The sequence below is a fragment of the Flavobacterium buctense genome, assembly GCF_014486695.1.
Lineage (GTDB): Bacteria > Bacteroidota > Bacteroidia > Flavobacteriales > Flavobacteriaceae > Flavobacterium > Flavobacterium buctense.
In genome coordinates, this window is sequence record NZ_JACTAB010000001.1 from 115,343 (window position 1) to 173,013 (window position 57,671).

Genomic DNA, 57,671 nt, shown 5'->3' on the forward strand with positions numbered 1-57,671 from the left:
AATTGAAAGGCGAAAACAAACACCATATAGCCGTTGTAGGCGATGCCTCGATTGCAAGCGGAATGGCATTTGAAGGGTTGAATCATGCCGGCGTTACCGATGCAGATTTGTTGGTGATTTTAAACGACAATGCTATCGGGATTGACCCAAGTGTTGGTGCTTTGAAAAACTATTTGACTGCGGTTAAAGAAGGCAAAAATCCTAAGCAGAACAACATGATTAAGTCGCTGAATATTGATTATTCAGGTCCGATTGACGGTCATGATTTGCCTGCTTTGATTACCGATTTAGAACGACTCAAAAAAGTAAAAGGGCCAAAATTTTTACACATCATAACCACCAAAGGCAAAGGGTTACAAAAGGCCGAAGAAGACCAAGTGAAATACCACGCACCGGGGAAATTTGATGCGGCAACCGGAGAAATTCACAAAACGGCTACAGAAAATTTGGCGCCTAAATTTCAGGATGTATTTGGATTGACCTTAGTCGAATTGGCGAAAGCCAACCCAAAAATAATCGGAATCACGCCTGCTATGCCTAGCGGCAGTTCGATGAAGTTTATGATGGACGCTTTTCCGAAACGCGCTTTTGATGTGGGGATTGCTGAACAGCACGCCGTAACCCTTTCCGCCGGAATGGCGACGCAAGGCATGGTCGTTTTTTGCAACATTTATTCGACTTTTTTACAACGTGCTTATGACCAAGTGATACATGATGTGGCTTTGCAAAACCTGCCGGTGATTTTTTGTTTGGACCGAGCGGGATTGGTTGGTGAAGACGGCGCGACACATCATGGCGTTTTTGACATTGCGTATTTGCGTTGTATTCCGAATATGATGATTTATGCGCCCAAAGATGAAATCGATTTGCAAAATATACTTTACACGGCTTCTTTAGGATTGAAACATCCTATTGCGATTCGTTATCCACGTGGTCGTGGCAAAAATGCGGATTGGAAATTCCCTAGCGATTTTCAAAAAATAGAACTTCGGAAAGCGCAGAAGTTGAAGAAAGGCAAAAAAGTAGCCATCTTAACTACCGGAACTATTGCAGATAATGTGACTGCTGCCTTAGCTGAAATAGAAGATGACGGTCACTTTGCGCACTACCATTTCGGGTTTATCAAACCTTTGGATGAAAAGAAACTGCACAAAATCTGTGATAAATTTTCTACCATCATTACCGTGGAAGATGGCGTTACGACCGGTGGATTTGGTAGCGCTATCTTAGAATTTGCAGCCAAAAATGATTATGTCAACGAAATCTTCCTTTGTGGCGTACCCGATTATTTTATCGAACACGGTACGGTGGACGAACTCCAACAATTCTGTAATATTGATGTGGATGGTTTGAAATCGCTTTTTTCTACTTTACTTGAGGAAGAGGAAGAAGATTAAGCCGTCACAATCTTATTCAACTCTACCGCTTTCCCATCCGTCAACATCGAGATGTAATGGCAAATGTGGAGCAATCTTTCGTAGAGACTTTCTTTTTCCAAATGGTGTTTTTCGGGTAGAATTTTCATTAACAACTTATCGTAATTCGTGGCTTTTCCGTCATAGGTATTGTTGTAAGCCGTGATGAATTTGTCCAATAAATTATTGATGATTTGGTAACCCGAAAGCTCTTTCTCAATCACTTCGCGGCTTTGGTAAATATTCTTCACGCTTAGCTTGATGATGTCGTCCATTTGGGCTTTGTACTTGCTTTTATCGGTTAAGGCAAAATGGAATTCTCCTTTAAGAATAGCTTCTTCGTTTTCAATAAACACGCGAACGGCATCGTTGATTAAGTTCCCAATAGCTAACGCGCGCAAATAACTAATTCTGTCTTCTTTGGTGGTTAAAGTTTGGTATTTGGCCGCATCAATCGTGTCTTTGACTAACTTGATTAAATATTCCAACGCATAATCTTCGGAAACTAAACCGAGATTGATGCCGTCTTCAAAATCGATTATCGTGTAGCAAATATCGTCGGCCGCTTCGACTAAAAACGCTAACGGATGGCGTTCGTAACCTACATCTTCTCCTGTTTTATTGAAAATCATTCCCAATTCTTCGGCTACTTCTTTGAAAAAAGTAACGTCGGATTGGAAGAAACCATATTTTTTATCGGCTATGTTTTTGGTGGGTTTTTTAGGTAGACTTTCTTTCGGGTATTTGGTAAAAGCACCCAACGTGGCATACGACAAACGCAAACTTCCTTCGATTCCCGGACGCGAACTGGTTAAGACCGAGAAACCATTGGCATTGCCTTCAAAATCGACTAGATCTTGCCATTGTTTGGGCGTTAGTTGGTCTTTGTATTGTTGGCCTTTTCCAATCGCAAAATATTCTCCAATCGCTTTTTCGCCTGAATGTCCGAATGGCGGATTGCCAATGTCGTGTGCCAATGCTGCAGCGGCAACAATGGCTCCGAAATCATTCATGTGATAGCCATGGATTTCTTTTAAATACGGATATTTTTCGATGATTTTTTTGCCAACCAATCTTCCGATGGAACGACCAACGACGGAAACTTCCAAACTGTGGGTCAAACGCGTGTGAACGAAATCGGTTTTAGATAACGGAATCACTTGGGTTTTATCTTGTAAACTGCGAAAAGCCGACGAAAAGATAATACGGTCATAATCGACTTCAAAGCCGAGACGTGTGTCGTCTTGTTCGATGCGCAATCTTTTGCCGGTGTCGCCTTGGCGTTTTAGAGATAAAAGTTGTTCCCAGGTCATACAATATTAAATTTTAGATTTTAAATATCAGCTATAAGTCCCTCAAAAATACAGTTTAATTTAGACTTTTCTTCATGCAGACACTGTTTTCCACGCCTATGTATTGCCCGAAGTTTTCGGTGATTTGGTAGCCGAGTTTTTGGTATAAACTAATGGCGTCTTTTTGCAGGTATCCGGTTTCGAGTATGGAAAATTTATAGCCTTCTTCTTTGGCCCAAAGTTCCAGTTCGGTTAGAATGGTTTTGGCAATGCCTTTGCCGCGGTATTCGGGTAAAGTGTACATGCGTTTGATTTCGGCGGTTTCGGAATCATATTCTTTGTAGGCGCCGATACCAACTGCTACTTCATTTTCATAACAAATCAAGGCGTTTTTGAGCAAGTTGGTTTTGTTGAATTGGGCATAAAACTCGTGATCATCGCCATCGAGAATTCTCAAATAGGCATCGAGTTGGAGGACTAAATCCCCGAAATCTTTATTATCAGAAGTGGTTCTAACAATGGATATCATCTTATTCTTCGTTAGGGTTTGATTTTGATTGATAAAACGCTAGCTTTTCTTGCTCCAAGGCTTTTTTATCGACTACATAGGTTTTAGAAATACTGTCGTGCCAAGTTCGAGCCGGAAAACCAATTATAGATAATGCATTAAACGGAATCAATCGGCATAAGGAACGAACCATAATGGTTTCGTGATTGGGTTTTTCTCCATTTTGATCAACCACTATAGTTTGGGTAATCCATTTTCCGACTGTTCTTCCCGAGAATATTTCAAAAATATTGTAATAAAACAAGGCAATACAGGTAGTAATGGTATATTGGGCTAAAGTATTTGTTGGCAAACCCGTTACAAAGGTCTTGTCACCGCTGGCTTCGGCTTTGGCCACAATGAAAACCAATACTAAAAAAAACAAGATGAGCTGCATTATAGTATCAAGTAATAAATTCAAAAACCTTTGACCATGTGAGGCTAAAAGTTCATCGGAAACCTCAAAGCGCTTTCGTTGTTCCATCTATTCTTTCTGGTTGGCCAAAAAGAAATTTCTCGATTTCTTTGGGTATTGATTGTAGCTTTTATCGCTTGGATTGGCAATTACCGATTTGATATTGATTTCGTCTCCAAGTTTGAAACTCGCTTCGGTGTATTTATAATCCAATAAATATTCGCCACAGAAATAATTTCCGTTTTCGTCTTTTTCAATGATGCCGGTGTAAACCCCTTTTTTTTCTTTTGACATGATGTTGTAATATTGCCCTCAAAAGTAACTAAAATCAAAACAGTCATCAAGTTGAATACTGTTTTATTTACTATCAATTCTTTAAGATTTTTTGTGCATGGGTAAATTCAGAACTGTTGATTTCAATAATGTACATTCCCGATTGACAATGAGATAAATCAATATTTTTATGACCATTAGTCATTAATTCACTCTCCTCTAGAACAATTCTTCCACTGACCTCAAACACTCTAATGTTGATTTTGCCAACAAATTCGGGCATATCAATTGTGAACAAACCTGTTGATGGGTTGGGTGTTATTTTTATGTTGTATTTTGAAAACGTTGGACTATTTAAGGTTGGACAAAAAGCAGAGATGGTTGTGGTTGTGATGGTTGTACAACCTGCGGCATTTACTTTAGTCAGTGTAATTGTTCCCGGTAGACTAGTCCAATTGATATTCACACTTGGTTGATTATTAACCAATCCTGTAATACTACCAGAACCTCCTGTGATAGACCAAGTCACGCTATCTCCTTGATTTAATGGCGTAGAATTATTGGTAATACTTTCGTTAACACGGGTTAAGCAAGCCGTTGTACTTCCGGTAATTGTTGGCGACGGTGCCGAATTAATTTCTATAGGCAAACTGGTTCCTAAAAGGACATTGTTACTGCTTTTTAAAGTGACCATATAAGTCCCGTTTTGAGAAAAATTATAAGTGGGATTGGTTACTGTTGTGGTAAAACTCGTTCCTAAAGTAGTATTGGAAAATGTCCAGATAAACGAAGTTCCGCAAACATTCGGGAAGAATTTATAGGTGTTACAAGCAGTTATGTATCGGCTAATTACGTTGGAAGTATTGGGTTCAAAATAAGCGGTTGATTGGTTTGCATCAATAATGTTGGGTAATGAAGGTCCAACACGAGAAACAAAATTGGTTGCTCCCGGTCCATTAATCGTAAAGTTACAGGAGTTGGGATTGTCTGTAGTGGCGATGACATTTGGGTTATGAATTACGGATAATTTTTTATAATTATTGGTTCCATTTGCCATGGCAATGTATAATTTATTATCCGGTCCTAGTTGCATTCCCCAAGGTCCCAAAGTTGAAGAGGCAATCACCTTTCCGGTATTATTTATCTGTATTGCATTAATATTATATTGATAAATCGTTTTATTATAGTAATTACTAATGTACAATAAATTAGAATCCGGACTAAATGAATTTCCCTGAATTTGACCATAATTCCCTGTAGATTGTGGCAGCGAAATACTAGAATAACCACTGTCTACAATTCCTTCCGCTTTATTAAAATCATAGATTCTGGAGGGAATAACGGAATTATACCCATGACTTAAAAATAGTTTATTCCCATTGGGTGCGATTTCAATTACTGAGTCATTGATATATCCACTTGCACCATTGACAATTAATCTTTCGGAATTGTATGCTAATCCTGAACTTGTTAATGAGAAAACAACAAAATAAAGATCCGTTCCTTTTTTTAAAGTTACAATGATCCAATAGTCAAAATTATTGCATTTTTTTACTGCCGTTATAGATTTAGAGCCAATCAAAGCTCCATTAGTCGCAAGATCAAAACCATAGGAAACCGGAAGAGTGATGGGCTGATGCATTGCTCCCATAGTGGCAGTCGTTCCGTTAACATTAACCATATTGTAATAAAAACCAATGTCAGAAACAGCAACAGATGAATTGAAGGGTTGTTGAACAAAAATATAATATTCAGAAATCAAATTCCCTGTAACCGGTGGCTTAGGCACTATTAAGGTTTGATAACTGCTATTGCTGCTCGAACTCAACATTAAATCAGTTGGATTAATTGGGACATGTTGATTATTCCAAACTTTAAAATTATTGGTATAGAATAGTAAATTACCATTGGGATCACATTGGGAATTACAAGATAAATTAGCGGTATTATTGGATGGAAAATTTGGGTCAAAAACAGCCCTGCCTGTAGTAAAATCTAATCCACTACTTCTATCAACATACCAATAACTATTGCTGTTATTAATTGAATTACAATTAGTCACATAAATTTGTTCTGTTGAAATTACTATGTCTCCAGTAGCATTGGTTACTGTTAAAGTTACCGTATATGGTGAATTAGCGGCTGAAGTATAGATGTGAGAAGCGACTTGTGTATTGGCTGTATTAGGATTGGAAACCGTAGCAAATGGATCCCCAAAATTCCACGAGTAGGTTGCAGATGGCGGTGCCGAAAAAGAAGTTGGTGTAGTTGTACTTGCGCATGGAGAATAATCATTGACCGTTATGGTTGCCGAAATTAAATTAGTGGAACCACAAGTTCCTGTGTAAATAATGTTTTCTGTGCTATATAATAGATTTCGGTTGGCGTTTAAAACCATCAACATGCGTTCTATTTGTCCATTAGTAAAATGATTTTGACAATTGTTATTGCCATAATCCATATAATTAGTCAAATCATCTAAAATTGCCGGTGTTTCCGGACAAGAATTGGTGCCGACCACACAGTTAAAATTTGGCGCAGCAACCTGAGGTGTATCACATATCCTATCGCCATCATACAAACAGTCACCAACACTATTTGAACAGCCGCCTTCAAAAGTATGATACAAGGCTAAATAATGTCCGACTTCATGCACTAAAATCTTGCCTAAGTTGTAATTGGCCAACATGTTCGGATTGGCATTGCCAAAAACGTCATATCGCATTACAATACCGTCAAAAATAGCGGAAACATGAGGAAACATGGAATAACCTAAAGTGCCGGAATTGGTTCCATCAATACTTTTTACAACCCAAATTCTCAAGTACCTTTCTTTTGTTATTTGTGGGTTTGCTGTGTTAACCAGCGCTTGTTGGGCATTTGAAAAATGGTTGGATAAAGTGGCATTATTAACGTGAATTATTCCGGCAGTATTTTGTACATCAGAAGTAGTAACTGTTGGCAATGCACTTGTGCCATTGACTTTAGTTGCTAGGCAAAACTTAATTCCGGTATTCAAAAAGTATTCATTTAACGCTGTTAATTGATTATTCACCTGAACATCTGAAATATTAGTTAAAGCCGTACCGTCATGAACAATATAAACCACTACCGGAATGGTAATGGATCCGGCTGGCGGAATACTAAGACCGGATTTATTGGCAAGTTCAGTGGTGGTAAGGTTAATATTTTCTTCAAAAAAATCTAATCTTTCCTTGGCTTCCGGTGAAGTATCGATTAAATTTTTCAACAACTCAGCTGTTGCACAGGGCGACTGTATTCCGGACTGTGAATAACAAAGAACGTTAACTAAAACAAGTAAGCTACATAATAATTTTTTCATAGACCGGTTTTGTGTTGGATGGCATAAATCAAAAAAGGTTGCTTTATCTTATAAAAATAACAAAAAAAACAGCCATCTAACGACAGCTGCTTTTTATATTCTATGTTTTTAATTTTATTCTCTAATTAAGACCCACACATTTCACAATCATCCGGTCCGGCATTGCGCGCGCGTTCTACCATAGCGGCAAAATCTTCTGCCGTCATTTCTCCGGTTTCGTTTGGCGCAACTACTTCAACACCTACTGCTTCCGGTTCTGCCAATGTTGGTTCCGCTTTTTTATCATTGTTCAAAGTGAACTTAATCGCATCTACCGCAGCTTTGGTTCTCAGGTAATACATTCCTGTTTTCAGGCCACTTTTCCATGCGTAGAAGTGCATTGATGTTAGTTTCGCATAGTTTGCATCTTGCATAAACAAGTTCAACGATTGCGACTGGTCAATGAAATATCCTCTGTGTCTTGACATGTCGATAATGTCTTTCATTGACATTTCCCAAACGGTTTTGTAAAGCTCTTTTAAGTCTTCCGGAATTCTATCTATTCCTTGTACAGAACCATTGTTGCGCATGATTTCTTGTTTCAAAGTTTCATCCCACAAACCTCTTTCTACTAAATCCATCAACAAGTGTTTGTTCACTACGATGAATTCTCCAGACAATACACGACGCGTGTAAATGTTAGAAGTATAAGGTTCGAAAGCTTCGTTGTTTCCTAAGATTTGTGACGTAGAAGCGGTTGGCATTGGCGCTACCAATAATGAGTTTCTTACGCCGTGTTTTACCACTTCTTTACGCAAGCTTGCCCAATCCCAACGGCCTGATAATTCTTCGTCTTTGATGTTCCAAAGGTTGTGTTGGAATAAACCTTCCGAAATTGGTGACCCTTTAAAGCTTGAATATGGTCCTTCTTCTTTAGCCATTTCCATGGATGCGGTTACGGCGGCGAAGTATAACGTTTCGAATATTTCTTGGTTTAATTGTTTGGCTTCATCGCTGGTGAACGGCATTCTTAATAAGATGAAGGCATCGGCCAAACCTTGTACGCCCAATCCTACCGGACGGTGACGCAAGTTAGAATTTTCGGCTTCTTTTACCGGATAGTAATTTCGGTCGATTACTTTGTTCAAGTTGCGGGTTACGCGTTTGGTTACGTTGAATAACAATTCGTGGTCGAATTTGTTGTTGTTGACAAACATTGGCAACGAAATAGACGCCAAGTTACACACTGCAATTTCGTCTTCTGAAGTGTATTCCATGATTTCGGTACACAAGTTTGAAGAACGAATGGTTCCCAAATTCTTTTGGTTCGATTTTCTGTTCGCGGCATCTTTGTACAACATGTATGGTGTGCCGGTTTCGATTTGTGATTCTAAGATTTTCTCCCAAAGTTCACGTGCTTTGACCGTTTTTCTTCCTTTTCCTTGTGCTTCGTAAGCAGTGTACATCGCTTCGAATTCGTCTCCGTAAACGTCGCATAATCCCGGACATTCATTTGGACACATTAAGGTCCAATCCGCATTTTCTTCTACGCGTTTCATGAATAAGTCGGATGTCCACATGGCGAAAAACAAATCCCGTGCACGCATTTCTTCTTTTCCGGTGTTCTTTTTCAAATCGAGGAATTCGAAGATATCGGCATGCCAAGTTTCTAAATAAATGGCAAAACTTCCTTTTCTTTTTCCGCCGCCTTGGTCAACGTAACGCGCGGTGTCATTGAATACACGTAACATTGGAACAATTCCGTTAGAAGTTCCGTTTGTGCCTCTGATGTAAGAACCTGTGGCACGAACGTTGTGAATTGATAAACCGATTCCTCCGGCAGATTGCGAGATTTTCGCGGTGTTTTTTAACGTATCATAAATCCCGTCGATGCTGTCATCTTTCATCGATAACAAGAAGCAAGACGACATTTGTGGTTTTGGCGTTCCTGCGTTGAATAATGTTGGCGTCGCGTGGGTAAAGAATTTTTTCGACATTAAGTCGTAAGTTTCGATTACCGATTCTAAGTCGTTTAAGTGAATTCCAACCGATACACGCATCAACATGTGTTGCGGACGTTCAACAATTTTTCCGTTGATTTTTAGCAAATACGAACGCTCTAAGGTTTTGAAACCAAAGTAGTCGTAGTTGAAATCACGGTTGTATATGATGTGAGAGTTTAAAAACTCGGCATTTTCTTGAATAACTTGGTGAACCTCATCCGAAAGTAAAGGGGCTTGTTGGTTTGTTCTTGGATTAACGTAGTGGTACATTTCATTCATCGTTTCCGAGAATGATTTGTTGGTGTTTTTGTGTAAGTTGGAAATAGCAATACGAGCGGCTAATTGTGCATAATCCGGGTGTGTTACGGTCATGGATGCGGCTGTTTCCGCGGCTAAGTTGTCTAATTCAGAAGTGGTTACTCCGTCATACAAACCTTCGATAACTTTCATCGCTACTTTTACAGCGTCTACCAATTCATTTAAACCATAGCATAGTTTTTTAATTCTATCTGTGATTTTGTCAAACATTACCGGTTCTTTGTGACCGTCTCTTTTTACTACGTACATACTTGTTTTGTTTTGTGAAATAGAAAATCCCTTCGCTACTTCGAGTTACTTGTTTTGTTTTTGTTAATCCCTTAACTTCCTATGAAACTTGCGTCTCAGAGAAAACTTCAAAAAAATTTGAACTATTATTAAAAATCGGCGTCGAAGCTGATTTTTTGATCTTCGGTATCTTTTGACATTACGCCGGCTTTTTGGTATTCGGCCACGCGTTTTTCAAAGAAATTGGTTTTTCCTTGTAACGAAATCATGTCCATGAAATCGAAAGGATTGTTAGAGTTGTAGACTCTTTTGCAGCCTAATTCCACCAATAATCTGTCGGCCACAAACTCTAGATATTGTGTCATTAAATTGGCATTCATCCCTATTAAACTTACCGGAAGTGATTCTGTAATAAACTCTCTTTCGATAGTCAAAGCATCGGTGATGATTTCGGTGATTCTGGCTTTGGATACTTTATTTACTAAATGATGATTGTGTAAATGCACGGCGAAATCGCAGTGAACGCCTTCGTCACGAGAGATTAATTCGTTGGAGAAAGTCAAGCCCGGCATTAAACCGCGTTTTTTTAACCAGAAAATCGAACAGAATGCCCCTGAAAAGAAAATGCCTTCTACGGCGGCAAAAGCAATTAATCTTTCGGCGAACGAATCAGAGCTAATCCATTTCATTGCCCAATCCGCTTTTTTCTTAACGGCCGGAAATACTTCAATGGCATTAAACAATTGGTTTTTTTCGGCTTCATCTTTTACATAAGTATCGATTAACAACGAATAGGTTTCGCTGTGAATGTTTTCCATCATGATTTGGAAACCGTAGAAAAACTTGGCTTCCGGGTATTGTACTTCGTTTACAAAGTTTTCGGCCAAATTCTCGTTTACGATTCCGTCAGAAGCCGCGAAGAAAGCCAAAATATGTTTGATGAAATATTTTTCATCGTTACTCAGTTTATTATTCCAATCTGATAAATCTTGGTGTAAGTCGATTTCTTCGGCGGTCCAAAAACTAGCTTCCATTTTTTTGTACCAATCCCAAATGTCATGATGTTTGATTGGAAAAATCACGAAACGGTTTTTATTTTCTTGTAAAATTGGTTCGATAGCGGCCATTTTGAAATTATTATTAAGATTATTTGACGAGATTTTATCTAAATCTGTCTGTTACAAAGATTGTCAAACGAAACGTAAAATGAAAGTCAAACTTATTCACAATCGGGTCTAGTTTTTAACAAATCAACGGTTTGTTTAATCTTTTTAGATAATTATTAACTTGTTGATTTTCAATTATTTAATTTTTTAAAAAACTTGAAAAAGCCCTAAAACAAAGGAAGTTAAGAATTTACTGATGGGTTGATTTTAACATTTCATCATCTTCTGAATGCCTTTTTTTGGGGCTAAAAAAAGAGCGGTTTTTCGCTTGAAAAAACCGCTCTTTGAAAAGTGTACATTTATTTCTTATTTATCATCCGAAATATAGGTTTTATTACCATTAGAGTTGATATAGTATTTCCCTCCTCTTGGCCCGGTATACACTTTTTTACCTTTATAACTTCCGGTTACCTTGTCTTTGTTATTTTTAGGTGCTTTTTCTTTGGATACCCTTTCTTTAACTTCTTTTTTGGCTTTGGCCTCTGATTTATTAGCGGCTGCTTTGGATTTTCCGGCGGCTGATTTTGCTTGTCCTGTAGCAGAGGCATTATTAGTTTTGGGTTTATATCGCTTGTCCGGAGTACCATCTTTTTTTAGTGGTGCTTTTGTTGTAGTTTTAAAACGTTTGTCCGGTGTGCCGTCTTTTTTCAAACGCGACTTGGCTTCTTTTGCAGCTTTGTCTTTTGCAGCTTTGTCTTTCAACGTCTTTTCTGAAGTTGCCTTTGCCGACTTGATCTGATCTCCAAGCTTTTCTTGAGCATTACTATTGACTACAAAAGCAAAAAGAAAACAAATTAAAAATAGTTTTTTCATGGTGATTAATTTAAATTTTAGGTTGATTAAAAGTAAGAAAAAAATAAACACAAAAAATGATATTACATTAAAAATATGCTCTTAATTGAACATTTCCGGTATGAATGGTTTTACTGGTTTCTGTTTTTCTACCTTGGTAGTTGATGTTAATGTCTAGAAACTGGGTTAGGTTTTTTTGCAACAGCAATCGCCAAGTGAGGTTTTTTCCGGGCTGTAATCCTTCCAACATTTGAAAAGCTACCGGCAACAAGGCATCGCCTTCAAATTGGTTATTGTACAAGGAGAATTCACCATTCATAGTAATCTTCTTATCATTGGCATAAGAAAACGACGTGCCAAAACGACTTTGTTTCAGTTGCTCTCCGTTGCCAATTTGATTTTCTTTATTTTGGTATTCGAAGAAAAGATCCCAACTCGCATTTTTGTTAAACAAATAAGAGATTTTTGGGTTGAATTGGTACGCTTTGATTTCAAAATTTTTGCTTTCATAATTCTCTGAGAACAGCGAAGTCTTGGTGATTTTTGTTCCTAAATTTAACAACCATGTTTTTTGAAACAAATGGGTATACTGCCATTGATGTGATTTATTTTCGCTTTCCTGAGAACCTACAGAAAGTAGCGTTTGGAGCTCGTTTTGAGTAAATGTATAAGTAGTTGAATGCTTTTGTTTGCCTCGATTGTAAAACAAACTGTTGCGAAAACTGGTATTCAATCCCAACAAATTATCATCATCTCTTGAAAACGGATTTAAATCAAAATTGTCTCCGTTTCGTCGAATTTTACGCTCAATTAAAAAAGACGTTTGATTATAGAAATGCGAGAGCACTTTTTTGAACCCTTTAGCATTTTGCCATTGCACCGGATTTAAAGTCAGTGATTGGGAAAATTTATTTTGGTGTGTTTTAACAAAAATCTGATTGGGTAAAAAGAGGCGAACATACCGCGCTTGATCGGGAAAGGGTGCGATTTCAAATTCTTGTAACTCTTGAATTCCGTTGTTGTTGTAGTCAATCCAAGTGTAAACTCCTTGCCCGGGTTCGACTTCTAAATAAGTGAATTCCTGTTGGGCAATCGTTCCCGAAGTAGTTTCATAAGCGGTAGTGACTTGCGCAAATTGCTTAAAAAACTGATCGTTATACAACAATCTCGAATTTAAGGAAGGTTCGTTTCCACGAGTCGCCTCTTCAAATTTGAGATTTCTGTAGTTTACAAATAAAGCCAAATTAGTTTTATCGGTTTGGATTAACTTTGATTTCAAATAATACGATTGTGAAGTATTTACCCTTTTCAAAAAACCGTTCTGCAAACTGTCGTTTATACGATGCAGATAACCCAATTCGACAAATACTTTGGTACTGTCACCTCGACCAACAAAAGCACCATATTCGGTAAATCTTTGGCTCAAAGCTGACAATTGATTTGTTGTGACCAATCTTTCTTTGTTGTCTTCCAATCGTAAACTGCCACCAACCCAATTCTTTTTAAAGTGATATCTAGCTTGAGATTGGTTCCGAATAAAAGTCGATTTGGCATAATCACCATCACTATTTAAAACGCTGGTATTTTGTTGTAAACTCCAATCTTTGAGCTTGAAAAATCCATTAACCAAATGACGGTTTCCGGTAAAGCTTTGGGAGAAATCCAATTTTTCAAATTGATATGTGAGTTTCCCTTTTTCGGGTAAAGCAAAATCTAATCCATTAACCAACAAACTTTGATTACCCGAGAAAGTGGTCAAATTCCAATCGCGGTTGAATTCAATATTGAACAAACGCTCAATCGTTCTAAAATCTTCTTGAACAAACTGATAACTTCCAAAAGCATCGATTTGCCATTTTTTGGAAAACAACCTTTGCTTGAAATTCAGTTTTCCGGCTACTCCTTTATTATTATTGTCATTAATAGGAGAAAACAGGTTTTGGTCATTGTTGCTTAACCCAATTTCAAAATCAACCAAAGTCTTTTCATTAGGATTATACTTTCCTAAAACGGTTGCAATTTGGATTTTGGTTGGCGCTACCAATCGGGTAATCGGTTCATAATTTCCTTGTGGGATTCCGGCAATTGGCAAAACATATTGGTAAATTTTACCTATCGCACCGGTATTGGTTAAAATATAATTTCCGAGATTATTACCGACTAAAGTAAACCTCACATTGTACAATTCGTCTTCAGGATTATTGGAATATTCAAAGACTTCGACGGCATTAACAAAGACTTTTTTGTATAAAATTTTATTTTCAGAAAAGGTGTCCAAATACGCTGATGGTGCATTCATCAAGTTAACATCATCTCCGGCATCCGCTAAAATAGCGACTTGTTCAGGGGACAAACTTTGTTGCAAGGGTTGATTTTTAACATCGTTTTCAGAGTACAAATAACCACCTAAACTCCAATTTTTCGAAGTATAATTAGCTCCGCCATAAGTCACAAATCGGGTGTAACTTCTATCCGAATATTGGTATTCAATTACGATTCTCATTTCGGAAGTGATAGGAAACAGTGACGTAAACGTAATTTCTCCGGCATTGTAATCGATAATATAATCGTTATTTTCTCCGCGTTTTTTCAGAATTCCGTTGACATAAACGCGTTCCGAACCAGAAATCACCAGCACATACAATTCGCCATTATTGCCTCTCAATTTATACGGCCCTTGATTGCCTTCTTGACCGGTAAACGAACTTTTAGCATATTGTCCGCGAACCAAAGCCGCTGAAGCAAAGATTTCGGTTTTGTTTTCTTCTCCGCCAAATGTGAATCTCGTAGACAATCCTTGCACTTTTTTATTGAAATTCAGAAACCGCGATTGGCGGTTTTCGAGAAATAAATCGCCGGCGCGGATGTTCCATTTGTCGGTGAACAATTCGATGAAAATTTGGTCAAACTCGTCCAATCTTTGGGAGTAACCATTGTCCTGTAAAGGAATATTAGAATCCTGAATCGAAGCGCGAAGCGAGACTTTGTCAGAGATTTTTCCGGTAATTTGCAAATCGAGATTAGACGTCACCGAAGCGTTTTGATTGTTCCCAATCGTCACGCCACGAGTAATACTTCCGGAAGTATTCAAACCCTCAAACGGGACAAACTTTTTAACCGAACGATTGACTTGATAAAGATTTCCGGCCTCATTCGGCACTACTTTGTCTTGGTCGTAAATACTGTAAGTCTTTGTTAAATGTTCGGGGAATTTAAAATACCGAATGGTCAAACTGTCTGCAGCCGTAAAGCCATTTTTGAAAAATAATTTTCCGGATTTGAAATCGACTTTGTAGAAAGTAGTGTCGATTTCTTTGCCTTCACGATTCAGCAGTTTAAAGAAACTCGGACTGATGCTTACTTTTTCAATGGCGATGGTATCTTTGGAAACGGCTACTTTTTTGGTTTGGTACAACGATTTGATTTCCTGAGCCGAAAGACCGGAAAAACCAAGTAGTACCAATAATAGCAGTAGTTTCTTTAGCATACGATTATAACGTAAAAATAGGCGATTTAATATAAAAAAACCGCGAACACTTTATATTTTCAGCATTCGCGGTTTACTTGTTTATTCTTTCTTTGCTTATTCCTTAGTCACCACTTGCATGGTTTCTCTCGAAATTTGTTTTAGTAAAACCGTTTTACCTTTTTCTACCATCTCGGCAGCCTCTTTATTAAAGTGACGAATCGTATATAAAGACACGTTTTCGTTGTAGGCTACTTTGAATTTTTTGGATAAAATGGCTTTCAATTCATTGAAGTTGCCAAATTTATCTTCCACACTTACCGAAAAACTAATCGCCGAGTTTTGTATCAAACTCACCTTCATTTTGTATTGGTGGAATAAAGCAAATATTTCGCTGATGTTTTCTTCCATAATAAAAGAGAAATCGATAGACGATAATGAAATCAATAATTGGTCTCTTTTGACAATATAACAAGGCGTTTGCGGCTCTAAATCTTTCCCTTTGGAAACGCTGGTTCCCGGCAATAGCGGATTGATAAATGATTTTACATGCAACGGAATTTCTTTTTTCTGAAGCGGTTGTAGCGTTTTCGGGTGTATAACTGTTGCACCGTAAAATGCTAACTCAATGGCTTCACGATAAGAAATTTGGTTTAACAAAATCGCATTTTCAAAGTATCTCGGATCGGCATTCATCACACCCGGAACGTCTTTCCAAATCGTAACACTTTCGGCATTTAAGCAATACGCAAAAATCGCAGCGGTATAATCGGAACCTTCTCGGCCTAAAGTCGTGGTGAAATTATTTTCATCTGAACCTAAAAATCCTTGCGTGATATTCAACGCTTTTTTCTTAACGCCTTTTGAAATAAACTGTTGGGTTTTTTCCCAATCGACATTGGCATCACGGTAAGTATTGTCGGTTTTGATAAAGTTTCTAACGTCAATCCAGTTGTTTTTCAAGCCGGCTTGCGCAAAATAATGACTTACAATCGTAGTCGAAAGAATCTCACCGTAACTTACGACTTGATCATAGACAAAGTTGTAATTCGGTGATTTATTGCTTCGGATAAAATACTCTAAATCGGCGAAATGACTGTTCACCGCAAAATACACATCGTGTTCTTCATCTTCGAATAAATCCATCAAAATTTGGTAGTGGTACTTCTTGACTTCTTGTAGCGAAGAATGCAATTCATTCGACTTCTCGAAGTAATTCTTGATGACTACTTCTAAAGCATTAGTGGTCTTTCCCATCGCGGAAATTACCAAAAGTGTGTCTTCATGACCTACTTTTTCTAATACACTAAATACGTTTTTAATACCTTCAGCATCTTTAACGGATGCTCCCCCAAATTTGAAAATTCTCATTATAAATTAGTTAAATATTCATTTATTCCTTGTTCGTCCATTTGAACAACGTCCCAATCTTCTAAGACTTTCGCCCCCGATTTTTTATAAAATTCTACTGCCGGTGTGTTCCAGTCTAAGACATTCCATTCGATTCTTCGAACGTTATCTGCTTTGCCTTGTTCCATGATTTTGGTGTACAAGGCGGAGCCCAAACCGGTACCGCGCATTTTTTCTTTGACTATTAAATCCTCCAAATGAATGGTTCTTCCCTTCCAAGTCGAATAGCGGTAATAATACAACGCCATTCCAACAATCTCGCCTTCAACCTCAGCTACAAAAGTGTAAAACAACGGATTTTCTCCAAAACCATCTCGCTCTAAATCGGCTAGGGTTACTACAACCGCATCGGGTTCTTTTTCAAAAACAGCCAGTTCTCGGATTAAATCCAGTACGGCTTGCATGTCGGCTCTAGTTCCTTTTCGGATGTTCATTTGGTACAAATTTTTTGCAAAAATACAATTTATAATTTCTTTGCGAAATACATTTTTTCTTTGGCAAATTTAGCGATATTTGCAGCCACAACTACAACGATTTCGTAATGGAAGAACGCAACAAAACCTTAGGTGAATTTATCATCGAAAAACAAGAAGAATTTAAGTATTCCTCCGGAGAATTATCCCGTATCATCAACTCCATCCGATTGGCCGCCAAAGTGGTGAATTACAAAGTAAACAAAGCCGGTTTGGTCGATATCGTTGGTGCGGCCGGAGACCAAAATATTCAAGGCGAAGACCAACAAAAATTGGATGTTTATGCCAATGATGTTTTTATCCAAACGCTAATCAACCGCGAAATTGTTTGCGGTATTGCTTCTGAAGAGAATGATGATTTCATTACAGTTGCCGGTTCCGATAAAACACACAGCAATAAATATGTTGTTTTAATGGATCCTTTGGACGGTTCATCCAATATTGATGTAAATGTTTCTGTGGGAACTATTTTTTCCGTTTACCGCAGGGTAACTCCGGTTGGAACTCCGGTTACTTCGGCCGATTTTTTACAACCCGGAACGCAACAAGTTGCTGCCGGATATGTGATTTACGGAACGTCAACCATGTTAGTTTACACGACAGGTCACGGCGTTAACGGATTTACTTTAAACCCGGCTATTGGAACCTTTTATTTGTCGCATCCGAATATGCAGTTTTCGAAAGACGGCAATATCTATTCCATCAACGAAGGCAATTATGTGCATTTCCCGCAAGGCGTAAAAGATTATTTAAAATATTGTCAGCTCGAAGAAGGTGACCGACCTTATACTTCGCGTTACATTGGAAGTTTGGTTTCTGACATTCACAGAAACATGATTAAAGGCGGCATTTATATTTATCCGACTAGTTCGAAATCGCCTAACGGAAAACTGCGTTTGCTTTACGAATGCAACCCAATGGCATTCATCACTGAACAAGCCGGCGGAAAAGCCTCCGATGGTTTTGGAAGAATCATGGAAATCAGCCCGACAGAATTACACCAACGCGTGCCTTTCTTCTGCGGAAGTTATAATATGGTAGAAAAGGCTGAGGAGTTTATGGCGAAATATGTTTAAGTAGCTGAGTGACTGTGTGACTGAGTGACTGAGTAAAAATAAGAAGCCTGAATCAATGATTCAGGCTTCTTATTTTTGTATTTTGATAAATTATTACTTATTCATATGCGTCATTTCATATACGAACGTATCAGAATCCACATTCATCACCAACAGCGACAAAGCTTTTTCAACAATGTAAGGTACATTTCCCGGTGTAAATCCAAGTGCCAAAGCAAACTTAGTTAAGATTTCTTTCTGTTTTGGTCCTAGAACGTGGTCGGCATAAACCATACGCGATAAATCATACAAACGCTCTAATCTTTGAACGTGTAAATACGGCGGATTGATTGGGTATTTTAAAGGATTTTCTAAAATCTCTTCGTATTCTGCTGCGGATATTTCCAAACGAACGGCAAGTTTATCCAAGAACTCTTTTTCTTCTTTGCTCATATCGCCATCGGCTGTTGCCACACGAACGATTGCTGAAAAATGTCCCTTATTTCTGCTTTTAAACTCGCTATCAAATAAATCTGAAATTGACATAATTTTACTGGTTTTAATACTGCAAATATAAGCCAAATTCCTTTTTTAGAAAACCAATTCTCAAAATGTTTTTCATCGATTTTAGGATTAATTTTTAAAGGGCAATTAAAATTAATTGTAAGTTTACGTTCCAAACAACCAAAACTACAATGTCAGATTTCTGGATATACTTCAATCTCGGATTAAAGCATGTGCTTGATATTTATGCCTACGACCATGTTTTATTTCTTTTAGCCTTAACCGTTCCGTACGAATTTAAATCGTGGAAAAGAATTTTAATTCTCGTTTCCCTTTTCACTTTGGGCCATACTTTAGCACTTTTTCTTTCGGTTTTTAATATTATTGCTATTAAGTCGAATATCGTTGAGTTTTTGATTCCAATAACCATCTTAATTGCAGCTTTATACAACATTATCGTTTCCGGAAAATCGAGCAAACAAAGCAGTATCACTTTTATCGGTATCGTGACCGTTTTCTTCGGAGTCATCCATGGTTTGGGCTTTTCGAATTATTTCAATACGATTCTTTCCGGCAAACCAACCGACAAATTATTACCGCTTTTCGAATTCGCTCTCGGCATTGAAGTCGCACAAATCATAGTGGTATTGACCGCTTTACTGCTGGCTTACGTAGTTCAAACACTCTTGAAATTCTCTAAACGCGACTGGATTTTAATCATTTCCGCTTTTATCGTTGGTGTCGTAATTCCGATGATTTTACAAAGTGAAATTTGGGTTAAATAATTATTGAGAAGCGAAAGGTTTAGGTATATTTGCTATCCGTTTTCCCGCTTTCCACGCTACATGGTAGCTAGTTACAATCGGGGCTAAAGGAAAAACCATTTGATTATCGGTAATCTTGTTGCACGAACAAGATTCTGAAACAAGTTCAGAATAAATGAAAGAAGCCAAACAAAAAAAATACGATATCGCCTACCTAAGAATTGCTGCCGAATGGAGCAAATTGTCTTATTGTAAACGCAAACAAGTCGGCGCCATCATTGTCCGCGACAGAATGATTATTTCCGACGGCTACAACGGAACACCATCCGGCTTTGAAAACTGCTGTGAAGACGACGAAGGGTTAACCAAATGGTACGTTTTACACGCCGAAGCCAATGCCATTTCTAAAGTAGCACGGTCAACTCAAACCTGTGAAAATGCTACATTATACATCACGCTTTCGCCTTGCAAAGAATGCAGTAAACTCATCCACCAATCGGGCATCAAACGCGTCGTTTTTAAAAACGGCTATCGCGATGAATCCGGTTTAGACTTCTTAAGAAAAGCCGGTATTGAAGTAACTCAAATCGAAAATTTAGACTAATTTATCATCATTCGTCCAATGAAATCTAAGGAAAAATACTTGCCTTTATTGCTGTTCTCTTGCGTGGCCTTGGGAATTATCATCGGCGGTATGCTCAATTTTCCGAAACGAACCCTTTCCAAACAAAACGCGAGCAAAGCAAAAATTGAGCGATTGATTGACTTCATTAACGAAGAATATGTAGACGATGTCAACTCGGATTCAATCGTTGACTTAACCGTAAACAGTATACTCGCCAATCTTGATCCGCATTCCGTTTATATTCCGCCAAGTGAACAATCTTCGGAAGCCGAATTGATGAAAGGTGATTTTGTTGGGATTGGCGTCAATTTTTATATGTTTAACGACACGGTTACGATTGTGAAACCATTGGAAAACGGTCCGGCCGAAAAAGCAGGCATCTTAGCCGGTGACCGCATTTTATACGCCGATAAAGACAAGCTTTTCGGAAGAAAATTACCAACCGATAGTTTGTTCAACAAATTAAAAGGCGAAGAAGGCTCGAGCGTTTTATTGACCATTTACCGAAAAAGCACCAACAAAAAACTTAAAATTCCGGTAGTTCGCGATGTGGTTCCAATTAAAAGTGTTGACACTTATTTGAAACTTAACGCCACAACCGGTTACATCAAAATCAATCGCTTTGCCGAAAATACTTATGACGAATTCCGAGTAGGCTTAGAAAAACTGAAAAAGCAAGGCATGAAAACCTTGGTCATTGATTTACGCGACAATGGCGGTGGTTATTTAGAAAAAGCCGTTGAAATAGCCGATGAATTATTGAAAGACAAAGAGCTTATCGTTTTTACCAAAAACAAAAGAGGCGAAATCAACAAAACTTTTGCCACTGAAGAAGGCATTTTTGAAACCGGAAGAGTGTATGTCTTAATCGACGAAAACTCGGCTTCTGCCAGCGAAATTTTAGCCGGGGCGATTCAAGATAATGATAGAGGAACTATCGTTGGAAGGCGTTCTTTCGGGAAAGGCTTAGTGCAACGCGAAATGGATTTTGAAGACGGTTCAGCGGTTCGTTTAACCACTTCCAGATATTATACGCCAAGCGGTCGATCCATACAAAAACCCTATGTAAAAGGGCAAGGTGAAGCCTACAGTCACGATTTCGAAACCCGATATGAAAACGGCGAATTGTATGCCAAAAACAAAATCAAAGTCGCAGATTCCTTAAAATTCAAAACCAAAAAAGGCAGAACTGTTTATGGCGGTGGCGGCATCGTTCCGGATGTATTTGTGCCTTTGGAAGTGAAAAAAGGAGAGGAAAGTTTGGCTTATATTTTAAGTTCAGGCTTAGTAAGTCATTTTGTTTTTGAACAATTAGACAAAAATCGAGCTACTTTCAAAGGATTGAAATTTGAAGCATTTTTGACCAAAATGCAGCAAGACAATACCTCAGTTTCTTCATTCGAAGGTTACTTAAAAGATGCCGGATTAGAAATGTCATTGGCTAACAATAAAGCATTGGTGAAAAAATTCTTAACAGCCGAATATGCCCGACAACTTTTTGGCGAAGACCAATATTATCAAATCATTTTGAAAGATGATTCGATGTTGAAAGCCGTTTTGAAGTAAGTTTTACTTTCGGATGCTGTCATGCACTTGCACATGAACTCCGCCATTCCACAACGTTAAAACATCAGTTGCCACAGCGGCACCGCTTCCGGCGGCTATGGCCAATTGGCTTCTCCAACCGGCTAAAGTTCCCGTAACGTAAATACCTTCTGTCACTTTGTGGTCAATATTTCTCAATTGGATTCGGTTTTTCTCCTGAATTACTTTTTGGTGTGGCATTACGTACTCTTCTAAACCTTCAATGGTGAATGGATTTCCGGCACCAATTCCGATAACAACGATTTTAGTTTGATAAGTATTTTTATTGGAGATAACGCTAAAATTTCCGGCTTCACCTTCAATCTTCATTACTTTTTCGCCTGAGATTTGGTTGATATGCGGATACAATTGGTTTAAATGATCAAGGCTTTCCGTTAATAATTCTGAGCCCAATTTTCCGGCAGAAATACCATAAGCATTGTTGAAAAGTGCGTCTTGTAAGGATGATGCTTTTTGATGAGCAATGACACCGATTTTTTTATCGGTAACAAAAGGTTTGTTTTGGGCCGAACCTAAGATCAAAGCACAAGACATGCCCGAAACACCGCCGCCAATAATTAAAACATCATACATAAGTTGGAATTTGAGAAACCCTTAGTTTTTTAGTTTGTCTTCGATTTTCTTTGACATTCTAAAAATTAGAAGGATTAAGACCGCACAAAATGAAGCGGCTATACCGATTAAAGCCACCATACTGTCACCTTCAAACGGGTTGTTGAAATCGAGTAAATAAATATTAACCAATATTAAGGCTACGGCAAGAAATATAAGTATGTTGGTGAAAATTTTCATGAGATAAATTTATGGAGCAAAAATACTAATTTTTAAGGTTATGCAAATAGTCCTTTAACATTAGCCGCAAATAATTTAACAGCTATGGCCAGCAAAACTACGCCAAAAACTTTTCTGATGATGCTCAACCCGTTTTTACTAAGCATTCTTTCAATTTTTGAAGACGATTTCAATATGGCATACACTAAAATAATATTCAACAAAATAGCAATAATAATATTGATGGATTGAAATTCGGCACGCAAAGAAAGCAAAGTAGTCATGGTTCCGGCACCGGCAATTAATGGAAAGGCAATAGGAACAATAGAAGCCGAAGTGGCTGCTTCATCTCGGTATAATCTGATCCCTAAAATCATTTCTAAAGCCAAAAAAAACAAGACAAACGATCCGGCAACGGCAAACGAATTGACATCAATCCCAATTAATTTCAAGATTTCTTCTCCCACAAAAAGAAAGGCAATCATGATTCCGGCCGAAACCAAAGACGCTTTTTCCGACTGAATATGACCAAATTTCGTTCTCAAATCGATAATCACCGGAATGCTTCCTACGATATCAATCACTGCAAAAAGGACCATAGTGGCAGTCGCAATTTCTCTAAAATCTAAATTCATGACGTTTATTTTTTTGCAAAATTAGGTTTTTAATACTTCACTTAAGCCAATTTCATTTGTACTTTTGCATTCTTAAAGTCAAATCATGTTCCAATTAGGTAAAACCATAGTATCAGAAGATATCCTCGAAAAAGATTTTGTGTGCAACCTTTCGGCTTGTCACGGCGCTTGTTGTGTAGATGGTGATGCCGGTGCGCCTTTGAGTAAAGAAGAAACCAAAATTTTGGAAGAAATCTACCCGAAAGTAAAACCTTTTTTGCGCAAAGAAGGCATTGAAGCCATTGAAAAATTAGGCACTTGGGTTGTCGGAACCGACCAAGATTTAGAAACTCCTTTAATTGACAACAAAGATTGTGCGTATGTGATTTTTGATGGAAAGACTGCGCTTTGTGGTATTGAACAAGCTTACAATCAAGGCGTCATCAATTGGAAAAAACCGGTTTCATGTCATTTGTACCCAATCAGAGTTAAAGATTTTAGCGAATTTGCCGCTGTAAACTACGACCGTTGGGATATTTGCAGTTATGCTTGTACGCTTGGCAAAGAGCTTCAAGTTCCGGTTTATAAATTCGTGAAAGAAGCGTTGATTAGAAAATTCGGAGAAGATTGGTACGCTGAATTGGAAAAAGTAGCGGAAGACCTGAAGAATGGAAAATAAAAAAAGCCGAAATCAATTTGATTTCGGCTTTTTTGTGGAGAATACCGGATTCGAACCGGTCACCTCTTGCCTGCCAGGCAAGCGCTCTAGCCAAATGAGCTAATCCCCCATTTTTTTGAGACGACAAATATATAATTTTATAGAAACAAAAAACAATTCCAACCCTATCTTTTTTGAGAATTGTTGTAAATTTACAGTAAATATCTATTTTATGTCTGCCGAAAATACCAATGGGTTTATCCAAAACCAAATTGAGAATAAAATTGCAACCCTTACTTTCAGTCATCCTGCGAGTAACTCTTTCCCCAGCAATTTGTTGCAAAAACTAACAGAAGAACTCAATGCTTTGAGCAACAATAAAGAGGTGAATGTAATTATCCTTCAAAGCGAAGGCAAAACTTTTTGTGCCGGCGCTTCTTTTGATGAGTTACTTGCCATTACCGATTTTGAGACCGGGAAAAAATTCTTTTCAGGTTTTGCAAATGTAATTAATGCGATGCGCAAATGTTCCAAAATCATTATCGGAAAAATACAAGGAAAAGCTGTTGGTGGTGGCGTTGGCTTGGCTTCGGCTTGTGATTTTGCTTTTGCTTATCAAGATGCTTCCATAAAATTATCTGAAATTGCTATAGGCATTGGACCTTTTGTAATTGAACCCGCGGTTTCGAGAAAAATCGGAAAAACTGCTATGACACAATTGACTTTGCAACCTAATAATTGGCAAACTGCGGATTGGGCTGTTGAAAAAGGTTTGTATGCCGATATTTTTGACAGTTATGGGGATTTAGATGAAAACTGTTTGGCCTTCGCCAAAAAATTAGCCGGTTATAATCCGGAAGCCTTAACTGAAATGAAGAAAGTCTTTTGGGAAGGTACCGAAAATTGGGACGAACTTTTATACGAACGTGCTGCTATATCAGGCAAATTAGTGCTTTCCGATTTTACTAAAAATGCTTTAAGTGAATTAAAAAAATAAATCATGACTCTTATTTCTCTTATTCAGCAAGTTAATATCGATGAAAAAATAAAGAATGCTCCGGATAACGGCTATTTAATCGGCATTTGGATTGGTTATGTTTTGCCTTTTGTAGTATTGGTTGGCATTGCTTATTTGATGTACAGCCGAGCCAAAAAAAGACAAAACGACCTATAGCATTATTTTACTAAATTTGCGCTGTAAAAACTTCTTTCATGAGTAACATCAGAATCACCAAACAATTTTCTTTCGAAACCGGACATGCGCTTTATGGTTATGACGGCAAATGTAAAAACGTACACGGGCACAGTTATAAATTGTCAGTGACGGTGATTGGTCAACCTATAACGGATACTTCCAATGTAAAATTCGGTATGGTAATTGACTTTTCTGATTTGAAAAAAATAGTAAAAGAGGAAATCGTAGATATTTTTGATCATGCAACAGTGTTTAATAAAAACACGCCTCATGTTGAATTGGCAGCCGAACTAAAAAATCGAGGTCATCATGTGATTTTAGTAGACTACCAACCAACGAGCGAAAATATGGTCACCGATTTTGCTCAAAAAATAAAAAGCCGTTTGCCAAAAGACATCCTTTTGCATTCGCTAAAACTGCAAGAAACCGAAACCTCTTTTGCCGAATGGTATGCTTCGGATAACGAATAAAAACATGACGATTTCTCCCAACAAAAAAATATACTTCGCTTCCGACCAACATCTTGGTGCACCAACACCTGAGTTGAGTTTTCCGCGTGAACAAAAGTTTGTGGCTTGGTTGGATGACGTAAAGAAAGATGCTGATACCATTTTTCTTTTGGGCGATTTGTTTGATTTTTGGTTCGAATATAAAACCGTTGTGCCCAAGGGTTTCGTTAGAGTTTTAGGCAAATTAGCCGAACTTCGCGACAGCGGTATTCCAATTTACTTTTTCGTCGGCAATCACGATTTGTGGATGAATGACTATTTTGAAAAAGAGCTGAACATTCCCGTATACCACGACAATAAGGAATTTACTTTTAATAACAAAACGTTTTTAATTGGTCACGGCGATGGCAAAGGTCCTGGCGATAAGGGTTACAAACGCATGAAAAAAGTATTTACTTATCCTTTCTCTAAATGGCTCTTTCGTTGGTTGCATCCTGATTTAGGTGTGAAATTAGCACAATACCTTTCGGTAAAAAACAAACTGATTTCAGGCGAAGCTGATGTGAAATTTTTAGGAGAAGAAAACGAATGGTTGGTGCAATACGCCAAACGCAAACTCGAAACCAAACATTATAATTACCTAATCTTTGGCCACAGACACTTACCGATGGTCATCAAAGTGGGCGAAAACGCTGAATATATAAATCTGGGTGACTGGATTGGTTATTTTACTTATGGTGTTTTTGATGGAGAGAATTTTGAGTTGAAGAAGTATTAATCTACCTCAAATCCTTCAACCTCAACTGAACCGTTACATTCCCATTGAATTCATTTTCATCGATGCAATACACTGCGTCAAACGAATTTTGATTTTTAACCAGGTCTATTTTTTTTCCTAAACCAAAACCTATCACACCAAAGCCTTGGCTTCCATACTGTTTAACAAACAGTTTCAAATGGTCCTCATTTGCGCCGATTCCTTTAGCATATCCGCTGTCTTTTAATCCTTTCGACAAAAAAACAGGTGTCATGTTTTGGGGACCAAAAGGTTCAAACTGATTTAGAATTCTAATCAATTTCTCGTTGATATCTGTCAAGTTAATTTCCGCATCTACCGATATCTCCGGCGTCAATAAATCGGGAGGAATGGTTTCTTCGACAGTGCTCTCAAATGCTTCTTTGAATGCGGTATAATTTTCTTCTTTCAAAGTCATTCCGGCTGCATACATGTGTCCGCCAAACTGCTCCAAATGGTTTGCACAAGCCTCCAAAGCATTGTAAATATCAAAATCCTTCACGGAACGGGCCGAAGCCGCCAATTTATCACCGCTTTTTGTGAACACTATCGTAGGTCGATAATACGTTTCAATCAATCGGGAAGCCACAATTCCGATCACGCCTTTGTGCCAACTCTTATTATAAACCACCGTAGTAAATTTGTCTGTCTCCTGATTAATCTCTATTTGATCTAGTGCTTCAATCGTAATTTGTTTGTCTAACTCTTTTCGGTCACTGTTGTGTTGCTCTATTTCGGAGGCGAAAATTTCGGCTTGGTCTAAGTCGTATTCTGTTAGTAAAGCTACGGCCTCATTGCCATGTTTAATTCTTCCGGCGGCGTTGATTCTTGGTGCAATGATAAAAACAACATCCGTAATCGTCAATACTTTTTTCTTTACATTTTGTACCAATGCCTTAATTCCGGGACGTGGATTCGTATTAATAACTTCTAAACCAAATTTCGCTAAAGTTCTATTTTCACCTGTAATCGGGACAATATCAGCGGCAATCGCAGTCGCCACTAGGTCTAAATAAGGCAACAAATCTTCTGTAGTTTGGTTTCTGTTTTGAGCCAAAGCTTGAATGAGTTTAAAACCCACGCCACAACCACACAATTCGTCATAAGGATAATGACAATCTTCCCTTTTTGGATCTAAAACCGCAATGGCTTCAGGTAAACTTTCCCCCGGACGATGGTGATCACAAATGATAAAATCGATGTTTTTACTTTTGGCGTAAGCCACATGGTCAATGGATTTTATCCCGCAATCCAAAGCAATAATTAAAGAAAAACCATTGTCATCGGCAAAATCAATGCCTTTATACGAAATGCCATACCCTTCGTCATAGCGGTCGGGAATGTAAGTCGCCACATTCGGATAATAGCTTTTTAAATAACTCGACAGCAAAGAAACTGCCGTCGTCCCATCAACATCATAATCACCAAACACCAAAATATTTTCTCCATTCGCAATCGCTGTTTCAATACGAGTCACGGCTTTGTCCATGTCTTTCATCAAATACGGGTCGTGCAAATCATCCAAACTCGGCCGAAAAAACTGTCGTGCGTCTTCATACGTTTCAATCCCTCGCTGCACTAAAAGCATGGCAATCAACTCGGCTACTTTAAGTTCGGCAGCTAAAGCTTTCACTTTTTCTGGAGATGGTTTTGGCTTCAATGTCCAACGCATAATGAAATTCAAATTTATGAAGTTGTGTTCTACAAAAATAGGAAAAGCAAAACTAGGTTTGTTGCAGTTTTAGTGTATTTATTCTTTACATTTGAAATTCAATTTCAATAAAAATGCAAATTCAAGGTCAAATTGTCGATATCGAAAACAAACTTATATATTCAGGTGAAATTACGGTGGCCCATGGAAAAATTGTTTCGATAACAAAGAAAAATCATGAGGTCAAAGACTACATACTTCCCGGATTTATCGATGCCCATATTCATATCGAAAGTTCAATGCTCGTTCCTTCCGAATTTGCTAAAATTGCGGTTTTGCATGGAACCGTCGGCACCATTTCCGATCCGCATGAAATTGCGAATGTCTTAGGAATGGACGGTGTTCATTATATGATTGACAATGGCAAAAAAGTACCGTTGAAGTTTCATTTTGGTGCGCCATCGTGTGTTCCGGCTACGTTTTTTGAAACAGCCGGTGCCGTAATTGATTCGGAACAAATCAAAGAATTATTGGCTTTGCCGGATATTTATTATTTATCGGAAATGATGAATTATCCGGGCGTTTTGTTTGATGATGAAGAAGTTTTGAAAAAGATGGCTTGGGCGAAACATTTTAACAAACCTGTTGACGGTCATGCCCCTGGATTGAGAGGCGAACCCATAAAAAAATACATTTCGGCCGGAATCACAACTGACCACGAATGCTACACTTATGCCGAAGCTGCCGAAAAATTATCGCTGGGAATGAAAGTTATTATTCGCGAAGGAAGTGCGGCCAAAAACTTCGAAGCCCTCATCGATTTACTTCCCGACAATTACGAAAACATGATGTTCTGTTCCGATGACAAACATCCTGATGATTTGATTTTGGGTCACATTAACCAACTTTGTGCCAGAGCAGTTGCCAAAGGAATTGATGTTTTTAAAGTATTACAAGTTGCTTGTGTCAATCCGGTAAAACATTACAACATGGAAGTTGGTTTATTAAAAGAAAACGATGCTGCCGATTTTATCGTCGTAGAAGATTTGGTTGATTTTAAAGTGAAACAAACTTTCATCAATGGAGAATTAGCCGCCGAAAACGGGCACTCTTTTGTGCCACATGTCGAATTTGACAAACCGAATAATTTCAATACTTCCGCTAAAGTTTTAAGCGACTTTGAAATGCCAAGCTCGGCCAAAACTATTCGCATTATTGAAGCCTTGGAAGGTCAATTGATCACCAATGAAATTCACCACAAATCCTTTCTACAAAACGGAAAATTGGTTTCCGATATTGAAAATGACATCCTGAAAATGGCAGTTGTCAATCGCTATGAAAATACCAAACCTGCTATAGCTTTTATCAAAAACTTCGGCTTGAAAAAAGGCGCGATTGCGAGTTCCGTAGCGCATGATTGTCATAATATAGTTGTAGTTGGCACTTCTGATGAAGAGATTTTGAGTGCAGTAAACTTGATTATCCAAAATACCGGTGGTATTTGCGCTGTTAATGATTCCGACAAAAAATCGTTGGCATTACCCGTTGCCGGCATCATGAGTGATCAAAACGGATGGGAAGCCGGACGTTTGTATCAAGAAATTGATGCCATGGCAAAAGATTTAGGCAGTACTTTAAAAGCTCCGTTTATGACGCTTTCGTTTATGGCCTTGTTAGTGATTCCCGATTTAAAATTGTCGGACAAAGGCTTGTTCAGTGGCAATAGTTTCTCTTTTGTGGATTTGGAAGTAGAATAAAACTATTCTCTTTCTCTATCCTTTTTACTTTCTTTTTCGGAAACTTTCCCACCAACTACCGCTACAATTTCTCCTTTTGGCGGTTTGATCTCAAAGTATTGTAAAACCTCAGCGGCTGTTCCGCGTATGGTTTCTTCATGTAGTTTTGATAATTCTCTCGATACGGAAACCGGTCTTTCAGCTCCAAAATAGTGCACAAATTCGGCCAACGTTTTCACCAATTTATGAGGAGAAACATAAAAAATCATCGTTCTGTTTTCTTCGGCTAGCGCCAAATATCGGGTTTGACGGCCTTTCTTTTCGGGTAAAAAACCTTCGAACACGAATCTATCATTGGGCAAACCACTATTGACCAAAGCCGGAACAAAAGCGGTCGCGCCGGGCAAACAATCGACTTCAATATTATTTTCGACACATGCTCTTGTCAATAAAAATCCGGGATCGGAAATCGCAGGCGTTCCGGCATCACTAATTAAGGCTATACTTTCTCCGGCTTGCAAACGCTTTATTAAATTCTCGACTGTTTTATGTTCGTTATGCATATGGTGACTGTGCATGTGCGTCGAAATCTCGAAATGCTTGAGTAATTTTCCGCTGGTGCGCGTGTCTTCCGCCAAAATTAAATCGACTTCTTTCAAAACTTTGATGGCTCTGAAAGTCATGTCTTCTAGGTTGCCAATTGGCGTTGGAACAATGTAAAGTTTGGACATTTACTTGAATTTATTCTCCACGACTTCCATAAATCGCTCGATGTAATCTTCTTTGCCAACCCAATAATTATAATCTGGAATGACCATTTCGTTCAGAAAATCTTTGGCTTCTGTTAAATTGTCAAAAGTATTTAATTGGGAAATCACGCGGTTAAAATCTTCGTTGCTTCCGGCAAAAAGATTATTGACAAAGGCTACTCTATCGTTCAATCCGATTTCCATGGTTTTACCGAATGCGCTGTTTAGAGATATCGCTTTGGGTTCGTTTATATCTTTAGTTTCCGTTAACGTTTCTGAAGAGAAAAGCGAAACTTCATTGGGTTTAACAAAAACAGGATCAACATAATTTTCGCCCAATAAATCTTCCAACGCTACATGTTTAGTTTCCGAATTTACTTCAGAAGCTGTTTCAGCCGGTTCAATCTCTGCTTCCTCTTCCTCTTCCACCAATTCAAAAATAGGTTTGAAAACCGGTTCTTCTTCGTCAGTTTCCGCCACAACTTCTTCTTCCATTTCTTCTTCCAAAACAGGTTCCCCTTCTTCTTCCACCTCTTCGGAAATCATAATTTCTTCTTCTATTTCTTCCTCGGCAACCATTTCCGGTTCTTCTTCAGATTTCAAAACAACTTCCGGCACTTGAACAGATTTTACTTCTTGTGTTACTTCTTGAGGTGTTTCGGCTTCTAAATTTTGCTCTAATTTATCTTCTAAAACCGCAGCGTCTAGATCGTTTTTAACCGATTCAAAATTATCTTGGTAAAACTTTAAAACGGTTAATGTCTCGTATAGTTTTTGAGTTTCTTTATACAATTGATCGACTTCCGATTTGTTTTTCAGTTTCAAAATTCGGTGGGCAATGCTGATTAATTCGGACTCTAATCTTTTTTTCATCTTATGGGAAATTATAGGGAATATGCTTGTATCATTTTTTATTTATTTTCTTCCGTGCAATTTATTTAACCTTGGGAAGAAGTTACCTTAATTAAAATTTTTCTACATTTGAATCGACGTAAAAATAGAAAAAAATAATGTCGGTTTGTTTTCGTTACAAAGTAATAAAAACTATTCATTTTTAGCGCAAGAAAAATACAAAATGTTTCTCGAAAATACAGTAAATCATAAAGAACAATTTGGTTGGATTGAAGTCATCTGCGGATCGATGTTTTCGGGTAAAACAGAAGAACTCATCCGCCGCTTAAAAAGGGCTCAATTTGCCAAACAAAAAGTCGAAATTTTCAAGCCATCCATCGATACGCGCTACGATGAGGAAATGGTTGTTTCCCATAATAAAAACGAAATACGTTCGACTCCGGTTCCGGCGGCGGCTAACATTCGAATTTTAGCCCAAGGCTGTGATGTCGTTGGTATAGACGAAGCGCAATTTTTTGATGACGAAATTATAGCAGTTTGTAATGATTTAGCCAATTCGGGAATACGGGTAATTGTGGCGGGATTAGACATGGATTTTAAAGGCAATCCTTTCGGACCAATGCCGGCTTTGATGGCCACTGCCGAATATGTGACCAAAGTCCACGCCGTTTGTACCAGAACGGGCAATTTAGCCCATTACAGTTTCCGAAAAAATGACAACGAAAAATTGGTCATGCTCGGTGAAACCGAAGAATACGAACCTTTGAGCCGCGCTGCTTATTTCAATGCCATGCGCGAAAACATGGTCGTAAAAGACGCCGAAAACCTATCTAAAGAAGAATAACCCCTTGACACTAACCCTACGAAATATCATTCCCATCATCAAGGCCAATTGGATCGGTCAAAATGATGTAGCCGTTATTGACGCGATTTCTATTGATAGTCGCTCATTGCAAAATGGCGAAAACACTTTGTTTTTTGCGATTTCGGGACCCAATAATGACGGCCATTCTTATATTGAAGAACTGATTGGAAAAGATGTAAAGCATTTTGTGGTAACCCATATTCCCGAAAATGCAACCGGAAAAGCTAACTTTTTAGTAGTTGAGAATACACTAGAAGCTTTGCAAAAATTCGCTTCGTATTACCGTAGTTTATTTGACTTTCCTATTATCGGAATCACCGGAAGCAACGGCAAAACCATCATCAAAGAATGGTTGAATTTTTTGTTGAGTCCGGATTACAATATTATTCGCAGTCCGAAAAGTTACAACTCGCAAGTGGGTGTTCCGCTGTCGATTTTAGGCATCAATGAAAAACATAATCTCGGGATTTTTGAAGCCGGTATTTCTACGGTTAATGAAATGGAAAAACTGCAAAAAATCATTCGCCCGACGATTGGTATTTTATCAAATATTGGCACAGCACACGATGAAGGTTTTCCCAGCGTAGCCGAAAAAATAAAAGAGAAATTAAAGCTTTTTACTTCGGTAAATGTTTTGATTTTGAACAAGAATAAAACCATTAATGCGTTTGTAAACCAAAAGATAAAAACCTTCAGTTGGTGTTCAGACGATAAAAGTGCGGATGTTTACATCACCAAAAAAAACATAGGCGATTTAACCGAATTGCAAGTCACTTATAAAGAAGATACTTTCCCGATTATCATTCCGTTTCAAGACCAAGCTTCGGTCGAAAATGCGATTCATTGCATGATGGTGATGCTTTATTTTGGCTACAATCACAAAGTCATTCAAACCCGAATGGCGCAATTGTATCCGGTGGAAATGCGTTTGAAAGTCAAAAACGGCATTAACAATTGTACGATTATCGATGACAGTTACAGTTCCGATTTTCAGTCGTTGAAAATAGCTTTAGATTTTTTGGAACACCAAAAACAACACAAAAAGAAAACCCTAATTCTCTCGGATATTTTCCAAAGCGGATTGAATAATGAAGAATTATATTCCCAAGTTTCGCAATTGATTATTTCGAACAAAATCACTCGTGTTATAGGTATTGGCGAAACGATTTCACAGTATAAAAACAAATTCATCAATAGTGTTACGTTTAAAAATGTAGCCGAATTTGCCAATGCTTTTGAACAATTAAACTTCGAAAACGAAACCATACTGGTCAAAGGTGCGCGTGATTTTCACTTTGAAGAAATCGTCTCGATGCTCGAAGAGAAAACGCATGAAACCGTTTTGGAAATCAACCTCAACGCGGTCAGTCACAATCTGAATTTCTTTAAATCGAAATTGGCTCCGAAAACCAAAATGATGGTTATGGTGAAAGCTTTTGGTTATGGTAACGGCGGATTTGAAATTGCCAAATTATTAGAGCATCACAAAGTCGATTATCTCGGTGTGGCTTTCGCCGATGAAGGAATTTCATTGAAAAGTGCCGGAATTTCGGTGCCGATTATGGTGATGAATCCGGAGACGACGAGTTTTTCGGCTATCATTCAGCACAACTTAGAACCCGAAATTTATTCGATTAAAGGATTAAAAGCCTTTCTGAAAATTGCCGAGCAAAAGAAATTAAAGAACTACCCAATTCATATTAAAATCGATACCGGAATGCACCGTTTGGGTTTTGAAGAAGAAAATTTAGCCGAATTGATTTCCATCCTAAAAAGCAACGAAACGATCCAAATTAAAAGCATTTTGTCGCACATGGCAACTAGTGATGATTTGAAACACGATGCGTTTGCCCAATCGCAGATTGCTTTATTTGAAAAACTGTCTGCTCAATTGCTTTCGGAACTTAAAATTAAACCGATTCGTCATATTTTAAATACTTCCGGCATTTCCAATTATCCCGATGCACAATACGACATGGTGCGTTTAGGCATTGGTTTGTATGGGATTTCCAACGATGAAGAGGAGCAAAAATACTTGGAGAATGTAGGCACTTTAAAATCGGTTATTTCTCAAATTAGAACGATTGACCAAGGTGAAAGCGTAGGTTATGGTCGAAGATTTATAGCCGAAAAGGAAACCAAAATCGCCACAATTCCTATTGGTTATGCCGATGGTATTCGAAGAAGTTGGGGCAATGGTGTAGGTTATGTAGTTATCAATAACAAACAAGCCAAAATTGTAGGCAGCATATGTATGGATATGCTAATGGTTGATGTTACCAACATTGATTGTAAAGAAGGAAATTCGGTGATTATTTTTGGCGAAAATCCATCGGTGAACCATATGGCTAAGCAATTGAACACCATTCCGTATGAAATTCTTACCAGCATTTCTCAAAGGGTTAAGCGAGTATTTTTCCGAGAATAGTTTTATTTTTTTGTGAATTATATAAAAATTTAACTAATTTAGTGTCATTAATTAACCAATTAAAAACAAAAAAATATGGGATTTTTTAGCGATTTTAAAGCGTCTTTGATGAAAGGCGATGTATTAAGTTTGGCTACCGCGGTAGTAATCGGTGGTGCTTTTGGTAAGATTGTCGGGTCAGCTGTTGACGATGTTATTATGCCAATAGTTGGTTTAATTACAGGCGGTATTGACTTTACAACTAAATTCATCACATTAGATGGCAACAGTTATGAAAACTTAGCCAAAGCCAAAGAAGCCGGCGCTGCTGTAATTACTTATGGTAATCTGGTACAAGCCACCATTAATTTCGTGATTATTGCGTTGTTCATCTTTATCATTCTTCGCGCAGCAGAGAGAATGAAGAAAAAAGAAGAAGCTGCACCTGCTGCACCTGCCGGACCAACACAAGAAGAATTGCTTACTCAAATTAGAGATTTGCTTAAAAAGTAGTACCGCTACATTATATATTCTAACTAAACCGCTTCTTAATAGAGGCGGTTTTTCTTTTTGGGCAAATCGCTTTTAGAATTCGGTAATTTTTATAGTAAAAACTAATGCAGGTATGGTTTTCTGATTACTTTTGTAGTTCAAAATTTATTAAATCTAAATTATATTTTTATGAAAGTTGCTGTAGTAGGTGCAACCGGTATGGTTGGCGAAGTAATGCTTCAAGTATTGGCGGAAAGAAATTTTCCTGTATCCGAATTAATTCCCGTAGCTTCTGAGAAATCAGTGGGTAAGGAAATCGAATTTAAGGGTAAGAAGTATAAAGTAGTGGGTTTACAAACAGCAGTAGACATGAAGGCAGACATCGCTTTGTTTTCGGCTGGTGGGGAAACTTCTTTAGCTTGGGCACCAAAATTTGCCGAAGCCGGAACCACCGTAATCGACAACTCATCTGCATGGAGAATGGATCCGACTAAAAAACTAGTCGTTCCTGAAATCAACGCTTCTGAATTGACCAAAGAAGATAAAATCATTGCCAATCCAAACTGTTCGACTATACAAATGGTAATGGTTTTAGCGCCATTACATAAAAAATACAACATCAAACGTGTCATTGTTTCTACTTACCAATCCATTACCGGAACCGGTGTGAAAGCAGTACAACAATTGGAAAATGAATATGCAGGTATTAAAGGGGAAATGGCTTATAAATACCAAATACACCGCAATGCAATTCCACAATGCGATAGTTTTGAAGACAACGGTTACACCAAAGAAGAAATGAAATTGGTGCGCGAAACCCAAAAAATCATCGGTGACAAATCGATTGCAGTTACCGCAACAGCGATTAGAATACCGGTAGTTGGTGGACACAGTGAAGCGGTGAATGTAGAATTCTCTAATGATTTTGATGTAAACGAAGTGAGAAATATTCTTCACCACACCGCCGGCGTAACCGTTCAAGATAATAATGACACTTATACTTATCCGATGCCTTTGTATGCTCAAGGAAAAGACGATGTGTTTGTGGGCAGAATCCGTCGTGATGAAAGCCAACCGAACTCTTTAAATATGTGGATTGTAGCCGACAACTTAAGAAAAGGCGCAGCAACCAATACAGTTCAAATTGCTGAATATTTGGTAGCGAATAACTTAGTGTAATTTAAACTACTCAATAATCCGTCCGATTTTACAAATCCTAAAGTTTGTTAAAATCGGGCGGTTTTTCTTTAGCAATGTTTTACATTTGCGATGATGAAAAGAAAACTACTTTTTACGAATGCGTTGATGGGATTGATGATATTGTTCGCAATATTCTTTCAATCTATTCACTCTTTTGAGCATTTAGTAAAACAATTTTCTGAGAAACAATGCCAACACGTTTATAACCATCACAAAACAGAAATCGGACACGGTCATGACGGTTTAGAAAAATGTTTTGTCTGCGAATTCGCCTTTAGTAGTTATACTCCAACGCCTATAAAATCTTTTGAATTCCAAAAAACAGAAGCGCCAACTGCTTATACTGTTTTTTATTCCAAAGAAATCACTCAGAAGTTTCGAGGCGCTCTCTTTGCGCTTAGGGCACCACCGAGTTTTATTGTATAAATAGTTTTTAAGCCGAAATTATCTTTGGCCATTATTCATTTACAATAAAATCATTCTCATGAAATCATTATATCTAATCCTAACCTTAGGATTATCATTCATTGCTACAGCGCAAAATAAAATCAGTGGAACGGTTTCCGATAAAAACAATAAACCGTTACCCAATATTATCGTTTCCATTCCCGAAATCCACAAAGAAACCATTACGAATGACAACGGGAATTATACCCTGAACAATATTCCTGTGGGGAATTTTAAAATCGTTTTTTCCGCTGTCGGATTTGAAAGACAAACCGTTTCAGTCACTATTTCGACCCAAGAAATTACACAAAATATTACTTTAGAAGAAAGCATCACCCACATGGATGAAGTGATTGTTTCCACGGCTTTTAACAAATTACAATCGCAAAATGTGATGAAAGTCGAGCATCAAAACGTAAAAGCGCTACAACAAAAAGGCGCAACAACCCTCATTGAAGGTTTGGCGACAATTCCCGGCGTTTCGCAAGTTTCCACCGGAACTTCTATCGGAAAACCGGTGATTCGTGGGTTGAGTGGTAATCGCGTTTTGGTTTATACCCAAGGCGTTCGTTTAGAGAATCAGCAATTTGGTGAAGAACACGGTTTGGGTTTGAATGATGCCGGTGTCGAAAGTGTAGAAGTCATCAAAGGTCCGGCTTCATTGCTTTACGGCTCAGATGCATTGGGTGGCGTTTTGTATTTTAATCCGGAAAAGTTTGCCAATGCCGGAGATTTTAAAACCGATTTTGGACAAAGAATTTTTTCCAATACTTTAGGTAGCAATGCTACTTTGGGATTAAAAACTTCTACCGAACATTGGAAATTTTTAGTCCGTGGCAGTTATAATTCTCATGCGGATTACAAGATAGCCGATGGCGACCGAGTAACCAATACGCGTTTTAACGAAACCGATTTGAAAGCCGGAATTGGTTATAACAATTCAAATTTTTCCAGTGTGTTGCGTTATAATTTCAACCAATTAAATTTAGGAATTCCGGAAGAAGGTATCGCTGAGCAATCAACCAGTCGAGACGTTTTATATCCAAGACAAGGCGTTGACAGTCATATCTTGAGTTTGCACAATACTTTTTATTTTAAAAACTCCAAATTGGATGCCGATTTGGGTTACATCTTTAATGACCGAAGCGAATTTGAAGACAGTAACGTAGCGGTTTTGCACATGGAATTGCAAACTTTGAACTACGATGTCAAATATTATTTGCCTAAGATGGGCAAAATAGAAACCATTGTTGGCGTTCAAGGCATGAATCAAACCAACAGTAATTTTGGTGAAGAGTTATTAATTCCGAATGCCGTAACCAATGACTTTGGCATTTTCGGAACCGTAAATTATGAATGGAAAAACAATGTGATTCAAGCCGGATTGCGTTTTGACAACCGAAATGTAACTACAGAAAATCACGGTAATGTTGGCGAAGAAGGTTATTTTGAAGCCATCGACAAAAGCTTTGACAGTTTTAATGCTTCTTTAGGTTACAAAACCGATTTGGCTGAAAATTTCACGATGCGTTTGAATATCGCTTCCGGTTTTCGTGCACCAAATTTAGCCGAATTGACTTCGAATGGTGTACATGAAGGCAGTAATCGTTACGAAATTGGAAATGCTAATTTGAATAACGAGCAGAATTTGCAAACCGATTTAAATTTAGAATACAAAAGCTCGCACTTTGAGTTGTTTGTCAACGGATTTTACAATCACATCAATGATTACATTTTTATTTCGCCAAATGGTAACGTGATTGAAGGCAATAATGTTTATGATTATGTTCAAGCGAATGCTCGTTTGTATGGTGGTGAAACCGGTATTCACTTTCATCCGCACCCATTGGATTGGCTGCATTTGTACAGTAGTTTTGAAACCGTAATCGGCGAAAAAGAGAATGGCGATAGTCTACCTTTGATTCCGGCTAACAAATGGAACAACACTTTTCGTGGGGAATTTGAAGTCAAAAATTGGTGGAAAGAAGGTTTCGCTACAGTAAATATCGAAAGCACTTTGGCCCAAAATAATGCCGGCGAATTTGAAACCAAAACCAACGATTATACTTTAGTGAATTTGAGTTTGGGCGGAAAAATAATTTTAGGCAAAACCATTTTCAATGCCAATTTAAATGCTAATAATGTTTTTGACAAAGCCTATGTTTCCCATTTGTCTAGACTAAAAGCAGACGGCATTCCTAATATTGGAAGAAATATTGTTTTGGGAATTAATTTCAATATCTAAAATATCTGATGTTTACGTTTTTCGATAATTGTTTATAAATAAGGTAAATTTTTAAGTAATTAGGTGTATATACTATAAATAATTAGTGCTATTTTTACCATATTACTAATCCAAAACCATCTACTTATGAATTCAATGTTTACTAAAATTGCTAGAATAGCTTTAGGTTTGGCACTGGTTGTTTTTGGCGCCAACAAATTATTTCATTTCCTTCCCATGGAAGCACCGACAGGTTCAGCCGGTGATTTTATGAATTCATTAGGAGCAACAGGATATATTTTTCCGGTATTAGGTGTCTTGGAAATTATTATTGGCGCTATGCTTTTGTTGAAAAAATGGGTCGCTTTTGCTCTAATATTACTAGCACCTATATCCATTAATATTTTACTTTTTCACTTGTTTTTAGGTATTTCGGGATTACCCATTGCTATAGTTGTTTTATTGTTTAATGGTATTTTAATCTACAAACATTGGCAACAATACAAGCCGCTTTTTTACTAAAGGATATTGAAAATAAAACAAAAAGCCGACTATTACTAGTCGGCTTTTTTAATATTCTAATTTTCCAATGTGTCGCATGTTGCGCAGGATTCTGTCTTTTCTTCTTTCGATATAGGAAGAGGAATTGGTTGCTTTGTATTTTCTAGGATTGGGTAATATAGCAGCAATTCCTGCCGCTTCTCTTTTGGTTAGATTAATGGCTGATGTTCGATACCAAACTCTCGCTGCTTCTTGCGCACCATAAACACCATTACCCATTTCGATACTGTTCAGGTAAACTTCCATAATGCGTTCTTTACCCCAAATGAGTTCAATTAAAACCGTGAAATAGGCTTCCAAACCTTTGCGGAGATAACTTCTGCCTTGCCACAAGAAAACATTTTTAGCCGTTTGTTGGGAAATGGTACTTCCTCCTTTTAATTTTTTACCTCTTTGGTTGTTTTTGAATGCTTTTTGCATCGCCTCAAAATCGAAACCGCTGTGTTTTAAAAAATTACCGTCTTCGCTGGCAATCACCGCTTTTTGGAGATTAGGTGAAATCTCTTCTAATGACACCCAATCATGACTGAGAATTGCATCATTACCCTCAATTTTATTTTCAATTACACGAGTTATCATTAAGGGTGTGATAGGAATAGGTACCCATTTAAAAATTATTACAGTAACTATCGAAAGGCCTAAAAACCATAGGAATGCTTTCCAAAGCCAACGGGAAATTTTTCTTATCATATATTATTTAACTAAATCTGCTAATTCTTGACCGATTAAACTACCAATTGCAACGCCCATGCCACCAAGTCGAACACCGCAATAAACATTTTCTGAAAGTTGTTCAACAATAGGTCTTTTACTAGAACCCAACCCCATAATACCGCTCCAACGATGGGCAATTTTGTAATCGGTATTTGGTAAAATTACTTCTTTTAAAATGGTATCCAAACGATTTTGTATTAAATCCGTTTGACCTAAATCCGTTGTTGTTTCGCCTTCAAAATCCAAATTGCGGCCACCTCCTAAAAGAATTCGGTCATCAATATTCCTGAAATAATAATACCCTTTATCGAGATGAAAGGTGCCTTTAATGTCTAAATTCGAAATTGGCTCGGTAATCAAAACTTGTGCTCTCGCCGGTTTTACTTGGTTATCCGTTAGCTTTCCGGCGAAACCGTTTGTGGCAAACAGTAATTTCTTGCTCTTAAAACTAAAATCACCAAGCGCTATTTCCACGCTATCTTTTTGCTCTTCAAACGAAGTCACTTCGACTTGATTTAGAATCATAATGTTGTTGGTTACTGCTTTTTGCAATAAAGCGTGCATCATTTTTCCGGTATCGATTTGGGCCTCGTAAGGATTAAAAATCAAATACTCTTGAATACCTTTAAAGTCAAAACGATCCACTTCTTTGGCAAAAACATCATTTCTGAAAATGGGTTTTAAAATATCGTTGATAAAGGGCAACTTCTGCAAACACTCATTGTAACTGCTTTCATCGTCGTTGAGAAACAACTCATAGCCTCCAAAAGGTTTGAAATCTATAGCTACATCGCTTAAATTTTTACGCAACAATTGCAAACCGTTCCAACGTTTTTGAATCAATTGAATAACTTCCTCTTCGCTGTGTGATTTTAAATCGTCTAAAATTTCGGAAAGACTGCCAAAACAAGCAAAACCAGCATTTTTAGTACTTGCCCCTTGAGGCAAAATTCCCTTTTCTAAAACCAATATTTTGCTTTCCGGAAATTTTTCTCGCAAAGCCAAAGCAGAGTGCAAACCAACAATTCCGCTTCCGACTATGGTGAAATCAACATTAGTAAACCAATTTTTAAGTTCCCAATAACTAAAATGCATGGCTAATTTTTTTTTAAAATTACTTTTTTTCACAATTGTTTACTGTAGTTGCTGTCAGTTTTTTCGAATTTTTTATCTTTTTAATTAATTTTCTAAGTATTTATCATCTATTAAAGCTGTAGTTTGTCGATTTGTTAACAGTTTTGCTGTTTTATTTCAAGTAATGTGAAAAATAATTTTAATTTTGAGTCGATAATTTAACCAAATTCAATCATTTATGAAATACAAATTACTTACTGTTGCCTTACTGACCATCAGTAGCATAGCCTTTTCGCAAACCGGAAACTCGCTTTGGAATTCAACTACAAAGAAGGTTGATATGATTCCCTTAGATAGTAGAATGGCTTTACCGGAAAACAATCTTTTCACGCTAAATCTTGACGGACTTAGAAATGTATTGTCTAATGCTCCACAAAGAGCTTCAGGAGCGAGAACTTCTCAAGTTACATTGTCTATTCCTAATGAAAAAGGGACTTTAGAAAGATTTAGTATTTATGAAAATTCAGCTTTAGATCCGGCTTTAGCGGCTCGTTATCCTGAAATCAAATCTTACATCGGAATTGGTGTAGACAATCCACACTCGACTGCTTATTTTAGTGTTACACCGCTTGGGTTTAAATCGATGACTTTAAGTGCTGACAAAGCTGCCGTATTTATTGAGCCGATTTCACAAGACTTAACTACATATACTGTATTCCGAAAAGCAGACAGAACCCAATCACTGAGCCCATTTGAGTGTTCTGTTATTGACGGGGTTGCTCCTCAAATTAATGGTGATGAAAGTATGTTAAGACCAAACGCTGATGATGCCACTTTGAGAACATTTCGTTTAGCCTTATCTTGTACCGGTGAATATACCGCTTATTTTGGAGGCACAAAAGCATTAGCCTTAGCTGCAATGAATAATTCGATGACCCGTGTAAACGGTGTTTTTGAAAAAGATTTTGCTGTAAGAATGGTTATAATTGCGAATAACGACTTAGTAATATACACCAATGCCTCGACTGATCCATACACTACTAGTTACAACAGTCAACTTCAAAGCACGCTTACTTCAGTAATTGGTGATGCCAATTATGATGTTGGCCATTTATTCGTAAGAGCTGCAAATAACGGAAATGCCGGATGTATTGGATGTGTATGTAATTCAGGTAAAGGAAGTGGTTTTACTTCAGGTACAATTCCTCAAGGAGATATATTTGACATTGATTATGTTGCTCACGAAATTGGGCATCAATTTGGAGGAAATCATACTTTCTCTATGAGTAATGAAGGTACAGGCGCCAATATGGAACCGGGTTCAGGATCTACCATTATGGGTTATGCCGGTATTACTGCTCAGGATGTTCAACCCAATTCTGATGCTTATTTTCATGCCATCAGTATCCAACAAATTACAAATAATGTAAAAAATAAAACTTGTCAAACCAATACTCCAACTGGGAATGCTATCCCAACGGCTAACGCAGGTTTAGACTACACTATTCCAAGAAGTACTCCATTTATGTTAACCGGTTCAGGGAGTGATGCTAATGGAGATGCTTTAACTTACAACTGGGAACAATTTGATAATGCCGCAAGTACGGCTACCGGTGCAAGTTCAGCTGCCAGTGCAACTCGAACTACCGGTCCAACTTTCCGATCTTACAATTCAACGACTACTCCGGTTAGATATTTCCCAAGAATACAATCCGTATTAAACGGAGCTACAACCACTGCTGGAACTGAAATAACCGTTGAAGCTTTGCCTTCAGTAGCCAGAACTATGAATTTCAGACTTACTGTTCGCGACAACAGAGCCGGTGGTTCTGCCAATAATAGTGATGACATGATTGTAACCGTTAATGGTACAGCCGGACCTTTTACTGTTAGTGCGCCAAACACAGCTGTTACCTATGCCGGAAACAGTGTTCAAACGGTAACTTGGAATGTAGCAGGAACAACTGCAAACAATGTAAACTGTGCCAATGTAGATATTTTATTGTCAACCGACGGCGGATTTACTTATCCAATAACATTGTTGGCTGCAACTCCAAACGACGGAACAGAAGCCATCACTATTCCTAATTTAGCCGGAACAACCAATCGCATCATGGTAAAAGGAACCAATCATATTTTCTTTGATGTTTCTAATACCAACTTTACAATAACCAATTCAGCACCGGATACTACTGCTCCAACAGCAGCTACGTTAAGTGCTTCAGGAACTACTGAAAACGCAACTAATTTATCATGGTCTGGAGCAACCGATAATATTGGTGTTTCAGGATATGATGTATACCAAGACGGTGCTTTCAGAGCCTCAACTACAGGGACTACATTTTTGGCTAACGGATTATCCGCTTCAACCTCATACAGTTTTTATGTAATAGCAAAAGACGCTGCAGGTAATGTTTCTCCGGCCAGTAATACGGTTAATGTTACTACACTTACGCCGGATACAACTGCGCCGAGTGCTCCAACATTAAGTGCTTCCGGTACAACTTCGTCTTCGACAAACTTAGCATGGTCTGGAGCGACAGATAACGTAGGGGTAACTTCTTACGATGTTTTCAGAAACGGAACGTTCTTAGCCTCAACGGCTTCAACTACTCTTGCCGTTACCGGATTGTCGGCCTCTACAGCCTATACTTTCTATGTTATTGCTAAAGATGCCGCAGGAAATGCTTCGCTTGCCAGTAACACCGTTGCTGTTACAACACTTACTGCTTCACTAACTTATTGTGCTTCAAGAGGAAATAACACTACTGATGAGTTCATCAACAGAGTTCAACTGGGCACTATCAACAACTTATCAGGAAACAATGGTGGTTATGGTAACTTTACGGCGCTTTCTACTAATTTAGTTCGCGGAACAAGTAATACCATTACTATTACTCCAACATGGACCGGAACTGTTTTCAGAGAAGCTTACAGAGTTTGGATTGATTATAATAGAGATGGAGACTTCCTTGATTCAGGAGAACAAGTGGTGAATGTAAACCGCACCACAGCAACACCTATCGCCAGAAGTTTCACAGTGCCTACTACTGCTTTATTAGGCTCAACAAGAATGCGTGTTTCAATGAAATACAATGCTTCTCCAACCTCTTGTGAAATATTTGCAGATGGTGAAGTAGAAGATTATACTGTAAACATCACTGCTACTGCTCGTTTTGAAGACAACGCTCCAGCGGCAGTTACTTTTAACTTATACCCAAACCCTGTTAAAGGCGATTTATTAAACATTACCAACCTTGAAACTATGTCCACCTATAGAATTTTCAATATGATGGGTCAGGAATTAGGAAACGGTAAAATTGAAAACAACAGTGTTTTTGTAGGATCATTAAAAGCAGGTGCTTACTTAATTGAAGTAAGTAACGGAGTTTCCACTACTACAAAACGATTTGTAAAAGAATAATTTACCCAATTTGATTTAACTGAAAAACCACTCTCAAAAGGAGTGGTTTTTTTATAGTCTCAATTATAACAGACTATTTTACAAATTCAAAACATATTTAAATTAAGCGCACCAAAACTATAAAGGTAATTTTACAAATAAACCTCCCTTCCTATTGTGCCTTAATTAATTTCCAATATATTTGGAATCAATTTATTAAAAAACAAAAAATTTATTATGAGAACATTTAAAAAAGCATCTCTTTTATTGGTGTTATTCGCTTTTAGCGCCATTTCATTTAACTGTAGTTCTGACAGCAGCAGCAGTTCTTCCTCTTCTTTCTATTTAAAATGTAAAGTAAACGGTACTTGGGTTGAATTCGCCGATCCATTTGTGATTAATTCATTATCAAAATCGATTACCGCTAATGATGAGGACACTGGTAAAGTGGTGTCATTATTTATGCCATTAGATGTAGCCAACGGAACTTTTACTATAACTGATGAACCCTCTAATGTTGATTCTTTTGCGGGAAGTTACAGTGATTTTAACGGAGATGTATACTCTGATAATGAAACAGGCACCATGAGTATTACAGAAGTTACTGCAGACGTTATTAAAGGCACTTTTTCTTTTACCGGAGATGATGGAAACGGCGGTACCATTACGGTAACAGAAGGCAGCTTTAGAGCGGAAAATATAGAATAGTTATTTCATCTCAAGTTTGAATATATAAGCCCGATACTTTCGTATTGGGCTTTTTGTTACAAAAAAAGCCATCATTACTGACAGCCTTTCTCCAATTATTTATGATGGAAAACCAAATTATTCTCCAAATATAATTTCAACAATATCACTGGCGAGACCAATCTCTACGTCGCCAATAACCCCGAAGGCACGGTATTCCCAATGCTCTGGTTTGTTGGGTTCTGCCAGTGTGGGATGGTGTTCAAAAGGACTTCTTGTAGCGCGGGACAAAAAGGTGAAAGTGGACGTGCCCTTTTGTCGCCTATAAATATTGATTCCATCAACACCCATTTTTTTAAATCGGATGCGGACATTCCCTCCAAACAATTCACCTATGATGATAGGTTTATAGGTCGCGGCATTAAATTCGTCACCTGTACTTATAATCCCTAAATCCTGCCCAATAGATTCGGTATAAGCCGGATTCACTTTGTGACGGGCAATGCCAAACCGCAATTCACCACCCTGAACACTAATCGTATTGTCGCGGGTTTCCAAAGATGCTTTGTAAATGTTTTTTTGATTGTTTACCGCATTGACGGCATCGATAATAGCTTGGCAAAGTGCCTGCTCGTTAGCTACTTCGGTCGGACTTAGACCTAAGGTTGTAGCATGGGTTGCAATTTTTTCTTGGTAATTCGTTGCCCAAACCACTAATAAGGATTCAGCCTGCGGGAAAAATGAATTTTTCATAATGTAAAAGTTTGATTAGAAACATTTTTATTACTCACTGACACCTATCCGTTTTTGGAAGGTTGTTTTGCCTTATGGATGTGTGTCAAGTAGTAGTGTTTCATGGAGTACCGATGGGGTTAAACTTTTATTATTGACTGTTCTCTTTATAGATAACGCAGAAAAATTTAAAATAGTATGCATGCCTATAAAAATAAACGCCGTTCTCCATAAAATAAGCCCCTTGGCTAAAAAAAATGTTCCGAGTTTTCCAGCACGGCACCGGGCGAAGTCAGCACGGTGGTTTTTTAAATTGGTTCATCGCCGTGCTTAGTTAGTACGGTGGTTTTTTTGTGCGGCACGGTACTGTGCTCCTCTAGCTCGGAGGTTTAACTATTAGCGCTGCGCCGGGGAGGAATAGCGCGGTGGGATTTCGGGTTAGTTCGGTGGAATTAGCGCTGTTATTACAGCGAAAATCAATTCAATATGTTGTTTGCCTTTTATATCATCCCTGACGGGATTTTAGGTAATGCGTATTTGATTTTCTACCCTTATTAAACCCTTAACGGGATTGTTCGGATTTATTGTTCAACAAAAAACCCCAAACATTACTGCTTGGGGTTTTTTATATAACGTGTAAATAATTACTTGGTCACAATCAAGAACTCTGAACGTCTGTTTTGAGCGTGTTGTTCTTCGGTGCAGTCTTTACCACAATCTACTTTTGGCTCTAACTCACCCATTCCTTTAGCAGAAATTCTGTTGGCAGCAATGCCTTTAGAGATGATGTATTGCGCCGTTGATTTGGCTCTTCTGTCTGATAGTCTTTCGTTGTACTTATCGGTTCCTCTGTTATCTGTATGAGATTTAGCTAGGATAACCATTTTCTCATTGTTTTTCATCACTTGAACCAATTTGTCTAACTCGAACGCACCTTCTTGGGTGATGTTGCTCTTGTCGTATTCAAAATAGATTGGTTTTAAAACAATTTCAGTTTCCGTTACAATCACATCAATTGGTTGTAAGGCTGCTGCCACTTTAGCTGATGGGCCTTTGCTTGGTGTTACCGCAAAAGTATTGCCTTCGTAACCGTCTTTAGAAGCTTGCACTACATACGGTTTGTCACACTCTACTCTGTATTTAACCTCACCGCTTGCGTTTGACATTTCAGTAGCGATAACATTCTTTTTGTCATCCAAGATTGAAACACTAGCATTGGATAAAATCGCGCCTGTTTTAGCATCGGTTACTACCACCGTTACATCTACACCACAGATTGGACTAACCATTAAGATATCGTCGTTTCCACCACGATTACTCGATAAGAACCCTACGTTTTTAGTGCCGTTAAAAGAGAATGCGAAATCGTCTTTCTCTGTATTGACCGGTGTGCCTAAATTGGTAGCTTCTCCACCTGATAAATCAATTTGGTATACGTCATAGCCGCCTAAACCTTGTTTACCGGCTGATGCGAAGTACAATGTTTTGTTATCGTCAGCTATGAATGGGAAACTTTCGTTGCCTTCCGTGTTTACTTTGTTTCCTAAGTTTTGTGGCTCTCCAAAAGAACCATCGGCATTCACCGCTACTTTCCAAATGTCAACACCACCAATACTTCCGGGTCTGTTAGAAGAGAAGTACAATGTTTTGCCGTCTCTGCTAAGTGATGGGTTACTGTTGGAAAACGTTTTATCATTAAAAGGCAATTCTGTAAGCTCACCCCAAGAGTCTCCGCTTTTGGTAGCTTTAAACAAATACACCTGACTGAATCGGGCATTGTTCTTTTTGTCTTTCTCAAACTCTTTCTCTTTGTAGCTTTCACTGGCAAAATAAGCCGTATTCCCATCAGCACTGATTGTCACCGGACCATCATGCCATTTAGAATTTAAAGACGCTACAACGCCCGCATTGGTAATAGTTCCATCGGTATTGTAATCGGCTTTGTAAATATCTAGGAAAGGCTCGTCTGTCCAACCGTAGTTTTTTCTGGCACCATTTCTGGCACTGGCAAAATACAAGCTGTTGTCATAAAGCACTGCTCCAAAATCAGACTTGTCGCTGCTAATGTCTGAAGACTTTACGTTGAACAATTTGGTTTTATCCAATAATCTTGGAATATAGTTTGGATTTTCTTTGAAAGCTTTGGCTCTTTGGTCATTGGGTGCAGCCGAAGCAAACTTTTGCATTTGCTTGTTGGCTTCTTCGTATTTTCCGCTGGCTTTGAGCATTTGTGCATAACGGTAGTAAGTCTCAGCATCCTGATTGGTTTCCGTAGCTTTAGCATACCATTTTACAGCTTCTGCCGAGTTGAACATATTGTAATTGGCATCGGCCAATTGTTTGTACACATAAGGGTCGGCTTTATCGTTCTCAACAAGTTTCAGATAAGCTTTAGCAGCATCGACATACTCATATCTTGCGAATAGTTTGTCGGCAGCTTTGGTATCTTTATTTTGTGCCGAAAGCGAGAAACTTAGGGTTACAAAACTTAAGGCTATATATAGATTTTTCATTTTTTAGGTGTCTTTACAGGTTAGAAATATCTTGGTGAACGGGATACTTTTTTCGGGAAGTTCAAATCAAACAATATCATCACCTCGTGAGAAGATGGCGTCACGGTATTCAAATCTGAAACAATATGGTCGTAAGCGTACCCAATTCTTAAACTAGGGGTAACCGCAAAATTAACCATAGCTCCGAAAGAGTCTTCTACTCTATAAGTGGCTCCTAATTCTAACTTATCATAAAGCATAAAATTGGTAGATACATCAAAAGATGTTGGCGCATTAAGCGAGGATTTAATCATCGCAAAAGGTTTGAATTTCAAATTCGGATTCAAATCAAATACATAACCTCCGGTTAAGAAATAGTGCAATTCTTCGGTTCCGTATTGTCTTCCGTCAAAATCTAAATATTTTGTCTTTAACATATTCGGCACAGAGAAAGCCACGTAATACTTATCGGTGTAATAGAAAACCCCGGAACCAACGTTTAAAAACGTTTTGTTAGGATTGCCTGAACCAAAAACATCATCATTTAAATCCGGTAAGGTTGGATAGATGGTGTTGAAATCAATCTTATGCATTGTTACCCCAGCTTTCATACCAAAAGCCAAACGGTGTTCACCACCTAAGTTTAAGGTATAAGAAAAGTCGGCGTAGAAATTGTTTTCTTCCACCGGTCCAATCTTATCGGAGATGACTGAAAGTCCTAATCCAACGTTTCTTCCCACGGGGCTGTGGATGAAAAATGTTCCCGTTGTAGGCGCATCTTCTATCTCAACCCATTGCTTGCGATAAAGAAATCCGCCGGAAACTGCTTCTTTAGAACCGGCATAGGCCGGGTTCATCACACTCATGTTGTACATGTACTGAGTGTAATGAGGATCTTGCTGTGCTCTTAACTCTGTTACTGATAAAGCTAATATTGCAATGAAATATAGTTTCTTCATTTTGTTTTGTTTTATTTTGAATGCAAATTGATATTGTCCTATTGTGCTCTGTTGATGTAAATCCAACCTGTTCTGTTCTCCCCATTATCTCTTTCAATAACGAAATAATAAGTTCCATCAGGAAGTTCATCACCATCATCAGATTGTCCTTTCCATTGGTCAGTATAATTGCCTTTGCTATATACTTTCATACCATATCTGTTGAAAATGGATAAATTTTTCACATTAAATCCTCTAAGATCGAATGAATCATTTAATCCATCATTGTTGGCAGAAATACCTTTTTGAATTACACAAGTAATGGCATCTACGATAATAGAACTAGAACTTGGACATCCGTTAGAAGTAACTGTAACCGTGTAAGTATCCGGTTGCGTAACAACAATGTTTTGCGTATTTCCAACATTTGCACCTGAACTATTTTCCCAAGTGTAAGTTACATTTGAATCAAATGCCCCTTGAGTTGCAGAAACCGTCAATACAAACTCTACACCCTCACAATCACCAGTCACACTAATTTCGACCGGTGCAGCAATAACAACTTGTGCCGTACTTGAACTTGCCACTTGACAGGTTGATGCATTAGCCGCTACTGTGTAAGTTACTGTATAAGTTCCCGGTGTACTTGGTAGCGTGATTTCACCAGTAGTGCCATTGATATTAAGTCCGGCTGTTGAAGAATAAACTCCACCTGCTGTAAATCCAACTCCGGTTATAGGAGTAAGATTTGGATCACTATTACAAACCGGTGATGTATAACTGAAAGTTGTATCAGGAGTAATTACAGGATTTATTGTAATCTCAAAAGTAGAACTTCCGGCTATTTGACAAACTGTCGGGCTTGAATCAGCATTCACAATGTAAGTCACAGTGTAAGTGCCTGCTGTTGAATTAGCTAAATTAATAACTCCGGTAGTTGCATTAATATCTAAACCTGTCGTTGAAGAAAAAGTTCCTCCAGAAGTAAAACCAGTTGCCGTTGTAGGCGTTGGATTTGTTCCATTTTTACAAACCGGTGTCGTATAAGTAAATCCTGTAACAGGAGTAATCACCGGATTAATTACAATGGTAAATGTTGAACTTCCTGCTTGTGTACAAGTTAACGGATTATCCGCTACAGCATAAGTAACTACATAAGTTGCCGCAGTTGAATTGGCTAAGTTAATGACACCTGTAGATGGATTAATATCTAAACCAGCTGTTGAAGTAAAAGTACCACCAGTAGTAAACCCAGCTGCTGATGTATCAGGGACAGGATTAGTTGTTCCATTTTGACAAACAGGAGTAGTTGGATAACTAAACGTTGTTACTGGTGAATTCTGTGTCACTATGGTCAAAGTAACAGTAACTGGTAGCGATAAACATCCAGTAGCTAAATCAAGTACCGTAACAGTATGGTCACCTGGAGCAACATTACTGAAAGTAGTACTAGATTGGAATGTTCCGTTATCAAGACTATACTGGTATCCTGAGGTAGGCAAAGAATAGCTTCCTATATTAGTATAATCCTCTGGATCAGTTGTTGTCCAATCAGCAGCATTCCACGTTGTACTAGGAACCGTTGCTGTATTGTTTCTTCTGTACGTATAACCCGGTTGATTAAGCGGTGTGAATGAAGTACCATCTATTCTTCCCCAAACGTCGATGTCAACATTGGCTAAAGTAGACAATCTTATGTTGTCATCATTATTAACTCCGGTACACAAATCAAAAACAAGATTTGGCACAACACTACCTTGGTTAGTAGCACTTCCAACAGCAACTACGAAGGTGCTATTGGTATTTAAAATACCTGACAACACATTATCACAAGAGGATGTTACTGTTGTCAAACCATTGTTAAATGTTCTCAACTTGTAATTGCTTAAGTCTATTGCATTTCCTGTTCCATTATAAATCTCTATGTACGTTAATGCACCAGTAGTAGCATCTGTAACTTCAGAAATAAACAAATTAGAAGGCAAACCGGTTGGAGCGCCTATTGGAGCTGTCACTTCAATTGTACCGGTCTGAACAGCACAAGTTGGCTGAGTAACATTAAGCGTTGGAGCTGTTGCAGAATTAATAGTGACTGTAAATGACTTTTCATCTGTACAATTACCATTCGCTGCATAAATATAAACCGTTTGTGATGTAGAAATTGGAATGTTACTATCTATAGGAGAAATACCTCCTGATTGTGCAAAATAGTTACCAACAGTTAAAGCAGGTAATGTGTATGTATTACAAACCGAAACAGGAGCCGGTTGAACTATTAATGGTGAAGCAATAATTTCAACTACTGCAGTTGGATTACTAGTTACACATACACCAGCACCTGGTAAAGCATATGTAACTGTGTATACTCCTGGAGCACTCAAACTAGGATTAATAGCCCCTGTATTGGCGTCAATGTATAATCCACCATTAGGACTTGCCGAATAAGAACCTCCTACAGAACCTGTAAATGTAACATTTTGTAAAGCTGTAATGCTTTTACAAAAAGAGGCTGCCGAATAAGCTATAGTAGCAGCTGTTGGCTCAGTAATATTGATAGTGAAAGTTTTAATTTTTTCACCACAACTTACTGTTGCCGCCACTGTGTTAGTAATTACATAATTACCTGGTGCACTCGCTTGAAGATCAATTTCTCCGGTTGCTGTATTAACAAAAACTAATCCAGGAACAATTGTCGATGAGAACACCCCTGCTACAGAACTAGCTGCAATAACCGGGATAGGATTAGGTGCTCCCAATTCTTTACAGTAAGAAACCGGTGAGTAACTAAAGTTAGCATCTGGACAACAAAGTGTTGATCCTGCTCCAGGAGTAGATGCATTCGTTTGCGTTAGGTTGATGTAACCCGCTTGATTAGAGAAATTAGTAATTAATACTATATAATATTGCCCTGCAACTGCGTTGGTTATATTAAAATTCTCAGTAGGTGCAGCAGAATAACTACAACCTGTTTGTTGGGTCACCGGAACTCCAATTCCAGGAGGCGCAAATGGTGCTGAAGTACCAATAAAAGTACAAGCCGCTTCCTGACTGGTAAATGGTCCCCATGCTGCATAGTCAACATCAATATTAGGAGCACCACCAATGGTTGATGATTGCGTCAACAAGAAATTGATTGGTCCCGATGTAGCGACTTGAATAGTAAAATAAGCCGGGTTTGGTGAAGTAAATAAACAACCAATAGTCCCTAAACTAGTAACACCTGTTGTATTGGCATAGTTTGTTAAACTACAAACTGTTGAAGCTGTAGGACAGGTGGAAGGGGTTGATATACATAAATTAAATGTAGTAGATTGAGCCGTAGCAGAATTTGAGTAAACTCTTATGTAGTAGGTATTCCCTACTGTCAAATCATTTAATACTCCTGCCAAAGCATTGGCTGCACTACAAAAGAATTGAGTCAAAGTACCACATTGTCCTGAGTAAACAGCAAAATTTAAATTGGTACTAGTTCCAACAACATTTTGTAAAGCAACATTTAAATATGGATTAGTGGCAATGAATTGAAACCAAACATCATCATCAGCTGTTCCTATACAAGGAGCAATGGCAGGTAATGGCGATGCAGTGGCACCAGCTATTGATCCCGGTGTTACTTGTTGACAAACTGCTGAACCGTTTACCGGGGCAAAGATAGCTCCATCACAATTGTCATTAGACAATAAAGTATTAAAGTTAAATCCATTAGACAAAGCACTTTCTCCTTCGTCTGGACAATTAGATCTTACATAAAAAGTATATTGTGTTCCAGGATTTAATCCGGTTACAAGAGCCGGATTAGCGGACACTGTAAAGAATCCAGGATCAGTTGGAAGTGGCACCGGTGATCCTAATGGCACGATGATAATATCCCAAGAAGTCACTAGTGGATTCAACTCTGTCCATCCTAATGATGCAGAAGTTGTTGTAATATTTGTTGCCGTTAAGGCTGTTGGTTTTGGACAGTTTGGTGCGGCTCCACAAGTAACACTTGCAACCCAACCAGCTCTGTTAACAGAACCATCGCTTCTGAATCTGAAAGTCAAACATCCATCTATGCCGGATGCAGTAAATGGTCCGGGAATAGTAGTTCCCCAATATCCCCCAGGTAATCCACCTGGCACATTACCTGCACCATTGGTGCTGGCAATTTGAGGTGAAGTGATACCAGGTCCGTCAAAAACGTACAAAGCATCCCAGTTATTTTCAGTATCAAAAGCAGAGAAAGTAACCGTTACCACTTGACCGGGTGGCGGACAAATTGTTACCGTAGAATCTTCACCATTTGCGTAGTTTGCACCAGGCCCTCCGGGATCTGTAAAAGTTCCACCACATACCGGTGGAGCAACTTGAGTACAGAAAGTAGCCGGACCAGTCCAAGGACTAAGATCATTACCGGGACATACCGCTCTTATATATATATCATAACAAGTGGCAGGAGATAAATTAGTTAAAGTGTAAGGACTTCCGCCAGTTATATCAATAAATCCTGTAGAACCGGCTGTTGGTGCAGGAGAACCGGTTGGCAAAGCTAATACTTGCCAAGCAGTCTCTGTATTTCCGTTAACCCAACTGATTGTAGCAGAAGTTGATAAAACATCCGATGAAGTCAACAAGGTTGGCTCAGGACAAGTTGGTAAATCTTCTATGATTACATTATCTATATAGATTCTCCATCCGTCCAAACCTCCGGCAGGGACATGCCATGCAATATTAACCGGTCCGGTATACCCTACTAAACTTACAATTCTTTGCACATAAGTGGTATTGTTATAAGAAGCCAGTGGAATTAAAGTAGTAGTAAAATCAGCAGGAGTTGGTCCGTTAGTGGACAACATCACTCTAAAATCATTTGGTTCACCTGCAGATTGAACTCTGTAATGAAATTTTAGTCTTTGGTTTCCTGTTAAGACAATTTGAGGAGATATTAACCAGTCATTATTTGCACCTGAGTTAAAATCTGTATTAATGTTTGCACATTGATCTCCTTCAAAAGGAGCTGTAGCATAATTCATATTCCATGAATCTGTATCAGCATTCACATTTAAAACAGTCCAACAGTTTTCAGTTGGTGATCCTGTATTAAAACCTTCTTGAAACGGAACAGTAAATGTGTCACATAAAGTATTAAACACAAAAGGACCTGCCCATGCACTGAATGTTCCATTACCACAATCTGCTCTTACGTAAAATCTATAAGTAGTATTAACTGTAAGACCACCTACTGGATTTAACACATTACTACTTGTCTGTACTCCAGCACCAGTAGGTATTGGAGCAGCCACTGGTTGAATATCATATTCCCATGATGTAGCGCCTCCTGGATTAGCCCAAGTTAAATTGGCAGAAGTTTGAGTTAAACTACCTACAGCCAATGTGGTTGGAGGTGGACAGTTTACAGTTTGTATTGTTAAAGTATAAGCAGTCGTTTGAGGAGCCGCCCAAGTAGAAATTACTATATAATAAGTTGAACCGGCAACTACCGGCAAATCAAAAGTTCTTACTGTTGTTCCACCATTAGCAACACCCGCTAAACAGTTAATTCCGATATCTGCACAACTTGCGTAAGCAAAAACTCCCGAAAAAGTACCCGTAGGCGTCATAGTTACATTAATAACCCCCGAAGTAGCAGCAGTGTAAGAGTAAACAACATCATTCCCGTTCAAATAATTGTTAGCAGAGCCACAACCAGCAGCGCCTCCAGGCGTGCCTTCCAGTGGAGCAGCATCTCCATAATTTGCAGTTGTATCAGTTGTATTGTAAGGTAATGCAGGAATAACTATTGGTGCGGCACAACTGAATCCCGGCGACGTCGTTGAAAAGTTAAATGGTCCGACCCAATTACTGTTAGCCCCATTAGTACATCTTGCTCTAACGTAATATTTATAGGCCGTACTTGGTGTAAACAAAGTTCCTGTAGCTGTTGCTGTAGCAACATATGGTAAAGCTCCATTATAGATTACACCTACACCGGTTGGAGTACCGGCAACTGGCAATACTTCTATTTCCCATGAGGTTGCCCCACTTGGATTTCCCCAGCTTAAATTGGCTGACGTTTGAGTGATCCCACCAGCAGCTAATGTTGTTGGGTCTAAACATTGTTCAAGAATGCTTACATTATCAACTAACCAACGATCTCCAGATCCTGCTACACCAGCTACTTGCTGATTGTGTACCTTCACAAAGGAAACATAAATTTGTTGGTTGTGATAAACAGCAGGAATACTAACAACCTTTTCTTCGTAAATATTGAAAGTAGTAGTTAAATCAGCTTCCGTCCATTCTTGAATTACGGTATATGCAGCAGGATTGGTTTGCGATGCCGAAGCAGGCGCAACTCTAATTTGATAAACAGTTCCTTGGTTTCCTGAGGCAAATGAACGTGTAAAAAAACGCAATTGACCATTCGTTGGAATATTAACCAAAGGAGTGGCCAAAAAGTCCTCAGAGATATCCCCAATATTCATGGTTTCTCTGTTGATGTATGCAGCATTTGTTCCCTGATAAACAATAGGAGGATCGTTAACAGTACTGTTAATTCCCCATCTTTGACCGGTTCCTACACCGTTGTCAAAAACAGCCCAGTTTCCTGTTGCTAATGTCCAAGTCGTTCCGGGTAAGACCACAGGACCTGTTGTTGACTCAAATCCTTCAACAGTTACTGGCGTAAATTGAGCATAGCCAGAAATAGTGAAGAATGCCAACAAAATTAATAATGTAATTTTCTTCATGAAATGAAAATTTAGTTGTTATTGAGTTTTTTTTGGATTTTGAGTTCCAAATTTAGTAAAAATTATGAAAAAAATAACATTTATATTTTTTTTGGTAAAATAATTGAATTTAGTATTATGATTTGGTAAAGAAAATGTAACGGAACTTAAATTACTTATCACTATTTTTGTATCTTAAATAGGACCTAATGTTAGAAAAAGAAGTAATAAATTTTGAACGCACCGTAATAGTTGGGATTATCACTCAAAATCAAAGTGAAGAAAAGTTAAATGAATATTTGGATGAACTAGAGTTCCTAACCTTTACTGCTGGAGGAGAAGTAATCAAACGCTTTTCTCAAAAACTGGAGAGGCCTAATCCAAAAACTTTTTTAGGTACCGGAAAGATGGAGGAAATAAACCTATTTATAAAGGAAAATAACATTTCAACCGTAATCTTTGACGATGAATTATCCCCTTCCCAACAAAAAAACATATCCAAGATTTTAGATTGTAAGATTTTAGATCGAACCAATTTGATTTTAGACATTTTTGCCCAAAGAGCGGAAACCTCTTATGCAAGAACACAAGTAGAATTGGCCCAATGCCAATATTTATTGCCACGTCTTTCAGGAATGTGGACACACTTAGAACGTCAAAAAGGAGGAATTGGACTTCGCGGACCGGGAGAAACCGAGATTGAAACTGACAGAAGGATTGTTCGTGACCGTATTGCACTGCTAAAAGACAAAATTAAAACTATCGACAAACAAATGTCGGTGCAAAGAAGCAATCGTGGCGCAATGGTTCGGGTAGCATTAGTTGGTTATACGAATGTTGGAAAATCTACTTTGATGAATGTCATCAGCAAAAGCGAAGTCTTTGTAGAAAATAAATTATTTGCAACGCTTGACACTACTGTTCGTAAAGTTGTGATTAAAAACTTGCCCTTTTTACTTTCAGATACTGTTGGTTTTATTAGAAAACTGCCTACCCAATTGGTAGACTCATTTAAAAGCACACTCGACGAAGTTCGTGAAGCTGATTTGTTATTGCATGTAGTTGATATTTCTCATCCTGATTTTGAAGAGCACATTAATTCTGTTAACCAAATTCTGCAAGACATCAAAAGCAATGGTAAACCCACCATAATGGTTTTTAACAAAATTGATGCTTACAAACACTTAGTTATCGAAGAAGACGATTTAATGACCGAAAAAACCACAAAACATTATACTCTTGAAGAATGGAAAACCACTTGGATGAGTAATGTCGGCGCTAAAAATGCTTTGTTTATTTCTGCAACAAAAAAAGAAAATTTTGAAGAATTTAGAGAGAGGGTTTATGAAGCCGTTAGAGAAATTCATATCACTCGTTTTCCTTACAACAAATTTCTATATCCTGATTATAAAGATGCGGTTGATGAATAATTATTATTGCAAATAATAAATATACCCAAAATTTAACCAAACGTTCCAATCGTTTGCTCTGTTTTCTATATAAACAGCGGGATCAGGATTTAAACCATCAACCCAATTAGAAAAATAATATTGCCAACGCAAATCAATCATTAAATCAGAAAGT

General features: G+C 38.1%; 46 protein-coding genes and 1 tRNA gene (2 of these 47 running past the window's edge). 21 read left to right on the top strand and 26 right to left on the bottom strand.

Annotated features, from left to right (window positions below; all coding sequences use genetic code 11):
* Positions 1 to 1,397 carry the 3' portion of a 1-deoxy-D-xylulose-5-phosphate synthase gene (locus ICG50_RS00465; RefSeq protein WP_187658948.1) on the top strand. The gene continues 397 nt to the left of window position 1, outside the view, so 1,397 of the gene's 1,794 nt are visible here — the last part of the coding sequence; its start codon lies beyond the left edge, outside the window; the stop codon is at positions 1,395 to 1,397.
* On the opposite strand, the gene ICG50_RS00470 is transcribed toward ICG50_RS00465, so the two are convergent.
* The 11 genes from ICG50_RS00470 to ICG50_RS00520 form a co-directional block, all read right to left on the bottom strand.
* Positions 1,394 to 2,728, bottom strand: a complete 1,335-nt coding sequence (locus ICG50_RS00470) for a deoxyguanosinetriphosphate triphosphohydrolase (RefSeq protein ID WP_187658949.1) — start codon at positions 2,726 to 2,728, stop codon at positions 1,394 to 1,396. The genes ICG50_RS00465 and ICG50_RS00470 overlap by 4 nt on opposite strands.
* A 55-nt stretch (positions 2,729 to 2,783) precedes the next feature.
* The gene (locus ICG50_RS00475) at positions 2,784 to 3,236 is read right to left on the bottom strand and encodes a GNAT family N-acetyltransferase (RefSeq protein WP_187658950.1); all 453 of its coding nucleotides are present in this window, start codon (positions 3,234 to 3,236) and stop codon (positions 2,784 to 2,786) included.
* A 1-nt stretch (position 3,237) separates the two neighbouring features.
* Positions 3,238 to 3,738 (bottom strand): RDD family protein, encoded by a 501-nt coding sequence (locus ICG50_RS00480; protein ID WP_187658951.1) that lies wholly within the window; start codon positions 3,736 to 3,738, stop codon positions 3,238 to 3,240.
* Positions 3,739 to 3,963: a hypothetical protein gene (locus ICG50_RS00485; protein ID WP_176306504.1), complete on the bottom strand. Its 225-nt coding sequence runs from the start codon at positions 3,961 to 3,963 to the stop codon at positions 3,739 to 3,741.
* Positions 3,964 to 4,036: 73 nt separating this feature from the next.
* On the bottom strand, positions 4,037 to 7,285 hold the full coding sequence (locus tag ICG50_RS00490) for a M43 family zinc metalloprotease (RefSeq protein WP_187658952.1): 3,249 nt from the start codon (positions 7,283 to 7,285) through the stop codon (positions 4,037 to 4,039).
* 125 nt (positions 7,286 to 7,410) lie between these two features.
* Positions 7,411 to 9,834: a ribonucleoside-diphosphate reductase subunit alpha gene (locus tag ICG50_RS00495; RefSeq protein ID WP_187658953.1), complete on the bottom strand. Its 2,424-nt coding sequence runs from the start codon at positions 9,832 to 9,834 to the stop codon at positions 7,411 to 7,413.
* Between the two features lie 128 nt (positions 9,835 to 9,962).
* A complete protein-coding gene (locus ICG50_RS00500; RefSeq protein WP_187658954.1) occupies positions 9,963 to 10,940 on the bottom strand; it encodes a ribonucleotide-diphosphate reductase subunit beta in 978 nt (325 codons plus the stop codon).
* A gap of 345 nt (positions 10,941 to 11,285) precedes the next feature.
* Positions 11,286 to 11,792, bottom strand: coding sequence for a hypothetical protein (locus tag ICG50_RS00505; protein WP_187658955.1), 507 nt, complete (start codon positions 11,790 to 11,792; stop codon positions 11,286 to 11,288).
* A 67-nt stretch (positions 11,793 to 11,859) separates the two neighbouring features.
* On the bottom strand, positions 11,860 to 15,258 hold the full coding sequence (locus tag ICG50_RS00510; protein WP_187658956.1) for a hypothetical protein: 3,399 nt from the start codon (positions 15,256 to 15,258) through the stop codon (positions 11,860 to 11,862).
* 96 nt (positions 15,259 to 15,354) lie between these two features.
* On the bottom strand, positions 15,355 to 16,608 hold the full coding sequence (locus ICG50_RS00515; RefSeq protein ID WP_171221463.1) for an aspartate kinase: 1,254 nt from the start codon (positions 16,606 to 16,608) through the stop codon (positions 15,355 to 15,357).
* On the bottom strand, positions 16,608 to 17,081 hold the full coding sequence (locus ICG50_RS00520; protein ID WP_187658957.1) for a GNAT family N-acetyltransferase: 474 nt from the start codon (positions 17,079 to 17,081) through the stop codon (positions 16,608 to 16,610). The genes ICG50_RS00515 and ICG50_RS00520 overlap by 1 nt, the downstream gene beginning before the upstream one ends.
* A 107-nt stretch (positions 17,082 to 17,188) precedes the next feature.
* On the opposite strand from ICG50_RS00520, the gene fbp reads away from it, so the two are divergent.
* Positions 17,189 to 18,196 (top strand): class 1 fructose-bisphosphatase, encoded by a 1,008-nt coding sequence (gene fbp, locus ICG50_RS00525; protein ID WP_187658958.1) that lies wholly within the window; start codon positions 17,189 to 17,191, stop codon positions 18,194 to 18,196.
* Between the two features lie 93 nt (positions 18,197 to 18,289).
* Here the strand turns inward: fbp and ICG50_RS00530 are convergent, their stop codons facing one another.
* Positions 18,290 to 18,721, bottom strand: coding sequence for a tellurite resistance TerB family protein (locus tag ICG50_RS00530; RefSeq protein WP_187658959.1), 432 nt, complete (start codon positions 18,719 to 18,721; stop codon positions 18,290 to 18,292).
* Positions 18,722 to 18,870: 149 nt separating this feature from the next.
* On the opposite strand from ICG50_RS00530, the gene ICG50_RS00535 reads away from it, so the two are divergent.
* The 3 genes from ICG50_RS00535 to ICG50_RS00545 all read left to right on the top strand — a co-directional run bounded on the left by ICG50_RS00535 (position 18,871) and on the right by ICG50_RS00545 (position 21,634).
* Positions 18,871 to 19,464, top strand: a complete 594-nt coding sequence (locus ICG50_RS00535; RefSeq protein ID WP_187658960.1) for a HupE/UreJ family protein — start codon at positions 18,871 to 18,873, stop codon at positions 19,462 to 19,464.
* Positions 19,465 to 19,618: 154 nt separating this feature from the next.
* On the top strand, positions 19,619 to 20,047 hold the full coding sequence (locus ICG50_RS00540; protein WP_187658961.1) for a deoxycytidylate deaminase: 429 nt from the start codon (positions 19,619 to 19,621) through the stop codon (positions 20,045 to 20,047).
* Between the two features lie 18 nt (positions 20,048 to 20,065).
* The gene (locus ICG50_RS00545; protein WP_187658962.1) at positions 20,066 to 21,634 is read left to right on the top strand and encodes a S41 family peptidase; all 1,569 of its coding nucleotides are present in this window, start codon (positions 20,066 to 20,068) and stop codon (positions 21,632 to 21,634) included.
* A 3-nt stretch (positions 21,635 to 21,637) separates the two neighbouring features.
* Here the strand turns inward: ICG50_RS00545 and ICG50_RS00550 are convergent, their stop codons facing one another.
* The 3 genes from ICG50_RS00550 to ICG50_RS00560 are packed head-to-tail and all read right to left on the bottom strand — an operon-like array spanning position 21,638 to position 23,079.
* Positions 21,638 to 22,246: an FAD-dependent oxidoreductase gene (locus ICG50_RS00550; protein ID WP_187658963.1), complete on the bottom strand. Its 609-nt coding sequence runs from the start codon at positions 22,244 to 22,246 to the stop codon at positions 21,638 to 21,640.
* Positions 22,247 to 22,267: 21 nt separating this feature from the next.
* Positions 22,268 to 22,465, bottom strand: a complete 198-nt coding sequence (locus ICG50_RS00555) for a hypothetical protein (RefSeq protein ID WP_171221455.1) — start codon at positions 22,463 to 22,465, stop codon at positions 22,268 to 22,270.
* A gap of 38 nt (positions 22,466 to 22,503) precedes the next feature.
* A complete protein-coding gene (locus ICG50_RS00560; protein ID WP_187658964.1) occupies positions 22,504 to 23,079 on the bottom strand; it encodes a MarC family protein in 576 nt (191 codons plus the stop codon).
* Between the two features lie 85 nt (positions 23,080 to 23,164).
* Between ICG50_RS00560 and ICG50_RS00565 the strand changes: the two genes are divergently transcribed.
* Complete coding sequence (locus tag ICG50_RS00565) at positions 23,165 to 23,737, top strand: DUF3109 family protein (RefSeq protein ID WP_187658965.1); 573 nt, start codon at positions 23,165 to 23,167, stop codon at positions 23,735 to 23,737.
* A 35-nt stretch (positions 23,738 to 23,772) separates the two neighbouring features.
* Here ICG50_RS00565 and ICG50_RS00570 read toward each other — a convergent pair.
* A tRNA-Ala gene (locus ICG50_RS00570) sits at positions 23,773 to 23,846 on the bottom strand.
* A gap of 102 nt (positions 23,847 to 23,948) precedes the next feature.
* Between ICG50_RS00570 and ICG50_RS00575 the strand changes: the two genes are divergently transcribed.
* The 4 genes from ICG50_RS00575 to ICG50_RS00590 are packed head-to-tail and all read left to right on the top strand — an operon-like array spanning position 23,949 to position 26,138.
* Positions 23,949 to 24,713, top strand: coding sequence for an enoyl-CoA hydratase/isomerase family protein (locus ICG50_RS00575; protein WP_187658966.1), 765 nt, complete (start codon positions 23,949 to 23,951; stop codon positions 24,711 to 24,713).
* A 3-nt stretch (positions 24,714 to 24,716) separates the two neighbouring features.
* Complete coding sequence (locus ICG50_RS00580) at positions 24,717 to 24,890, top strand: hypothetical protein (protein ID WP_187658967.1); 174 nt, start codon at positions 24,717 to 24,719, stop codon at positions 24,888 to 24,890.
* Between the two features lie 38 nt (positions 24,891 to 24,928).
* Positions 24,929 to 25,381, top strand: a complete 453-nt coding sequence (locus ICG50_RS00585; protein ID WP_187658968.1) for a 6-pyruvoyl trahydropterin synthase family protein — start codon at positions 24,929 to 24,931, stop codon at positions 25,379 to 25,381.
* Between the two features lie 4 nt (positions 25,382 to 25,385).
* Positions 25,386 to 26,138 carry a UDP-2,3-diacylglucosamine diphosphatase gene (locus ICG50_RS00590; RefSeq protein WP_187658969.1) on the top strand — a complete coding sequence of 251 codons (753 nt, stop codon included), beginning with the start codon at positions 25,386 to 25,388 and terminating at the stop codon, positions 26,136 to 26,138.
* 1 nt (position 26,139) lies between these two features.
* On the opposite strand, the gene recJ is transcribed toward ICG50_RS00590, so the two are convergent.
* Entirely contained in the window at positions 26,140 to 27,828 is a 1,689-nt protein-coding gene (gene recJ, locus ICG50_RS00595; protein WP_187658970.1) for a single-stranded-DNA-specific exonuclease RecJ, read from the bottom strand.
* A gap of 113 nt (positions 27,829 to 27,941) precedes the next feature.
* Here recJ and ade point away from each other — a divergent pair, with 113 nt between their 5' ends.
* On the top strand, positions 27,942 to 29,564 hold the full coding sequence (gene ade / locus ICG50_RS00600; protein WP_187658971.1) for an adenine deaminase: 1,623 nt from the start codon (positions 27,942 to 27,944) through the stop codon (positions 29,562 to 29,564).
* Positions 29,565 to 29,566: 2 nt separating this feature from the next.
* Here ade and rsmI read toward each other — a convergent pair whose 3' ends face one another.
* The gene (rsmI, locus tag ICG50_RS00605) at positions 29,567 to 30,274 is read right to left on the bottom strand and encodes a 16S rRNA (cytidine(1402)-2'-O)-methyltransferase (RefSeq protein WP_187658972.1); all 708 of its coding nucleotides are present in this window, start codon (positions 30,272 to 30,274) and stop codon (positions 29,567 to 29,569) included.
* Positions 30,275 to 31,165 carry a hypothetical protein gene (locus ICG50_RS00610; RefSeq protein ID WP_187658973.1) on the bottom strand — a complete coding sequence of 297 codons (891 nt, stop codon included), beginning with the start codon at positions 31,163 to 31,165 and terminating at the stop codon, positions 30,275 to 30,277. It lies immediately after the preceding gene.
* Between the two features lie 202 nt (positions 31,166 to 31,367).
* On the opposite strand from ICG50_RS00610, the gene ICG50_RS00615 reads away from it, so the two are divergent.
* The 7 genes from ICG50_RS00615 to ICG50_RS00645 all read left to right on the top strand — a co-directional run bounded on the left by ICG50_RS00615 (position 31,368) and on the right by ICG50_RS00645 (position 39,301).
* Positions 31,368 to 31,988 (top strand): thymidine kinase, encoded by a 621-nt coding sequence (locus ICG50_RS00615; RefSeq protein WP_187658974.1) that lies wholly within the window; start codon positions 31,368 to 31,370, stop codon positions 31,986 to 31,988.
* A 4-nt stretch (positions 31,989 to 31,992) separates the two neighbouring features.
* Positions 31,993 to 34,437 (top strand): bifunctional UDP-N-acetylmuramoyl-tripeptide:D-alanyl-D-alanine ligase/alanine racemase, encoded by a 2,445-nt coding sequence (locus ICG50_RS00620; protein WP_187658975.1) that lies wholly within the window; start codon positions 31,993 to 31,995, stop codon positions 34,435 to 34,437.
* Between the two features lie 75 nt (positions 34,438 to 34,512).
* On the top strand, positions 34,513 to 34,929 hold the full coding sequence (mscL, locus tag ICG50_RS00625) for a large conductance mechanosensitive channel protein MscL (RefSeq protein WP_187658976.1): 417 nt from the start codon (positions 34,513 to 34,515) through the stop codon (positions 34,927 to 34,929).
* Between the two features lie 168 nt (positions 34,930 to 35,097).
* Positions 35,098 to 36,087, top strand: a complete 990-nt coding sequence (locus ICG50_RS00630) for an aspartate-semialdehyde dehydrogenase (RefSeq protein WP_187658977.1) — start codon at positions 35,098 to 35,100, stop codon at positions 36,085 to 36,087.
* Between the two features lie 93 nt (positions 36,088 to 36,180).
* Positions 36,181 to 36,534 carry a hypothetical protein gene (locus ICG50_RS00635; protein ID WP_187658978.1) on the top strand — a complete coding sequence of 118 codons (354 nt, stop codon included), beginning with the start codon at positions 36,181 to 36,183 and terminating at the stop codon, positions 36,532 to 36,534.
* Between the two features lie 58 nt (positions 36,535 to 36,592).
* Positions 36,593 to 38,800 carry a TonB-dependent receptor gene (locus tag ICG50_RS00640; protein WP_187658979.1) on the top strand — a complete coding sequence of 736 codons (2,208 nt, stop codon included), beginning with the start codon at positions 36,593 to 36,595 and terminating at the stop codon, positions 38,798 to 38,800.
* Positions 38,801 to 38,926: 126 nt separating this feature from the next.
* Positions 38,927 to 39,301 (top strand): DoxX family membrane protein, encoded by a 375-nt coding sequence (locus ICG50_RS00645; RefSeq protein WP_187658980.1) that lies wholly within the window; start codon positions 38,927 to 38,929, stop codon positions 39,299 to 39,301.
* A 48-nt stretch (positions 39,302 to 39,349) separates the two neighbouring features.
* Here ICG50_RS00645 and mtgA read toward each other — a convergent pair whose 3' ends face one another.
* Together mtgA and ICG50_RS00655 are read right to left on the bottom strand one after the other, a co-directional pair.
* Positions 39,350 to 40,030 carry a monofunctional biosynthetic peptidoglycan transglycosylase gene (gene mtgA, locus ICG50_RS00650; RefSeq protein WP_187658981.1) on the bottom strand — a complete coding sequence of 227 codons (681 nt, stop codon included), beginning with the start codon at positions 40,028 to 40,030 and terminating at the stop codon, positions 39,350 to 39,352.
* 3 nt (positions 40,031 to 40,033) lie between these two features.
* Positions 40,034 to 41,149, bottom strand: coding sequence for an NAD(P)/FAD-dependent oxidoreductase (locus tag ICG50_RS00655; protein WP_187658982.1), 1,116 nt, complete (start codon positions 41,147 to 41,149; stop codon positions 40,034 to 40,036).
* Between the two features lie 217 nt (positions 41,150 to 41,366).
* Here ICG50_RS00655 and ICG50_RS00660 point away from each other — a divergent pair, with 217 nt between their 5' ends.
* Together ICG50_RS00660 and ICG50_RS00665 are read left to right on the top strand one after the other, a co-directional pair.
* Positions 41,367 to 44,552, top strand: coding sequence for a reprolysin-like metallopeptidase (locus ICG50_RS00660; protein ID WP_187658983.1), 3,186 nt, complete (start codon positions 41,367 to 41,369; stop codon positions 44,550 to 44,552).
* A gap of 216 nt (positions 44,553 to 44,768) precedes the next feature.
* Positions 44,769 to 45,239, top strand: a complete 471-nt coding sequence (locus ICG50_RS00665; RefSeq protein ID WP_187658984.1) for a DUF6252 domain-containing protein — start codon at positions 44,769 to 44,771, stop codon at positions 45,237 to 45,239.
* Between the two features lie 117 nt (positions 45,240 to 45,356).
* Here the strand turns inward: ICG50_RS00665 and ICG50_RS00670 are convergent, their stop codons facing one another.
* The 4 genes from ICG50_RS00670 to ICG50_RS00685 all read right to left on the bottom strand — a co-directional run bounded on the left by ICG50_RS00670 (position 45,357) and on the right by ICG50_RS00685 (position 56,108).
* Positions 45,357 to 45,971, bottom strand: coding sequence for a hypothetical protein (locus ICG50_RS00670; protein WP_187658985.1), 615 nt, complete (start codon positions 45,969 to 45,971; stop codon positions 45,357 to 45,359).
* Positions 45,972 to 46,594: 623 nt separating this feature from the next.
* The gene (locus ICG50_RS00675) at positions 46,595 to 48,463 is read right to left on the bottom strand and encodes an OmpA family protein (protein ID WP_187658986.1); all 1,869 of its coding nucleotides are present in this window, start codon (positions 48,461 to 48,463) and stop codon (positions 46,595 to 46,597) included.
* Between the two features lie 20 nt (positions 48,464 to 48,483).
* Entirely contained in the window at positions 48,484 to 49,401 is a 918-nt protein-coding gene (locus ICG50_RS00680) for a PorP/SprF family type IX secretion system membrane protein (RefSeq protein ID WP_187658987.1), read from the bottom strand.
* Between the two features lie 38 nt (positions 49,402 to 49,439).
* Positions 49,440 to 56,108, bottom strand: coding sequence for a choice-of-anchor J domain-containing protein (locus ICG50_RS00685; RefSeq protein ID WP_187658988.1), 6,669 nt, complete (start codon positions 56,106 to 56,108; stop codon positions 49,440 to 49,442).
* A 188-nt stretch (positions 56,109 to 56,296) separates the two neighbouring features.
* Here ICG50_RS00685 and hflX point away from each other — a divergent pair, with 188 nt between their 5' ends.
* Positions 56,297 to 57,517 carry a GTPase HflX gene (gene hflX, locus ICG50_RS00690; RefSeq protein ID WP_187658989.1) on the top strand — a complete coding sequence of 407 codons (1,221 nt, stop codon included), beginning with the start codon at positions 56,297 to 56,299 and terminating at the stop codon, positions 57,515 to 57,517.
* 3 nt (positions 57,518 to 57,520) lie between these two features.
* Here hflX and ICG50_RS00695 read toward each other — a convergent pair whose 3' ends face one another.
* Positions 57,521 to 57,671: the final stretch of a THC0290_0291 family protein gene (locus ICG50_RS00695; protein ID WP_187658990.1), read on the bottom strand. The gene runs 632 nt beyond the window's last position; the window shows 151 of its 783 coding nt (coding positions 633–783); the start codon falls outside the window, past its right edge; it ends in the stop codon at positions 57,521 to 57,523.

Coding starts and splice junctions, on each gene's coding strand:
- ICG50_RS00470 (WP_187658949.1), bottom strand. CDS start 2,728: ATGACCTGGGAACAACTTTTATCTCTAAAACGCCAAGGCGACACCGGC.
- ICG50_RS00475 (WP_187658950.1), bottom strand. CDS start 3,236: ATGATATCCATTGTTAGAACCACTTCTGATAATAAAGATTTCGGGGAT.
- ICG50_RS00480 (WP_187658951.1), bottom strand. CDS start 3,738: ATGGAACAACGAAAGCGCTTTGAGGTTTCCGATGAACTTTTAGCCTCA.
- ICG50_RS00485 (WP_176306504.1), bottom strand. CDS start 3,963: ATGTCAAAAGAAAAAAAAGGGGTTTACACCGGCATCATTGAAAAAGAC.
- ICG50_RS00490 (WP_187658952.1), bottom strand. CDS start 7,285: ATGAAAAAATTATTATGTAGCTTACTTGTTTTAGTTAACGTTCTTTGT.
- ICG50_RS00495 (WP_187658953.1), bottom strand. CDS start 9,834: ATGTACGTAGTAAAAAGAGACGGTCACAAAGAACCGGTAATGTTTGAC.
- ICG50_RS00500 (WP_187658954.1), bottom strand. CDS start 10,940: ATGGCCGCTATCGAACCAATTTTACAAGAAAATAAAAACCGTTTCGTG.
- ICG50_RS00505 (WP_187658955.1), bottom strand. CDS start 11,792: ATGAAAAAACTATTTTTAATTTGTTTTCTTTTTGCTTTTGTAGTCAAT.
- ICG50_RS00510 (WP_187658956.1), bottom strand. CDS start 15,258: ATGCTAAAGAAACTACTGCTATTATTGGTACTACTTGGTTTTTCCGGT.
- ICG50_RS00515 (WP_171221463.1), bottom strand. CDS start 16,608: ATGAGAATTTTCAAATTTGGGGGAGCATCCGTTAAAGATGCTGAAGGT.
- ICG50_RS00520 (WP_187658957.1), bottom strand. CDS start 17,081: ATGAACATCCGAAAAGGAACTAGAGCCGACATGCAAGCCGTACTGGAT.
- fbp (WP_187658958.1), top strand. CDS start 17,189: ATGGAAGAACGCAACAAAACCTTAGGTGAATTTATCATCGAAAAACAA.
- ICG50_RS00530 (WP_187658959.1), bottom strand. CDS start 18,721: ATGTCAATTTCAGATTTATTTGATAGCGAGTTTAAAAGCAGAAATAAG.
- ICG50_RS00535 (WP_187658960.1), top strand. CDS start 18,871: ATGTCAGATTTCTGGATATACTTCAATCTCGGATTAAAGCATGTGCTT.
- ICG50_RS00540 (WP_187658961.1), top strand. CDS start 19,619: ATGAAAGAAGCCAAACAAAAAAAATACGATATCGCCTACCTAAGAATT.
- ICG50_RS00545 (WP_187658962.1), top strand. CDS start 20,066: ATGAAATCTAAGGAAAAATACTTGCCTTTATTGCTGTTCTCTTGCGTG.
- ICG50_RS00550 (WP_187658963.1), bottom strand. CDS start 22,246: ATGTATGATGTTTTAATTATTGGCGGCGGTGTTTCGGGCATGTCTTGT.
- ICG50_RS00555 (WP_171221455.1), bottom strand. CDS start 22,465: ATGAAAATTTTCACCAACATACTTATATTTCTTGCCGTAGCCTTAATA.
- ICG50_RS00560 (WP_187658964.1), bottom strand. CDS start 23,079: ATGAATTTAGATTTTAGAGAAATTGCGACTGCCACTATGGTCCTTTTT.
- ICG50_RS00565 (WP_187658965.1), top strand. CDS start 23,165: ATGTTCCAATTAGGTAAAACCATAGTATCAGAAGATATCCTCGAAAAA.
- ICG50_RS00575 (WP_187658966.1), top strand. CDS start 23,949: ATGTCTGCCGAAAATACCAATGGGTTTATCCAAAACCAAATTGAGAAT.
- ICG50_RS00580 (WP_187658967.1), top strand. CDS start 24,717: ATGACTCTTATTTCTCTTATTCAGCAAGTTAATATCGATGAAAAAATA.
- ICG50_RS00585 (WP_187658968.1), top strand. CDS start 24,929: ATGAGTAACATCAGAATCACCAAACAATTTTCTTTCGAAACCGGACAT.
- ICG50_RS00590 (WP_187658969.1), top strand. CDS start 25,386: ATGACGATTTCTCCCAACAAAAAAATATACTTCGCTTCCGACCAACAT.
- recJ (WP_187658970.1), bottom strand. CDS start 27,828: ATGCGTTGGACATTGAAGCCAAAACCATCTCCAGAAAAAGTGAAAGCT.
- ade (WP_187658971.1), top strand. CDS start 27,942: ATGCAAATTCAAGGTCAAATTGTCGATATCGAAAACAAACTTATATAT.
- rsmI (WP_187658972.1), bottom strand. CDS start 30,274: ATGTCCAAACTTTACATTGTTCCAACGCCAATTGGCAACCTAGAAGAC.
- ICG50_RS00610 (WP_187658973.1), bottom strand. CDS start 31,165: ATGAAAAAAAGATTAGAGTCCGAATTAATCAGCATTGCCCACCGAATT.
- ICG50_RS00615 (WP_187658974.1), top strand. CDS start 31,368: ATGTTTCTCGAAAATACAGTAAATCATAAAGAACAATTTGGTTGGATT.
- mscL (WP_187658976.1), top strand. CDS start 34,513: ATGGGATTTTTTAGCGATTTTAAAGCGTCTTTGATGAAAGGCGATGTA.
- ICG50_RS00630 (WP_187658977.1), top strand. CDS start 35,098: ATGAAAGTTGCTGTAGTAGGTGCAACCGGTATGGTTGGCGAAGTAATG.
- ICG50_RS00635 (WP_187658978.1), top strand. CDS start 36,181: ATGAAAAGAAAACTACTTTTTACGAATGCGTTGATGGGATTGATGATA.
- ICG50_RS00640 (WP_187658979.1), top strand. CDS start 36,593: ATGAAATCATTATATCTAATCCTAACCTTAGGATTATCATTCATTGCT.
- ICG50_RS00645 (WP_187658980.1), top strand. CDS start 38,927: ATGAATTCAATGTTTACTAAAATTGCTAGAATAGCTTTAGGTTTGGCA.
- mtgA (WP_187658981.1), bottom strand. CDS start 40,030: ATGATAAGAAAAATTTCCCGTTGGCTTTGGAAAGCATTCCTATGGTTT.
- ICG50_RS00655 (WP_187658982.1), bottom strand. CDS start 41,149: ATGCATTTTAGTTATTGGGAACTTAAAAATTGGTTTACTAATGTTGAT.
- ICG50_RS00660 (WP_187658983.1), top strand. CDS start 41,367: ATGAAATACAAATTACTTACTGTTGCCTTACTGACCATCAGTAGCATA.
- ICG50_RS00665 (WP_187658984.1), top strand. CDS start 44,769: ATGAGAACATTTAAAAAAGCATCTCTTTTATTGGTGTTATTCGCTTTT.
- ICG50_RS00670 (WP_187658985.1), bottom strand. CDS start 45,971: ATGAAAAATTCATTTTTCCCGCAGGCTGAATCCTTATTAGTGGTTTGG.
- ICG50_RS00675 (WP_187658986.1), bottom strand. CDS start 48,463: ATGAAAAATCTATATATAGCCTTAAGTTTTGTAACCCTAAGTTTCTCG.
- ICG50_RS00680 (WP_187658987.1), bottom strand. CDS start 49,401: ATGAAGAAACTATATTTCATTGCAATATTAGCTTTATCAGTAACAGAG.
- ICG50_RS00685 (WP_187658988.1), bottom strand. CDS start 56,108: ATGAAGAAAATTACATTATTAATTTTGTTGGCATTCTTCACTATTTCT.
- hflX (WP_187658989.1), top strand. CDS start 56,297: ATGTTAGAAAAAGAAGTAATAAATTTTGAACGCACCGTAATAGTTGGG.